The sequence below is a fragment of the Flavobacterium hibernum genome (genome assembly GCF_000832125.1).
GTDB lineage: Bacteria > Bacteroidota > Bacteroidia > Flavobacteriales > Flavobacteriaceae > Flavobacterium > Flavobacterium hibernum.
The window spans coordinates 1-57,671 of record NZ_JPRK01000022.1 but is presented as its reverse complement, the minus strand read 5'-3'; the positions used below and the strand labels follow the sequence as shown (position 1 = coordinate 57,671).

Genomic DNA, 57,671 nt, shown 5'->3' with positions numbered 1-57,671 from the left:
TGAAAAAAAATATTACCGCAAAGTGCGCAAAGTTTTTTTATTCATTCTTCTCTTTAAAATTAAGTCCGCAAAGCTGAATAAATAAAAAGCTTCATGAACTTTACTTTGTTATTTTTATAAAACGCCATATTTTCTATTATTAAACATAGCTATGTGTTTTAATTTATATACTGCATTTTATCATTTATCCTCTAAATTCTTTTTTTGTATTCTAAAATCTATTTTGTTAATCGATTGGCAATAACTTAACGAGTCCTCCTTTTTTGAGCATTTCTACATCATGAGGAACTATTAATAAACAGTTGGCTATCGCAAACGTATTTAACATTGCTGAGCTTTGACTGTCTAAAATTGTAACGTGGGTTTCATCATACAACGCTTTTAAAAACAATGTTTTTCCGCTTGTATTTGTAAATCCTGAATTTAATTTCCGAACTAGTTTTGGTAAGTGAGTATCAGAAAATCCCATTCTATTTTTAATAGCTGGATAGACATACACATAAAAATTAGTTAGAGACGAAGCTGGATTTCCGGGTAAGGCAAAAACTAATGTTTCATTTTTTGCACCAAAAAACATTGGTTTCCCAGGTTTTTGATTGATTTTATAAAAGAGTTCTTCTACTCCATTTTCTAGTAATGCTTCCTTTACAAAATCGTAATCACCAACAGAAATTCCACCAGAAATTAAAACAATATCATTTTCTTTTAAAATTTCTTTTAAAGCTTTTTTTGTTGCTTTAAGATTGTCTTTTACTTTATGAACTTTCGTTTTTTTGATCCCAATAGTTTCAAGTGCTGCTTGCAACATTATAGAGTTGCTCTCGTAAATTTTCCCTTTAGGAAGCTTTTTACCGGGTTTTACCAATTCGTTTCCTGTTACTAAAATGGCAACTTTTGGCTTTTTAAAAACTTCAATTTCTGTAATTCCTAAACAGGCCAAAAAACCTATTGCCGCAGGTGTAATTAAAGTATTGGCCTCAAAAGCAACATCTTCGGGACCAATTTGTTCTCCTTTATTTCGAACGTTAGCAAATTGCGCAGGCATTCTGGTAATCAAAATTGACTTTTCGTTTGCCATTACATGTTCCTGCATTACAACTGTATCTGCATTATGAGGAACAAACGCACCTGTAAAAATACGCACAGCTTCGTTTTCGTTCAGTTTTATATTTGAATGATCTCCGGCTTGCGAAATATCTACAACATCATATTGGTGTCTTTCACTATGAATAAAAGCGTAACCATCCATTGCTGACTGGCGAAAAGGCGGCATTGCTATCGGAGAATAAACCGTTTCTGCTAAAATATAACCTAGCGCTTTATGCACTTGTATTTTTTGAATGGGCATTTTAGTGCTATTCTCTGCACTAATTGATAAGGCTTCGTCAACTTGGATCATGGTTGCTATTTTATATAAGAGAAAATACTTATCACAAATATAAGTATTAATACTTAGTTTAGGTTATTAAAAATCTAAAAAATTAAAAGAATATAAATTTAGGCTTAATTCTTTAATTACTTCCCCAAATAACGGTTAAATAGCTTTTACAATTGATATTAGTGAATATTATAAAATTTATAAGTTATTTCTTTTTGAAATTTCCACTTGGTAGATAATACAGCCAAGCAAAACCAATTAAAAATAAAACTGCCGATGCTATAAACGCGGGCAACAATATTTCTTTATTATTGTCTAATGCATTATTTAGTGAGGCATATAACAACCAAATCTGGATACTAACGTTTAGAATTAAAATAAAAATAAGTGTCGAAAGTATGTTGTTCAACTTATTGGGATTGGCTCGATTCTGGCTTCTTCTAAAAGTACTCATAGCAATTGATTTTAAGTTTATTCTAGCTTTCTTTATTTTCTACTACTGCTTTTACGTAAACGGCATTTTCTTTAAAAAAAACTTCTAATTGTGGCAAAGCTCTTGGCGGCGGTCCTGCAATTACATCGCCTGTCATTGCATCAAACGATCCTTCGTGACACGGGCAATGAATAATTCCTGTTCCGGGTTTGTAAAATACGGAACAGGAAAGATGGGTACATTTTTGCTCATAAGCTCTAAAATCTCCACTTTCAAGATGTATTAAAATATAAGGAATTGTACTTCCTTCAATTACAAAACCTCTTGTTCCGCCCACAGGAACTTCGTCTTTATTACAAATAAAATGTTCTCCCTGAACACCTTCTTTTGGTAAAAAATATGCTTTTGCAGCAACAAAACCACTTCCAACCATTAATCCGCCAGAAACAAAAGTCAAGAATTTGGCAAAATCACGACGGCTTACATGTGTTGATTCTTGTTTTTTTATTGGAAAATCTTTTTTCCAGTTTTCATTTAAATTATCTTCTTTTGACATGGATTCGGATTTAATATATTCTTAATTCATTACTGCCTTTTGGCATCATAATATTAACTTTGGTGTTCACTACTTCTTTACCAAAAATGAACGTATTTATTGGTGTACTATTTGGTCTCATTTCTTCGATTTGCTCTCTTGTTCCATAAAACAATGCTCCACTTGGACAAACTGTTGCGCACATTGGTTTTTTACCCACGCTAGTTCTGTCGTAGCACATGGTACATTTCATCATTAAATCGTATTCTTCCATTTTTTTAGGTACTCCAAACGGACATGCCATTACGCAGTTTGAACATCCAATGCATCTTTCTGTATTTGCGGTGTGAACAACTCCAAATTCATCTTGTGAAATGGCATCGGCAGGACATACGTTTGCACAAACTGGATCTTCGCAATGCATACAAACTTGTACGGTTGTTTGAATTGTTGATGAACGCTCAACATAGTTTACGCTTATCAATGATTCTTGTCCATTGGTTTCACATTCTGCACACGCCATCTCGCACGCTTTACAGCCAATGCAACGTTGCAGATCTACAAAAAACTCTTCATTTCTATTAAAATTAGTCAAATTCATAGTGTCATTTTTTATAGATTATAAACTTGCATAAGCATCTGATTCTTTCGATGGTGGCGCTATTTTTCCTTGTGGGTCTAATAAACAGGCACAAACTTTAAACTCGGGTATTTTAGAAATTGGATCTAAAGTTCCGGGTGTTAATTGGTTTGCCGATTTGGCTCCGGGCCAATGGTACGGTATAAAAACGGTATCTTTTCTAATGGTTTCAACAATATTCGCCGGAAATATTCCTTCTCCTCTTCGGGTTGCAACTCGAACTAATTCACGTTGTTTAATTCCGTATTTAGCTGCTAATTCCGGATGAATTTCGACCATTGGTTCAGGAAACTGATCGACCAATTTACCTATTCTTCGTGTTTGAGTTCCGCTTAAATATTGTGAAACAACACGCCCAGTTGTTAATGTTATTGGGTATTCATCATCGGTAACTTCTCCCGGTAATTTGTATGGAGCGGGATTAAAATGTGCTTTTCCATCTGGGGTTTTAAATTTTTTATCTTCCCATAATCTTGGTGTTCCCGGATGATCGTCTGTTGGACATGGCCAAAAAACACCCATATTGTCTTCTACTTTTTTGTATGATATTCCAAAATAATCTGCTGTTCCTCCTTTAGAAGCTACACGCAATTCATTAAAAATAGCTTCACTATTTTCGTAGGTAAATTTATCTTCTTCGCCTAATCTTTTAGCCAATTCTAAAAAGATAGAAGTATCAGTTCTGGCTTCTCCCGGAGGCGTAACTGCCTGTCTAATTCTAATAACGCGACCTTCTGCCGAAGTTGTTGTTCCTTCTTCTTCTTCTTGTAAAGAACCTGCTAAAACAATATCGGCATGGCGAGCAGTTTCATTCAAAAAGAAATCGATACAAACGTAGAATTCTAACTTTTCGAGCGCTGATCTAACATAATTGTTATTTGGTAGTGAAACCAGCGGATTGAAACAAATGGAAATCAATCCTTTGATCTCTCCGCTATGAATGGCTTCTATAATTTCATAAGCTGTAAGTCCTTTTCCGGGCATATCTTTTTCGTCGATTCCCCACACTTCAGATATGTACTTTCTATGCTCAGGATTTTCAATATCACGATTTCCGGGTAATTGATCACATTTATGTCCGTGCTCTCTTCCTCCTTGACCGTTTCCTTGACCGGTAATGGTTCCGTATCCACAATATGGTCTACCAATTCTTCCTGTTGCCAGAACTAAATTTATACATCCTAATACATTATCAACTCCTTTAGAGTGATGTTCAATTCCACGCGCATGTAATAAGAAGCTTGTTTTGGCTTTGCCCCATAACTCTGCGGCAGCTTTAATTTTATTTTTATCGATTCCTGTAATTTCTTCTGCCCATTCTAAAGTATAATCTTTTACGGCATCGATTGTTTCCTGAAATCCTGATGTATAATTATCGATAAAATCATGATCTAACATATTGTTATCCACCAAATATTTTAGCATTGCGCCATATAAAGCAGAATCTGTTCCGGGTTTTACATCTAGATGAATATCGGCTGTTCTTGCAAGCGGAATCATTCTAGGATCAATCACAATAAGTTTTGCGCCACGATCTCTAGCTTTCCAAATCCAATGGGTCAAGGTTGGAAAAGTTTCGCTAATATTTGCTCCCGCAACTATAATTACTTCGGCATATTCCAGATCCGAATAATTGTTTGAGGCGCGGTCTAATCCAAAAGCTTTTTTATTTCCAGCTCCTGCACTTACCATGCAAAGTCTTCCGTTATAATCTAAATTTCTGGTTTTTAATGCTACACGCGCAAATTTCCCAACGAGATAACTTTTTTCATTGGTAAGCGATACGCCTGATAACATTGAAAAAGCATGTTTACCGTATTTTTCCTGAATTCTTTTTATTTCAGAAACCGTTTTATCCATTGCATCATCCCAAGAAACTTTTTCGAAGCCTTTTCCTTCTACTCTTTGTATAGGATGCAAAAGTCTGTCTAGATGATTATTTTGTAAATAACGCTGAACTCCTTTTGGACATAAGCGTCCTTCGTTAAAAGGAAATTCCATCCAAGGCTCAAAACCTACTACTTTATTTTCTTTTACTAATAACTGAATACCACATTGCATTCCGCAAAAACAACAGTGCGTTTTTACTACTTCATCTGGTTCATCTCTACCTTCGTAACCGTCTTTTGGAGCATAATTTAAATGCGGTCCAAAATCTTCAATAATTTTTTCAGTTGATACGGGTAATTTTGCCATCTTTTTTTTTGTTTTTTTTGTTTCAGGTTTAAAGTTTCAAGTTTCAAGTTGCTATATATTGTTTGTAAACTAAATTCTACACAAAGTGTGAACCTGAAACTTGAAACAAAAGAAACCTGAAACCATATTTTTATCCAAATAAGCTTCCACCGCTTTCTAATCTTGCTTTTAAGTGTGCTTGAGCCAAACGAGATCTTTTTCCTTCGGGGCTTAAATCTAAATGTGAAGTTCCGTCTTCGTGGGTAAAGTCAAATCCTAATTGTTTGGTTACAATTTTTAAATCCTCAATATGAAGTTTTGTTGCAAATTCTTCTCCTGTATGCGGACAAACTGCCATACCTTTTTTAATTCCTTCTTGCTTGTAAATATGGGCTCCAATTTGTGCGGGACGCTGTATAATGTGAAAGAATTTTCCAAACGGTATCCATATTAAAAACATAATAACTGTGACGGCATGAATAACAGCCAAGAAATCATACGCAAATCCTTTCATAAACTGATAGGAATAGGTTAGACATAATCCTGTAACCGAAATTGCAATTAATAGAATAAGTGGCAATAAATCACCTTCAAAAGATTGTGTTGCAATTAATCCCGGATTTGTTAATCTTCTTCTCAAATAATAAACTGATCCAAAAATTACTAACCAAGACGACCAGTTTAAAGCATGGAAAATTAAAAATGCAAGAAATGATCCTATGGTAAAATCCATCATTTTAAATCCAAAAAAATGAGCTTCATACACCGAAATTGAATTTGGCGCCAATGTAAAATGAATCCATCCAAATGTTAGCGGAATTGTAATTGCAAATGCTGACATACATCCTAATGCAATACAAAAGTGGGCTGCCCAACGATATTTACTTCTGGGATAAATGAATTTTTGAACTACAATATTTTCTACAGATTCTTTTCCTAAAAACCATAAGTGAGAGAATATCTTTCCGGTAAATAAAAATCGAAGGCTTCGTTTAAAATACATCCATGTTGGTGGTCGCTGCAACCAAACGGTATAGCGATATACGATTCCAAAAAAAGCAAATATGGTTCCAAATAAGTAAGTTACAAGTGCTGCATCAAAATTTTGCAACTGTCTCGAGCCGTAAAAAACTAACACTATTGTTAATGCAGATACTGCTGTTGCAACAAGTAAAGCTTTGGTATTAAACGTTTTATTTTTCATCCTTAATTAAAATTTAATGATTACTTTTTAACTTGGTTTCTCACAACCTTTACGATTATAGAACCACCAATTGATACCTGTAGCTAATATAGTAAAAATAGCAACGCCAATAAAGAACTGATTTACAGTACCATTAGCAGAAAGATTATTTCCAATTAATTTAGAAAAAATAAATGGTCCAAACGCTGCAATTGCTGCTGTCCAACCAATAACTCCGGCAGCCTGACGCTGATTTTCGGCAAAAATAATTGGGTATTGTCTAAATGTTCCTGCATTTCCAATTCCTGTAAAAAAGAACATTCCTAAAATCACCGCTACAAATAGTGGAAATTGCTCCATACTTATTGGCGCAACTAATCCTTGCGTTACCAAGATTATTGCTCCTGCTAAAATTCCTAAACCGGTAATTGTGGTAAGGATTGCTCCTCCTACTTTATCTGCTACAAATCCAAATGCGATTCTACTTGCAGACCCAATTAACGGACCGTAAAAAGCATACACTAAAGGATCTGGTGCATTAGGAAAATCTCCGTATAAGAACTTAATCATTAGAGGAAATGCTGCTGACAAACCTGCAAATGTTCCAAAAGTCATTACATAAGTTATCGTACAATACCAAGTATGTTTATTAGAAAAAATATCCATTTGCTCTTTAATCGAAGCTTTCATCGGAATACTTCTTAGATAGAACCAACTTATAATGGATAATAGTATTAGGAAAGGTGCATACCAGAACGCAGCGGACTGTAAATAAATTTCGGTGTTTTTGACCGCTGTATTTTTAGGGCTGATTTCATTTAATATTTTCTCAGCCATTTTTGGATTTGCATTTGCAATAGCTTTTGCTTTAGCCTTTACTGGTAATGATGCGAAAAGAATTACTTTATCTTCTGATTTGATTGATGCGCTTACAGAATCAGTAATAGTTTTCTTTACATTGGTCAATATTCTAGCTTGTACCTCTGGATCTAATGATGCAAAAACCTCTTTTTGTTTTTCGATGCTAGCATTCTGAAAAACAACTATTGCTTCTTTATGATCAATACTCGTAAAATCTGATGCAGCACCATAAATGCTAACGCTTATAATAAGTGGCGTAACAAATTGTGCTACCGAAACTCCAAAATTTCCTATTCCCGCTTGTATTCCAAGGGCTGTACCTTTTAATCTTTTCGGAAAAAATAAACTTGTACTTGGCATATAAGAAGAAAAATCACCTCCACCAAAACCTGTAGTAAAAGCTAAAACTGCAAATACCCAAAATGGAGTGTTTATGTCCATAACTGCAAAACCAATCCCAATTACGGGAATTAATTTAATAAGTGTTGCAATCGACACTACGTGCCTTGTTCCAAATATTGGTAATATAAAAGTGTGAATAATTCTTAAAAATCCGGCTGCAAGTCCAGGAATAGCAGTTAGCCAAAAAAGTTGATCTTTAGTAAAACGAAAACCTAATCCCGGTAATTTTACTGCAATAACACTCATCATAAACCATGACGCAAATGATAGTATTAAAGTAAGTGTTGTTATTGTTAATGTTCTCCATGCAATTTTACTTCCGGTAGAACTCCAAAATGCTTCATCTTCGGGGTCCCATTTGTCTAACCAAGTTTTCATATAATGTTTTGTTTAATTTCTAATTTGTTTAATTATGAGATTCTATATCTCTAGTGAAATTTGGCAATTTCGTTCTGGTTGCATTTATGATTGTTCGATGCATCCAAAGCATGCAAAGAATCGATACTACAAAAATGAATATCCATGAGCTAGTCCAAAGTCCAGTGTAATTAAGGAGATAACCAAAAATTATTGGTCCAAAAAATCCACCTAGTCCACCAATCAAACCAACCATTCCACCAACAACACCAACCTCATTAGGGAAATATTCTGGAATGTGTTTATAAACTGCTGCTTTACCAATTCCCCACGAAATACCAATAAGAATAACCAAAACAAGGTAAACCCACAGATTTGCACTGAATTTGATTTGAGTTACGCCTTGAGCTAATAGTTCTTTCTTTTTTACTTCCTGATTTTGTTTTACTACAATTTCCTGCCAAGATTTTTTTACCGGGAAAATTGCGGTTTCATGATCTTCTGAAGTTTCTTTTTTAATGATTTTATGTTCTTTACCATTTACGACTATTGCATCGGCAGAAATTTCGGTAACCACACCATTTGTACTCGATAAAACTCCGGGACCTGCTGTAAAAATTTCCATTTTTGGGAACATTAGTAAAAAACTAATTACTATTGAGGAACCTAATACCCAATACATTACTTTTCTAGCACCAAATTTATCTGATAGATATCCTCCAAAAGCTCTAATAATTCCAGATGGTAAACTAAACATAGTGGCAAACATTCCACCCATTACTAATGAAGTATGATAAACATTCATAAAGTTAGGAAGTAGCCATTGCGAATAGGCAACAAAAAAACCGAAGACTAAAAAGTAGTATGCTCCAAAACGCCAAACACGAATATTTTTAAGCGGAGACATTAATTCGCCCATTGTTTTTGAAACTCCGGGATTGGTTTTATTTTTAGCAAAAACAATAAAAAGGATTCCAATAATTACCAATACAGATGCATAAATAACCGGTAGCATTTTCCATCCATTTAGAGGATCTTTTTCTGATAAATTATTTAATAAAGTTGGTGCAATAAAAGTAGTAATAGCTGCACCGGCATTTCCCATTCCGAAAATACCCAAAGCTCTACCCTGCCAATTTTTTGGATACCAAATCGATGTATATCCAATTCCAACAGCAAAACTTGTCCCAACTAATCCGAAGAAAAAACTTAAAACTGCAAAACTCCAGAACGAGCTTGCAAATGGCAACAGAAAGAGTGGAATCGAACAAAGTAACAGTAAAATTGAAAACACAATTTTTCCGCCATATTTATCTGTTAAAATACCAATGGGAAGTCGAAATACTGAACCTGACAAAATAGGAATTCCTAATAACCAACCAGTTTCTACAACCGTCCAATTAAAAATTCCCTTATCTACAAGGTACGTGACTAAAACACCGTTTAGTGTCCAGCACGCAAAACAAATTGTAAATGCTAATGTGTTTAGAAATAAGATTTTGTGAGATTGAGATAGACTACTCATATAAAAAAATATTAAAATATTTAATTTTAAATCATTAATGAGTACTGACTTCCTCAATTAAAAACAAAATTAAATTGTTAGATTCTTACAAAAAATGATATATATCATATTAAAGGGCATTCTTATCTTTAAATAAAAAAACACCTAAAAATCAACTTAATAAAATCAAAAAAGCAATATATTTTTTACTCTCAGAAGGCTTTAACAGAACAATATTGTAAGAATAACTCTAACTTAAAAAAAAAACAAAAAATCCTTTATTCTACTGCTATCATTAATCAATATTTTCTATATGAGTCTTGTATTAAAACTTTAACTGACTAAAAGTAAGAAAAAAAACAACACATAAACAACTAACTATCAATATTATAAACTTAAATTCTAAAAACATTTACTATTAATTTCTTACGAAGTAACAATTTTACAAGTATCTTTTGTTATCATTAATTTCTTATAAAACATAAAACAAAAGATATGCTTCACTCCTTTTGAAAAATACATTTAAATTGAAAAAACGAGTTTGCCAGACGTTTTTTGTCTTTTTAAAAAGATGCTAATTGTTTAAAAATTAGAAAATTAAGTATAAAATACTACATTTTAATTGGTTGTAAAATATATTTTTCAACGAGCTCTTAATTAATAATAACCAATACAAAACACTGAAAAACAACAACTTAACCCAAATAATATATTTTATAAATTACTTATTTTAAGAACCTTTTGAAAAAAGTTAAACAAATTTTTGGTTTTTATTATATTAAAATTAACTTTGTCTATAGGATTAGTAGAGTATAAAAATATTTAAAACCATAAAGAATATATATTTTGAAAACAACCGAAAGCATATCGTATTACATTCCTTCTAAAAAATATACTTATAACACTTTTTGTTATATGTGCTTCTGTTGCTAAACCTCAGCAATTTTTTCGTTTACATTCGATTCTTCTTTTACATCGAATCGATCTAAAAAACGAATTTCAAAAAATAACCACACTATCTAATTATTGAAAATTACAAAAGTCTGTTTGATACATTAATTTGTATCAAAAGGATTGCTGAGATATAGCTATCAATTAAAAAAAAAATGACTAATAACTAAAACAAAATCAAAATGAAAAAGATGCAGAGTTGTTGTTGCTGTAAATAAAAAAAGCCATTTCTGCGGCAACAGAAATGGCGAGGCTTAAAGAAACATTTATCACTAAATCAAGGAAACTATTAGAGAGTTGAAAATTCAACTTTCAAGGCGCCTTGTTAATTACTTAAACCAGTACAAAGAAATGAAAAAAAATTTAAAAACATACTCATTACTATTTCTCCTGCTACTCACGGCCGGAATAAATGCCCAAAACACCACTCCCCTTATACAGTCTAAACTAGACGGAACTGTAGTCGATGATATTACAAATCAACCCATTATAGGAGCATCTGTTGTTATTAAAGGTACTACACACGGAGTTCAAACAGATGCCGAAGGAAAATTTTATTTTCAAACCGGTCAAAAATTTCCTTACACATTAATAGTAAGTTATATAGGTTATAAAAAAGCGGAAGTCATTGTAAACAAAAATCCTGTGACAATCAATTTAAAAGAAGAACGTCAGGAATTAGACGAATTGGTTGTTGTTGGGTACGGTTCTCAAAAGAGAAAAGACATTACAGGCTCTGTAGCTTCTGTCCCAAAAGCCAATTTAGCACAAGTAACCTCCTCTGCAGATAATTTATTAAGAGGTGCAATTCCGGGTGTGGTAGTTACACAAAGTTCTGGTCGTCCCGGAGCATCTTCGAGTGTTCGAATTAGAGGAGGAAACTCTATCACAGCAGGTAATGAACCCCTTTATGTTGTTGATGGTATTTTAATTTATAATGATAATAATAACAGTACCGCCGGAGTTTCATTTGCTGGTGCAACGGTTAACGTTTTATCTACTATTAACCCAGGCGATATCGAATCTATCGAAGTTCTAAAAGATGCCTCTGCAACTGCTATTTACGGATCTCGTGGTGCAAATGGTGTGGTTATTATCACAACTAAAAAAGGAATTAAAGGACAAGATAATATTTCGTATCAAGGATATTTTGGATTCCAAGATGTTTCTAAGAAATTAAATTTAATGAATGCTAGTCAATGGGCAAGTTTGCGTAACGATGTTCAGGCAAGTATTGGTCAGGCACCATCTTTTACTGCAGCTCAAATTGAAGCTTTTAAAACATCCGGAAGTTACGATTGGCAAGATGCACTTTTTAGGACTGCAGCTCCTGTGCAAAATCATCAATTATCGTTTTCTGGTGGAGATGAGCGTTCTCGTTACGCAATTTCAGCAGGTTATTTTCAGCAAGACGGAATTATAATTGCCTCAGATTTTAAAAGAATTTCACTTCGTGCTAATTACGAAAGAAACTACTCTGCAAATTTTAAATTTGGCGTAAATGCAAATTATAGTAATTCAGTTGCAAATGGCGTGGGAACAAATGGCGGTGCTGCTGCAGGAAGATCTCCTAGCCCATTGGTAGTCGCATTGTATCAGCCGCCTGTAGTTCCTATTAAAAATGCTGACGGAAGTTATAATTTAACCAATAATCCTTATGCAACGGCAGTTAACGGTATCATTCCAAACCCAATAAACGATTTGGTAAGTACTACCAATGAAACGAAAATTAACAGAATCCTGACTAGTTTATTTGGTGAATATAAAATTACCAAAAAACTTACCGCTAAAGTCGCAGTTAGTGGAGACGTAATTAATACCAAACAAAATTACTACGCGCCGGCAACTACAACTACAGGAGCAGGAACAAAAGGTTTAGCATCTGTTGGAGATCGAATTGTAAGCTCAGTATTAAATGAAAATACATTGAATTACAACACAAATTTTGGCGAAAATCATAAATTCTCAGCCTTAGGAGGATATACACTTCAATACACTCAAGGTGAAGTTGTCAATGCAGGAGCGCAAACTTTTGTAAACGATGCCAATACTTATAATGCGTTGCAGGATGGAGTTCCGGTAAAACCATATAGCGATGCTTTTGAAAGTGTACTTAAATCTTGGTTGGCTAGAGTAAATTATTCTTATAAAGGAAAATATAACTTTACATTATCAGCACGTGCCGATGGTTCGTCAAGATTTGGATCAGAATCGCTTTGGGGATATTTTCCATCGGCAGGATTTTCTTGGAATATTACCGATGAAGATTTCGCAAAAAACATAAAAGGTGTTACCGAAGCTAAACTTAGAATTACAGCAGGAACAACCGGAAATCAGGAAATTGGAAATTATCTTTCTCTAGCTTCTATGGGTTCTGTAAATTATGCTTTTGGAGGAACTTTAGCAACTGGTCTAGCTCCTACCCGATTGGCAAATCCAGACTTAAAATGGGAAAAAACAAATCAATATAACGTAGGTTTAGATTTGTCATTATTAGACCGAAAAATCAATTTTGTGTTTGATGTTTATTACAAAAAAACAAACGATTTATTGATTAATGTACCAATTCCGCTTACATCAGGATATGCCACTGTACTTCAAAATATTGGTGGTGTTGAGAACAAAGGTGTTGAGATTGGTTTGATTACTGAAAATGTAAAAACAGAAAATTTCTCATGGAATTCGAACTTCGTTTTCTCTGCCAATAAAAACAAAGTTGTATCGATAGGAAATGGTGTCGATCAGTTTTTCCCTGTAGTTCCAAACGGTTCATTACTACAGCAACAACCAGTTACAGTAAAAGTTGGATTGCCTCTTGGAACTTTCTGGGGATATCGTACAAACGGAATTTTTCAGACTCAAGAAGAAGTGAATACCCAACCAAAAATAAACAGTTTAGCCAATACAAAAATTGGAGACAGAAGATATGTTGATACAAACGGAGATGGCGTAATTACAGCTCTTGACAAAGGAAACTTAGGAAGCTCGCAACCTAAATTTGTGGGAAGTTTTAGCAATACAGTTTCTTACCGTGATTTTGATCTTAATTTTTCTTTTCAAGGATCTTACGGCGGAAAAATATTCAATGCTTTAAACCAACAATTAGAGATTTCTACTTTAGGAACAAATGCAAATGTAACTCTTGTAGATCGTTGGACTCCAACAAATCCAAGTAACGAAATTCCAAGAGCAACAAGTTCTCCGCTTGGTATTGTTTCGGAACGATATGTAGAAGATGCTTCTTTCCTGAGATTAAAGTTAATTACACTTGGATATACTTTACCTAAAAGCCTTTCGCAAAGACTTGGAGCAAAGAGCGTAAAATTTTATGTCTCTGCCGAGAACTTAATTACATGGACAAAATACACTGGTTATGATCCAGAAGTAAGTTCATACGAGCAAAACAATTTATACCCGGGAATTGACTTTGGTTCTTATCCAAACTCTAAAACATTCATTTCTGGACTGAACGTAACTTTCTAAGTAAAAAAAATATACACAATGAAAAAGATTATTATAACATTACTATTAAGTGCCGGTTTATTTGGATCGTGCGCAGATCTGGAGGTAACACCAACCTCTTTTGTAACCGAAGACAATTACTTTAAAACCCAAGACGATGCCATTGCAAGTGTAACAGCTGTATATGCTTCATTAAGTCTGGATCCGGGCGAACAAAGTTTATTTGGTCGAAATCTATATTTCTTAACAGATATGGCAAGTGATTATGCTGCTGCAGGAGTTTCGGCAACAAATCCGCAAGTAAGAGCCTTGAGTAGTTTAACCCACGATGCAACATCAGATCGTGTTCAGGTAGCTTGGCGTCAAATTTATGCTGGAATCAACAGAGCAAATGTTTCAATAGACAATATTCCAAAAGTTGCTGGTACAGATGCTGTTAAAAACAGATTGATTCTTGAAGCAAAATTCATTAGAGGATTATTATACTTTCAGGCAGTGCGTCTTTGGGGTGGAGTTCCAATTGTTTTGCACGAACCAACTTCTATACAATTAGAAAGTTTAAAATCAAGAAGAGAAACTGTAGAAGCAGTTTATGCTCAAATCATTTCTGATTTAAAAGATGCCGAAGCTTTGCCAGCAACATATCCTGCAACAGATGCCGGACGTGCTACATCTGGAGCTGCAAAAGCAATTTTGGCAAAAGTATATTTGACGAGAAAAGATTATCCAAATGCAATATTAAAAACCAGAGAAGTAATTAATGGTGGTTACGGATATGCTCTTTTTGAAAGTTTTGCCGATATCTTCAACAAAACTAAAAAGAACGGAAAAGAACACATTTTCTCTGTTCAGTTTGAGCCAAATCAAGCTGGAAACGGATCTAGCGGAAGCACTTTTCAAGCCACATCTTTTACAGGATTTACAGCGACAGAACCAGCAGATATTATCTCAGACGTAGCATTGTTTTATGATATTTATGCTCCTGGCGATACCAGAAGAGATGTGAGTTATGCCAAAACATTACCAATTCCGGGAACAGCAAACATCTATACTTTTCCAAAACCAATTTTCAAAAAATATCTGGACTTAACCAATTTAGCAACTCCTGCAAACGTTGCCATAAACTTTCCAATTATTCGCTACGCAGATATTCTTTTGTCACTGGCAGAGGCAATAAACGAACAAGGCGCACCAACTCCCGAAGCTTATGAATTAATCAACCAAGTAAGAAGAAGAGCTTTTGGAAAACCAATTACAACGCCAGACGCAACGGTAGATTTGTCAGGACTAACACAAGTAACTTTTAGAGCCGCCATTCAGGAAGAACGTAAAAAAGAATTTGTTCAGGAAGGCCAACGCTGGTTTGATTTAGTTCGTTGGGGAACTCTAGTTACCGAAGTAAAAAAAGTAACCGCAAAAAACTCAGTTTCAGAACGTAATAATCTATATCCAATTCCGCAAAGCGAAAGAAATATTGATCCAGTAGGTTTACCACAAAACCCTGGATACTAACAACCAACTATAAAAACTAATACATTATGAAAAAATTTCAATACAACAGTTTTATCAAAAGCCCACAAAAAGGGCTTTTGATTACCGCATTACTAATTGCTCAGTTTGGTTTTGCACAAGAAAAACCTGAAGAGTTTAAAGGCGTTATTGGTAAAACTTTAGCCGATTCTAAAGAATATTGGCCAGAACCGGTAAAAGCTCCCGCAGGCGCACCAAACGTTATTTGGATATTATTGGATGATGTTGGATTTGGAGCTTCGAGCGCTTTTGGCGGATTAATCGAAACACCAACTTTTGATGCTTTGGCTAATAATGGTTTACGTTACACCAACTTTCATACAACAGCCATTTGCGCGCCAACACGTGCGGCATTATTAACCGGAAGAAATTCTGGAAGAGTGCACGTAAGCGGATTTTCGCACACTATTTTATCTGCAGGATTTCCGGGTTGGGACGGAAAAATCCCATCTGATAAAGGAACAATTGCAGAGATTCTGCGCGAAAACGGATACAACACTTTTGCCGTTGGTAAATATGGCGTAACTCCAGACGAAGACGCTACAGATGCCGGACCTTTTGACAGATGGCCAACAGGAAAAGGTTTCGATCATTTCTTCGGTTTCCTTGGTTCTCAAACAGATCAATACAATCCAGATTTAGTCGAAGATCAAGTGCATATTACGCCAGATGGACGTCATTTAAGTGAGTTGATTACTGATAAAGCCATTAGCTACATCCAAAAACAACAAAAAGCAGCACCAGGAAAACCGTTCTTTTTATACTACGCACCCGGAGCAGCACACGCGCCACACCAAGTAGCGAAAAAATGGAGCGATCCGTACAAAGGAAAATTTGACGATGGTTGGGATGCTTACCGCGAAAAAGTAATTGCTAACCAAAAGAAATTAGGTGTAATTCCTGCCAATGCAGTATTGCCAGAACGTAATCCGCTTATTACAGACTGGAAAAAACTAACCCCGGATCAAAAGAAAGTTTATGCTCGATTTATGGAAGTTTACGCCGGATTCCTAACCTATACAGATTACGAAGTAGGAAGAGTTGTCAATTATTTAAAAGAAACAAATCAGCTTGATAATACCGTGATTTTTGTAGCCATTGGCGATAACGGAGCGAGTAAAGAAGGAACTACGGAAGGAACGATCAATCAAAGTTTATTTTCTCAAGGAACATCTGACGAGAAAAATCTGAAGAAAAACTTAGCTAATATCGACGAAATTGGTACAGCAAAAGGATTAAATACAAATTATCCTTTAGGATGGGCACAAGCAACAAACGTTCCTTTTAAAAACTGGAAACAAGATGCACAATCTGAAGGTGGGACACACAATCCGTTAATTGTTTTTTATCCAAAAGGAATCAAAGACAAAGGCGGAATCAGAAATCAATACAGCCACGTAACAGATTTATTGCCAACGACATTGGATATTGCAGGAATTAAAGCTCCGGAATATATCAAAAATGTAAAACAAGATATTATTCAGGGATCATCTTTGTATGCTTCATTGAACAATGCTAAAGCAGAATCATTACACAAAATTCAATACTACTACATTTTTGGAAACAGAGCAATTTACAAAGATGGATGGAAAGCCGGAGCTGCACATTTGCCAGATTCATTTGCAGTTAAAAAAGCATTTGGTAAAAACGAAAAACCTGCCGAAAGCAATTTTGACAACGATGTTTGGGAATTGTACAACTTAAACGAAGATTTTAACGAACGTAACAATCTTGCAAAAAAGTATCCTGAAAAATTAGCTGAACTTAAAAAGTTGTTTGATGAACAGGCCAAAGAAAACAATGTTTATCCGCTAATTGACTGGCAAGATGTATACAACAGAAGAATACACAATACCGGAACAGACAAAGGCAAAACGCTACAAGATTTAGTAAAACAAGTTACAAAACCAGGAAGTGCTACAACTACTTCTGGAAGTAGCAATTAAATATTGATTTCCTTAACCTGCAAGGTCTTTTTCTGACCTTGTAGGTTTTAAATTATTTTCGAAAAAATCAAGACTGATTTTGAAGATCAACTAATAATGCATGCAAGGTTTGAAAAAACTTGCAGAATAACTAAAAAAAGCAAATTATGGCAGCAACAAAACCACTTATCAAAAACGGCATTTTTGCCTTAGTTCTTGTAGTAATTGCGGTAAGCTTTTATTACTTAACCGTATGGATAACTCCCTATTATGTGCAAAATAAATTTGCCGAAAAAAGTCTGGGATTAGTAAATACTCCCCGATTTGGAGATCAGCCAAATGCAGAAAACAGCAGAGTAATTCCACTTCCAAATCCTGACTTTTTGTATTCCACAATCAATTATGATTTAAAAGATAATATCCTAAAAATTTCAGGAATAGTTCCAGATTCAACCTATTGGTCAATCTCGGCTTATCAACAAAATACCACTAATTATTTTGTGGAAAACGAAGAAAAAGTAAAATCAAAATTTGAATATTATCTCGCTCCTGAAGGAAGTACAAACGAAGTTTTGAAAAATATTCCAAAAGAGAAAATTATCTATAGTCCAACAACAAAAGGATTGATACTGTTTCGCTATTTAGTTTCAAAAGCCTATCCGGTAGCGAAACTTGCAGAATTACAACATGGAGTTACAGTAGAAAAATTAGGAAAGTAAAGTTTTTTCTAAAAGTTTGTCATTTCGACCGAAGGGAGAAATCACACAAGTAGCTCGACAATAATTGGTTTAGCCCCGATAGAAGTGGAAATCCTTTTGTTCCGGGGTTCGGAACAAAAGATTGAAACGGATAGCGGGATTAGCTCCTGAAAAAAAATGTACATATCAACACAAAATCAATAAAAATGGCTTTAAATCAAAAGATAAAAAAGATAGGCCTTGGAGTGGCATTGATCATTCTGGCAATAGTTTTCGGAAGTGCCGTTGGTGTTTATAATATCAAATCCGGAAAAAGTGATTCGCAACGCAGTATTGGCAATTGGCAAACAGTTGATAAAGATAAAGACCTTAGCTCTGCCGATTTACTTACCATTGCACAAGTAGCAGTTTATGGGCCATATGCCTTAACCAAAAAAGAAGTTATTTACTTAAGTACAAGTACTGACAGCGAAGGAAATGAATTAGACCCAAAATCAGATTATACCATTAGCGGAAAAAAATTAGACGCCAAATATTGGAGTATTACGGCCTATGACGAAAATGGATTCCTGATAAAAAACCCAATCAATAAATACAGTTATAATCTGGAAGATGTAAAATACGAAGCCGATAGCACTTCTTATAAAATCAATCTTTCTGGAACTGAGAAAACAGAAAACTGGCTGCCTATCAACGACGTTAAAAAAATAAGTCTAATTATTCGATTGTATTTACCATCAGAAAAACTTAGAGACAATTTAACTGTTGAAACGCTTCCAACCATTCAAAAAATAAAATAAGCATTATAATAAACTTTTGGACAACGATTAAATAAAATTCTACTAAATCCATATAATTAGAATTATTTAATTTGAAATTTATGATTTTCAGAACATTCCAAAAGAATAGAGAAACCAGAATAAAAACAGCAACAAATGAAACGAGTAGACTTCGAAATTATAGGAAAAAAGATTGTCGTTGGTACAATACTTTTTTTAGTACCTCTGGCGATTTTGGCCGGCGGATTAGCATTATTAAAACAATTTTTAAAATAAGAAATTATGGCAACAATTCAAAATTCAAAACTAACTAGAGATTTAAGCATCAGTCTTTTGTTATACACATTGCCGGTATTGGCAATTTACCTTTATTTTAAACTAAGTAATGGTGTTGTAAGCGAATCACATATTACATTACCGTCTTTTTTAGAATTTGCAAAACCTGCATTCACCAATATTAGAACATGGGGATTGACCGTTTTTATGCTCGTTTTGGGAATCATCGAATTTAGTGCCGGTTTGTACGACGACCAATGGACTGGCGAAGAACGCAAAATAGATATTATTTCGTTTTTAGCTCCAAAATTAATTTTACCTCCAGTAATCGCTTTTTTTAGCTTAACAGTACTTCCAGTTTTAATTCCGAATCTGGAAAATTCACTTTCGTGGGTTCCGTTTTGGGGAGGTTTTTTCCTAATCGCAATTGCCGATGATTTAACGCAATATTGGTACCACCGTTTGCATCATCAAGTACCATTTTTATGGCGTTTTCATAGAACACATCACTCCGCTCCTTATATGGGAATGGCAATGCTTTCGAGACAAAATTTTATTTACACCATCTTTTTCTCCCAAATTTACCTAACAGCAACTTTAACTTATTTAGGTTTAGGTTTGCCCGCATTATTTGTTTTGGTTTTAAAAAGTTTTATCACTCTGGGCGCACATTCTAGCATTGCATGGGATAAACCTTTATACAAATACAAAGTATTACATCCAATTGCATGGGTTTTAGAACGCTTAATCTCTACTCCTGCAACACATCACGCGCATCACGCAGATACAAGTGGCGACGGCGTTGGACATTTTAAAGGGAACTTTGGGAATATGTTTTTTATTTGGGACGTAATCTTCGGTACAGGTTTAATCACTCGAAAATTCCCAAAATCGTACGGAATCAAATCTTATAAACAAGAAGAATGGTACGCACAGTTTCTTTGGCCAATATTTAAATCTAAAAAAGAAGGAAGTGCTTTAGCAGATGGCGTTTTCTCAGTTCCCTTAAAACCAAAAGCCGAAAATGCTACACCAAGTCCGGCTTTATACGAGCAAGCTCAATCTTAAAGAATCATGAAAACAAATAAAATAACCACTCTATTAATAGGTTTCACCATTGTTGCAAATGCGCAAGCACCAAAACAAGCGTCAACTTTTACCCAAAAATCAAATGAGGCAGTATATTCAAAATTAAACTTTGATGATACTGCCGATTTTACCGATGCAAAAAGAGGTTTTATTGCAACATTACCAGATGGAAAAATTGTCTCTAAAACTGGAAATGTTGCCGTAAACCTAAACGATTTTGCTTTTATAAAAGGAAAATCTCCCGCAACCGCAAATCCGGCTTTGTGGCGTCAGGCACAATTAAACAACATCAACGGATTATTTAAAATTACCAATGGCGTTTATCAGGTTCGTTCGCTAGACATTGCCAATATTTCATTCATAGAAACCAAAACTGGTTATGTTGTCATCGATGCATTAACCATTGGAGAAGCTTCGACAGCAGCTTATGAATTAGTTAAAAAACACGTAGCCAATAAACCAATTTTAGCAGTAATTGTAACCCACACCCACGGCGATCATTATGGTGGTATCGAAGGTTTGGTTTCCGCCGAAGATATCAAATCAGGAAAAGTAAAATTTATTACACCAAAAGGTTTTTACGAAGAAGCGGTAAGCGAAAATGTACTGTTAGGAAACGTAATGCGACGACGTGCCGGATATCAATTTGGGTTAGGTTTAGAAAAAAGTGCAACAGGTCAAGTCGATGTTGGTTTAGGAAAACCTTTTTTATCCGGAGGTTCTTCATCGCTTTTACAACCCAATTTTGAAGTCGAAAAAACAGGTCAAAAAATTACAATTGATGGTTTGGATTTAGTTTTTCAGCTTACGCCGAATTCTGAAGCTCCGGCCGAATTAACAGTCTTTGCTCCTGCTCAAAAAGTATTTTTTTCTGCCGAAATTGCAAGTCACACCTATCATAATGTTTTAACGCCTCGAGGAGCAAAAACAAGAGATGCAAAAGCTTGGGCTGGGTATATAGATGAAGCTATTGATTTGTTTGGAGATAAGACCGAATTTATCGTTCCGTCTCATACATGGCCAGTTTATGGGCATGATAAAGGAATTACTTTTCTTGAAAAACAGCGTGATTTATACAAATACGTTCACGATCAAACCGTTCATTTGGCCAACAAAGGTCTAAATAAAGATGAGATTGCCGAAGAAATAAAGCTTCCTGCCGAATTATCTAAAGAATGGTATAACCGAGATTTTTATGGAACGGTGAAACACAATGCCAAAGCAACGTATCAATTTTATTTGGGTTGGTGGGACGGAAATCCTGCTGATTACGATAAACTTCCTCAAGTCGAGGCGGCAAAGAAATATGTAGAATGGTTTGGCGGCGAAGAAACCGCATTAAAAAAAGCAACCGAAAGCTACCAAAAAGGCGAATACCGTTGGGTTGCCGAAGTTTTAAAACATGTCATTTTTGCAAATCCTGAAAATGTTCCGGCCAAAAATTTGCAAGCTGATGCATTCGAACAAATTGCCTATCAAAGTGAATCCGGAATTTGGAGAGATTTATATTTATCCGGAGCCAAGGAACTTCGTGAAGGTGTAATTGTTCCTAAAAACCCAATCAATCGTGCCGCTGGATTTTTAGCATCATTAACTCCCGAAGCTATCTTTGATTACTTATCAATTACTGTTGATGGAAACAAAGCCGCTGGAAAAGAAATCTCTTTACGTTTTGTTTTCCCCGAACTCAATAAAAACATTTTGGTTTATCTTAAAAATGGCGTTTTGCATCAAAGTCAAACGCGTGTAAACGACAAAGCCGAATTTACATTGGCCATTTCAAAAGCCAAGTTTGTAGAATTATTGACCAATCCCGAAAATGCAAGAACAATTTTATTTTCTGAAGGAGTAATTTTTGAAGGCGATCCGCTAAAATTCAGAGAATTGGCAGGTGTTTTTGAACCTGCAAATCCGTATTGGAATATTGTTACACCTTAAAAACTACAAATCATGAAAAATAAAATATTTAAAAATAGTATTACAACCGCCATTTTGCTTTTTACGGTTTTGGGATTTTCACAAAACAAAAGCTCAAATACCGTAACTTTAGATGTATTTTATTCGAAAATTAAAAGCGAAAAAAATCCACAAATAATTGATGCCAGAGGCCCAGAAGAATTTGTACTAAACCATATCAATGGCGCTGTTAATTTTAATCTGGAATCTAAAGATTATGATCAACAAATTGCAAAACTAGACAAGACAAGACCTGTTTTCACCTATTCTATTGGTGCAGGACGAAGTGTTTGGCTGGCAGACGATTTATTAAAAAAAGGTTTCAAAGAAGCGTATAGTCTAGAAGGCGGAATTGCCAATTGGATTGGAAACGGAAAACCTTTTTATGCCAATTCTAAAAGCAAATTGACACTGGCAGAATACAAAAAAATCATCTCAGAAAACAAAGATGTTTTGGTTGATATTGGCTCTAAATATTGTGCTCCGTGCAAAAAAGTAAAACCCATTTTAGAAACCATTAAAGCACAATACGGTGAACATCTTAAAATTGTAGAAATAGAACTGGAAGATAGTCCGCAAGTAATTGCCGATTTAAAAACCGTAAAAGTCTTCCCTACTTTGATCTTATACAAAGACGGAAAAATTGTATTCAAAAAAGAAGGTTTAGGCGATTTGAAAAACGATGTTGATGTGGCTTTGTCTGCTAAATAATGCGATTGTTATATTTTTTTTCACGCTGATTTTGCAGATTGAGCTGATTTTTATTTTAATCTACTAAATCTTTTAATCTGTGCTTCGCAATTAGAATCGTCATTTTTGTCATCCCGAGGAACGAGGGATCTTCGCAAGAAACTAACACAAAGTGTATGTAGATTGTCGAGCTACTAACGGGGATCCCTCGTTCCTCGGGATGACAAAAATGCGAATAAAACTTTGACAAAGATTGTAGCTAAAACAACATCCAAAACAAAAACAAAAAACTATGCCATTATCCAAAACAAAAAAGATCATTCTCCCAATAGTTGCTATCCTTTTTCTATTGGCGATATTTTTATTCTGGCCCATCAATACGGATGGAACATTAGTACAGCCTGATAAAAAATTATTAGCCGGAAAAACAGCATTTCTTGCTCAAAAAGTTAACACAGACAAAACTTTAAAAAAACCAAATATCATTATCATTCTGGCTGATGACTTAGGAAAATATGACATTTCGCTATACGGTGGAAAATCGACTCCAACGCCACAAATCGATTCGCTAGCAGCTTCAGGAGTTACTTTTCAGGACGGATATGTTTCGGCTTCGATTTGTTCGCCTTCTCGTGCCGGAATATTAACAGGTCGTTATCAGGAACGTTTTGGTCACGAATACCAGCCTGGCGACCGTTATCCAAAAAACAACTTAGAATATTATGGTTTTAAATATTTAATTAATACCAATAACTGGAGATTAAACGACAAAATCAATTATCCAAACGAAGCTTCAATCGCAACTCAGGGATTACCACAATCTGAAATTACATTTGCAGATTTGGCCAAAAAACAAGGTTACAGCACCGCAATTATCGGAAAATGGCATCTTGGACACAACAAAGGTTTTTTCCCTTTAGACAGAGGTTTCGATTATCATTACGGGTTTTATCAGGCATTTTCGCTTTACACACCCGAAGATGATAATCCGGATATCATCAATCACCATCACAAAGATTTTACCGATAAAATGATTTGGGGAAAAGGCCGTGTTGGAATTGGGCAAATTCGTCGCGATACTACTATTATTCATAACAAAGCCTATTTAACCGAAACATTCGCGGATGAAGCCGAAGCTTTTATCGATAAAAATAAAACAAAACCTTTCTTGCTTTACGTTCCGTTTAACGCACCACACACGCCATTTCAGGTTCGCAAAAAATACTACGATCGTTTCCCAAATGTAAAAGACGAAAACAAACGTGTTTATTTTGCCATGATTAGTGCGCTTGATGATGCTGTTGGAAGAATTAGAGCCAAAGTAAAAAAAGAAGGTCTCGAAGATAATACATTAATCATTTTTGCAAGTGATAACGGTGGCGCCGATTATACTTTTGCAACTACAAATGCACCACTAAAAGCCGGTAAGTTTTCTCATTTTGAAGGTGGTGTAAATGTTCCGTTTGCACTTTCGTGGAAAGGAAAAATTAAACCGCATACGATTTATAAAACTCCGGTAAGTACATTAGACATTTTTAGTACGATTGCAGCAGCCATTCATTCTGATTTACCAAAAGATCGTATTTATGATGGTGTAGATTTGGTAAATACCGTAAATGAAAACAAAGAAGCACACAAAACTTTATACTGGCGTTCCGGCGATGCAAAAGCCATTAGAAGCGGAGATTGGAAATTAATCGTAAGCGGAAAAACGCATGAAGAATGGCTTTATAATCTGGCAAAAGATAAATCTGAAACAACAGATTTGGCTTCAAAAAATCCTGAAAAAGTAAAGGAACTACAACTTGCTTTACAAAACTGGGAGAAAGGTTTAATAAAACCTTTATGGCCAAATCTAACCTATTATGAATTTGATTTTGGCAAACAAAAATACTTTGTCGATTTGTAGTCAACATCATACAAACCCGACAGGTTTTATCTCGAGGCTTCGGGACTGTCGGGTTTAACTCAGTATCTCTTTTTTACATTGATTCTTTGAATTGCCTCCAACTTTAGCTGGAGTTTAAAAATGAAGATATTCAAAGGCTTTAGCCAAATAAAAAGTTCGGCTAAAGCCAATTTCATTGAAATAACAATAATCTCCTAAAGCTGGAGTCTATTCAAAAAAATTAAAACCATTAAATAATACAATGTCAACCTCAACCAAATCATTTACTATTCACGAAGACTGGACCGTTGTAATTCTCGGATTTATAATCATTGGGACTTCTCTTTTTGTTTTCCTTCCCGAAGTTCCTGTTTTCAAGTGGTCAACCGGAACAGATTTATTCCAAGATGTATTCGATTTTCAAAACCTAAAAATCCTCGGATTCCAGTTTTTATATCTCATTTCTATAGGTGCTTTGGGCGCATTCTTAATTGGAAAATCTGTAAAATACTTTCTATTGGGTTTCCCAATTGTTTATATTTTAACCGTTATTGCACTAATCATTGCCGGAAATACCGAAGTAAAAGGATTAAATCTCGAAGCTGTAATTTTCAGTTTAGCGATTGGTTTAGCGATTGGTAATTTCTTTAAACTTCCGGACTGGTTTCGATCAGCGCTTTCGACAGAAGTATTTGTCAAAATTGGATTGGTTTTATTGGGAACCAGCGTCATATTTTCAGACATTTTAAAAGCAGGTTCTTTAGGATTAATTCAGGCTTTGGTTGTGGTTTTATCCGTTTGGTATTTTGCTTTTTGGTTGTGCAAAAAACTAAAAGTCGATGACGAATTAACCATGATGATTTCGAGTGCCGTTTCTATTTGTGGCGTTTCTGCTGCCATTGCAACTTCGGGAGCGATTAAAGGCGATTCTAAAAAACTGTCTTATGTTATTTCGATTGTTTTGGTAACCGCAATTCCCATGATGATTTTCATGCCCATAATTGCCAAATATTTCAACTTCCCAGAAGAAGTTACCGGAGCGTGGTTAGGCGGAAGCATCGATACCTCTGGCGCAGTTGTAGCTTCGGGTTCTTTGGTTGGAGAAACCGCTTTAAAAATTAGTACAATTGTAAAATTCTCTCAAAATGTATTGTTAGGAATTGCTGCTTTTGCTATCTCTGTTTATTGGACCTATACACACAACAAATCAGCAGAAGCTGTAGAATCAAAACCAACTTTGAGTGTTATTTGGGAGCGTTTTCCAAAATTTGTTATTGGTTTTATTGCTGCTTCTCTTCTATTCTCTTTTCTTTTAACTTCTGAAGTTCGAGATGGCGTAAAAGACAGTTTGAAAAATCTACAAGGCATTTGGTTTGCTTTAGCTTTTACGAGTATTGGTCTCGAAACCAACTTTAAAGATTTACTGAGCAATAATAGTAGAAAACCACTATATGCGTTTTTAATCGCGCAATTGTTTAATGTAATTGTTACGCTGATTATTGCGTTTTTGCTTTTTGGTAAATAATCGCACTCATTGTCCTCCTGAGCGAAGTCGAAGGACACTTAAGTAGCTCGACAAAGATTGTCGTTATTTCTTTAAGGAGTTTCGTGCGTGTCCTTCGACTTCGCTCAGGAAGACAAAAAATGCGCACACCAATTTTTCTAATAAAACTTCGATAAAGTTAAAACCCAATAATTTCTAAAAAATTAAAATATCAACAATAATGAAAAAAACAATTATTACGCTAAACCTTCTGTTATCTACAGTCGTTTTAGTTTCGGCACAAAATAAAGCAACTCAAGAAACATCAAAACCCAATATCGTTTTAATAATGGTGGATGATATGGGTTATTCTGATTTAGGAAATTATGGTTCCGAAATTAAAACACCAAATTTAGATAAACTGGCTAGCGAAGGTTTACGCTTGCGCGAATTTTACAATAACTCGATTTGTGCACCAACTCGTGGTTCGTTGCTTACTGGACAATATCAGCACAAAGCCGGAATGGGATTTTTTGATGTTAATTTAGGATTGCCTGCTTATCAGGGATATTTAAATAAAGAATCCTTGACTTTAGGCGAAGTTTTCCGTTCCGGAGGTTACAGCACTTTGCTTTCAGGAAAATGGCATGTAGGTTCTGAAGATCAGGCGCAATGGCCAAATCAGAGAGGTTTTGATAAGTTTTACGGAATCCTGAAAGGCGCCTCAAACTATTTTGATACTAAACCGTTGCCTTTTGGGAAAACACCTTATCCTGTAAAACTGATTCGGAATAATGAAGAATTACATCCAAAAGATGATTCGTACTATTTTACAGATGAAATTGGCAATAATGCTGTAACTTTTCTAGACGAACAAAACAAAGAAAATAAACCGTTCTTTTTATACTTAGCTTTTACGGCACCGCACTGGCCATTGCAGGCAAAACCGGTTGATATTGCCAAATACAGAGGGAAATTTGATGAAGGTTGGGACATTTTAAGAGAAAAAAGAATTGCAAAACTAAAAGCAAACGGCATTTTACCTTCAGATCAAACGGTTTCTCCAAGAGATCCCGAAGTTCCGGAATGGAGTAAATTAACGTATGATGAAAAACAATTCTGGAAAGCAAAGATGGAAGTTTATGCCGCAATGGTCGATAATATGGATCAGAATGTGGGGAAAGTTCTGGAGAAACTAAAAGCTTTAAAAAAGGATAAAAACACGCTGATTATTTTTATTTCAGACAATGGCGCGCAAGGTGGTTTCAATACTTATAATCCGCTAGGGCGAGGTTTGGTTCGAAATGATGGACCTGTTGGAACTTCGGGTTCATTTGATTATCAGGAACAAAATTGGGCTTATTTATCGAATACTCCACTTCAACAATATAAAAATAATATGCATGAAGGCGGATTCAGTTCTCCTTTTATTGCGTGGTTTCCATCAAAAATAAAAGCGGGCAGAATCGATAAGGGAACGGGACACATTATTGACCTTGCTCCTACTTTTTATGAATTGGCAGGAATCGAATATCCACAGGAATACAATGGTGTAAAGTCAAATCCGTTAGCAGGAAAAAGTCTATTACCCGTTTTATTCGATAATGTTTCAGAGGTTAACAGAGGCGCTCCTCTATTTTGGGAAAGAGCTGGAAACAGAGCGGTTAGAGATGGAAAATGGAAATTAGTTTCGACTTATCCATCTTACGAATGGGAACTTTATAATATAGAAACAGATCGCGGTGAAACCACAAATGTTGCACAGCAAAACCTAGGAATAGTAAACAAACTTTCGGCTTCTTATTTTGATTGGGCAGATAAAACAGGAGTTGTAGAATACAGTAAATTCAAATTAAAAACAGAAGTTATGCCCGGTGGCGCAGCTTTAAAGAAATAATTTATAATAAAAAACTTTGATAAAAACTTAATTTTAAAGTTGGTCTGCGCATTTTCGTCATTTCGACGAAGGAGAAATCTCCACAAGAAGCTCGACAAAGATTGGGCTTTCATTGCGTCCCGAAGCTTCGGGATTACGGAGATTTCTCCTTCGTCGAAATGACAATGATTATGGTTATTTTGAATAAAACTAAAGTTTCTATAAGCCTGAATTCATTTTCGAATTTAAATTAAAAACGCACAGATACTTACCAAAATCATTCACTCAAAAAAGAGTATTTCATTTATGTAAGCTACTTAAAGACAGAAAAATAAGTATAAAAATCTCACTTATACTTATTTTTTTGTCTTTTTTTTATTTTCCGAAATAAATATTTAACAAATTAAAAACCAATAACTTACAAACAAAATCATTTCACATTTCATCAATCACATTCTCACTTTCTTAAATAAATTTTAAAAAACTTTTGGATATTATTATATTAAAATTAACTTTGTCTATAGAATTAGTAGAGTTTAAAACCAAAAGAACTACATTTTGAAAACAACCGAAAGCATATCGTATTACATTCTTCCTAAAAAATATACATATAACACCTTTTGTTATATGTGCTTCTGTTGTTAAATCCCCTAAAAAACTTTTGTTTATAACTGACTTTCTTTTATGAAATCAGAATTAAAAAACGAATCTCTCAAGGCCTAAAAAGTTTCTTATTGAAAATTATAAATCATTTTGTTGCGCTTTTCTGCATCAAAGAGATTATTACGCATAACTATAAATCATCCAAAAAAAATAACTAAAAACTAACAAACATGACACAAATACACCAGTACAATTGCACCTAAAAAATTTCTGCGGCAACAGAAATAACAAGGTTTAAGAAACATTTATCACTAAATAAAAGAATGCAAAACGAGGGTTTTATTAAACTTTCGAGGCATTTTTTAATTACAAAAAATCAATACCAAGAATGAAAAAAAATACAAAACTTATTTTATGGATTAGCATTTTGTTTATTTCAATTGGCGTGAATGCACAAAATACAGAACCTAATATTCAGTCGAAGCTTAACGGAACGATTGTAGATCAAACCACAAATCAGCCTATTGTTGGTGCGGCCGTAAACATAAAAGGAACTACACACGGCGTAGAAACTGATTTAGACGGAAAATTTTACTTTCAAACGGGTCAAAAATTTCCATATACTTTAATCATAAATTATATTGGATATAACTCTAAAGAGGTTATTGTTGACGGAAGTCCTGTGGTTATAAAACTTACGGAACAAGTCGAAAAACTAGACGAGATTGTTGTTGTAGGTTACGGAACATCGGCAAAAAAAACCTTTACGGGAGCTACGGCAAAAATCGATGCAAAACAAATCGCCAACCGTCCGGCACAAAGTTTTGATCAATTATTAGGCGGTCAGGCTTCCGGATTAAATATTGTTCAGCCTAGCGGATCTTTAAATACTACTCCTGTAATTCGAATTCGAGGTATCAATTCTATCACAAGTTCTCTTTATCCGTTAGTTATTGTAGATGGTGTTACTGTTTTTACAGGAACTGCAGGAGGTGCAATTGGAAACAATCCGCTTTCTGACATTAACCCAAATGATATTGAGTCTGTAGATGTTTTAAAAGATGCTTCGGCAGCAGCAGTTTATGGTTCCCGAGCAGCAAATGGTGTTATCGTAATTACAACCAAAAAAGGAAAAAAAGGAAAGGTAAATGTAAATTATGATGTTTGGGTAAGCTGGAATAAAGCTACGAACTTGCCAAAACTTTTAAACGCACAGGATTATGTTACGATTAAAAATGAGGCCAGAACAAATGCAGGATTATCGCCTGGTTTTGCTTTAGGTCAAAATGCCGATGGATCTACAATTGGCACTAATTGGTACGATGTAGCTTATCATACAGGTGTTTCGCAAAATCATAACTTAAGTTTTTCTGGTGCAACAAATGCTACGAGTTATTTTGTTTCGACAAGCTATTCTGATCAAAACGGAATTTTAAAAACAAACGAATTTATTCGAAAAGGTATCCGCTTAAACTTCGAACATAAATTAAATAATTCGCTTACTTTAGGAACGAATTTCTCCTACAATAACTCTTTAAATTCTGGACCAAATTCAGGATCTTCTACACCAAATTCGGTTGCATCTTCGGCAGGAAATAGCGTTAATACTCAATATATTGGTTTACAACCTTTAGGTAGGCTTACTTATATTTTGCCTTCAAACGTTTCTGTTTATAATCCTGATGGTTCTTATAATATTAATCCGAGTAACGGAAATATTGGGTACAGTGCAAATAGTCCTGCATTGGGTGTTTTTAATGCATACAACTTGCAAACGATTTTAGATTTAGATAAAAATACTTCTGAGAACAATACTTTTATCGGAAGTGTTTATGCTGAGCTGGAAATCATCAAAAACTTAAAATTTAAAACCGTTTATGGTATCAATAATTTTGTTGTAGAAAACAAAGAATTTAGAAATCCGTATAGTGGAGATGGTTTCTCTACTAAAGGAAGTGCCACAAACTCGAATACTAAATACTCTAGATCTAACTGGACGAATACGCTAACCTACTCGACTATATTTGATCAAAAACACAGTTTGAAAGTGCTTTTGGGACAGGAAAAAAATGTTCGCGAAATTGACGGTTGGGGCGCTATAAAAACGGGTTTAACGGATCCTTTTTTTACAAGTTACCAAGGCGGATTTACAACTATTGCTCCTGGTCCTTCTGTCCAGACAGAAAATGTTTTGCTTTCTTATTTTAGTAGTATTGCTTACGATTACGACAAAAAATACCTGTTGAACCTTAACTTTAGAAGAGACGGATTATCGGCATTGGCTTCTGGAAATAAATGGGGAAATTTTGGTGGTGCTTCTATTGGATGGAATGTTTCGGAAGAAGATTTCTTTAAAAACTCTTCTGTAAAAAGTGTTTTAAATGCTTTAAAAGTTCGTGCGAGTTACGGAATTGTTGGTAACAGTGAATTAAACGATTATGCAGCTTTATCGCAATACACGGCAGGAACTTATGCAGGAGTTCCAACATTGAATTTTGCACAATCAGGAAACTCAAATTTAAAATGGGAAACGAGTAAAAAGTTTGATATTGGTCTTAATTTAGGATTGTTTGACAATAGAATTACTGTCGAAGCCGATTATTACAAAAATGACATTAATGACTTGATTTTAAATGCTCCGCAATCTTTATCACAAGGAATTCCAAATAACTCTATTGCTGCCAATGTTGGTTCTTTATACAACAAAGGTTTTGAACTTACGGTTAGTGCCAATATTATAGACAACAATGATTTTCAATGGAATGCAAGTTTAAATTTGTCTACTATTAAAAACAAAGTGACTTCTTTAGGTGGTTACGGAGATATTTACCCAACGGCTTTAAGCACTTTCGGAATCCAAAATATTACCAGAGAAGGTTATTCTGTAGGATCTATTTTTGCGGTGCCAACAACGGGTGTTAATCCGGAAAACGGAAATCGTGTTTATGTAAACGCTAATAATGAAGAGGTTCAATATAATGCGCTGACAAAAGCTTTTACTTATCTAAACGGAAATACTGCTCCGGCAATCGACAACTATCGTGACGGACGTATTCAAGGGCCTTCTCTACCTACTTATTACGGAGGTTTAAACAATAATTTGTCTTATAAAAATTTCGATTTAACGATTGGTTTAACATTCTCTGGCGGAAATAAATTATACAACGGTACAAGATCAACTTTATCAGATCAGCGTTTCTTTAACAACGGAACTTTCATAAAAGATCGTTGGACAACTCCGGGACAAGTTACAGATATTCCAAAATTAGTTTACGGAGATAGTTTCTCTGGTGGTTTCTCGTCAAGCAACTCTGCTTATGTCGAAGATGGATCTTACTTAAAAGTAAAAAACATCATTTTAAGTTACAGAATTCCGGTTAAGAACGAATTAGTTAGCAAATACATTTCATCTGCAAAAGTATATGCGCAAGGTTCAAACTTATTGACTTGGACAAAATATCGTGGTTCAGATCCTGAGATTTCTATTAACGGAAACTCAATCAATTCTGGAAAAGATCAAAACGTTCCGGCAAATTCTTCTGTATTCACTTTAGGACTTAATGTAGGTTTCTAGACATCAATTTTAGTTAAACCATAAAATAAAAACATCATGATTTTCAAATCTAAAAATTATAAAAAGAGTATCCAAAAAACCTTAATTATTGCACCATTTGTAGCTTTATTATTGGCAGGATGTAGTGATAATGCACTGGATACTGTTCCTGAAACGAGTATTTCTACAGAAACCGCTTTTAGTACACCAGCCAAAATTTTGGCTCAGGTAAACGGACTTTACGGACAGTTTAGTAATCAAGCACTTTACGGCGGTCGCTTCATTATTTTTAACGAACAAAGAGGAAACGAATTTAGCCAGAATGATGGTAACAACTCGACTGGAGCCAATGTCTGGAACCAATCGATCACATCATCAGGAGATTTTGTAAACTCGGTTTGGAGCGTTGCCTATACAGCTATAAATTTCTCGAATATTTTAATCGATAATTTAGCTACTTCTACAGTGGTTACGGAGGATTTACGTAAAAACTATATTGCCGAAGCTAAGTTTATTAGAGCCATTTCGTATTTGAGTCTCGTTCAAACCTACGCAAAACCTTATGCACAAAATAGTGCTGCATTGGCGCTTCCGCTACGATTAAAAGGAAACTCGTCTGGCGGACTTAATGATTTGGCTTTTAGCAGTGTTGCCGACATTTACACTCAAATAATAAAAGACTTAGACGAAGCCGAAACTGATTTACCAGAAAGTTATTCAACAGGAATTCTTAACGCTTCGAGAGCACATAAAGCTACAGCAATTGCCTTAAAAACAAGAGTATATTTGAGCAAAGCCGATTATGCTAAAGTAGTTTCCGAAGCTTCTAAACTTGTTCCTTCGGCAGCACCTTTTCAATATGTTTCCGGAAGTTTAACGCATCGTTTAGAGCCAAATGTTGCTACTGTTTTTGGAGGTTCGTATGTTGGTAATGAAGCTGTTTTTTCAATTCCGTTTACAACTGCTGCCGAAGCTCCGGGATTGCAAAGTGCATTAGGCGGAAATTATTTAACTCCGGTTCTATACTTTAATTCGGCTGGAATTATTGCCGATAATGTTTTTGCTTCACCAACCTCAACAGATGCTCGAAAAGCTTTGGTAATTACCAATTCGACAGGACAAAAATTATTGAACAAATTCAAGAAAAATGGAGCACCTTTTACAGATTACGTTCCAGTAATTCGCTATGCCGAAGTAATCTTGAATTATGCCGAAGCCGCTGCTCAAAACGACAATTTGCCTTTGGCGAGAACATTATTATCAGCCGTTCGAAATCGTTCTGATGCTACCTATATATTCACAACCGGAGTAACAACAAAAGCTGAATTGATTGCAACTATTTTAAACGAAAGAAGAATCGAATTAGTAGGCGAAGGATTCCGTACTCCAGATTTATTGAGACGTGTACAAACTCTTCCGGGCAAAACAGGAAACGCCGGTGTAGCGCCGGAAGTATTGCCAACAGCGAGTAATTATGTTTGGGCAATTCCGAGTAATGAATTGGCTTATAACAAACTGGCTCCAAAATAGAATTAGACTTTTAAAAAAATATCAAGACATTAAAAAAGAAATAACGAAATGAAAAATAATTTTAAATATCTGGCTTTAATCTTCGCTACGACGATTATCACAGCACAGCAAAAAAATACCGCCGAAAAGATTTTCATAAACGGTAATATTATCACGGTCGATGCAAAAAATAGTACTGCACAAGCTGTTGCGGTAAGTAACGGTAAAATTCTTGCCGTTGGAACGAATAGCACAATCGAAAAACTAAAAGATAAAAACACAATTGTTGTTGACTTAAAAGGTAAAACAGTTGTTCCGGGTTTTATTGATGGTCATAGCCATTTTATGGGTTTATCGAGATCGACGACTGTAAATGTTGGTTCTCCGCCAATGGGTACTGTTAAAAACATTGCCGATTTGGTAAGTCGTATTCAGGATTTTCAGAAAGAAAAGAAAATCGCTCCGGGCGAATGGATCGATGCTTACGGATATGACCAAGATCAATTGGAAGAAAAAAGACACCCGAATAAAGAAGATCTTGACGCTGCTTTTCCAAACAATCCCGTAACGATTACCAATATCAACGGGCATATGTCAGTTTCCAATTCGTACGCGTTGAAACTTTCAGGAATTGACGCCAGCACACCAAATCCTGCCGGTGGAGCAATCGAAAGAAAAAAAGGAACTAACGAACCTACTGGATTATTACAGGAAAATGCTGCCAGATTACTAAAAAGACCTGCAAAACCTGCTCCTACTTTAGACGAGCAAATAAAAAGTTTAAAAGAACAGCAATTGTTTTATGCCAGTAACGGAATTACAACAGCTCAGGATGGATATTCTAGTTTTGAATCTGTTCAATTATTGCACAAAGCGGCAGAAAGAAACGAGTTGTTTATTGATATTGAAGCTTTGCCGGGTTACCCAACTTTAGATAAAGTGCTAGAGAATCCAGAATATAAGTTTGGGGTACTCAAAAACCACTTAAAACTGGCAGGAACAAAAATGATTGCTGATGGTTCTCCACAAGGTAAAACTGCTTTTTTTAGCAAATCGTATTTGGTAGAAGTTCCGGGTTGTAATCATGACGTATGTACAGGTTTCCCAAACATTACACAAGATCAATTTAATGATTTGGTTATTAAAGCATTCAAAAACAATGTTCGCCCGTTTGTGCATTGTAACGGTGATGCAACAATCGATATGTATTTAAAAGCGATCGAAAACGCCAATAAAACTTTAAGCATAAATAGTAACGATCGTAGACCGGTAACTATTCACTCTCAGTTTGTAAGACCAGATCAATTAGACGATTATAAAAAACTGGGCATCATTGCCGCTTTCTTTAGCAATCATGCTTTCTTTTGGGGCGATGTTCACCTTAGAAATCTAGGTCCGGAAAGAGCTAACTTTTTAAGCCCTTTAAAAACAGCCATAAAAAAAGGTGTTGTGGCCACAAACCATACTGATTATCCGGTGACTCCACTGAATCAATTGTTTTTATTGTGGACATCTGTAGAAAGAAAATCACGCACAGGACAAGTTATTGGTCCAGACGAAAGATTATCGCCTATCGAAGGTCTTCGCGCCATTACTATAAACGGTGCTTACGAGTATTTTGAAGAAAATAGTAAAGGTTCTATCGAAACCGGAAAATTGGCAGATTTAGTAGTACTATCTGATGATTTAACCAAAATCGAACCTTCTAAAATAAAAGATATTACCGTTTTGGAAACCATCAAAGAAGGAAAAACAGTTTTTAAAAAATAACCCTTTAAAACTAAAAAAATGACTCAGATAAACATTAATCCTACGCCGGTTATATCAATGAAAATCTCTAAAAAATCTTCTGAAATTTCTTGGTTCAGTGAAGCTGATATCAGAAGCTCGCAAGATAAAAAGAATGCAAAAATTAAAAAGGATTTAAAAAAGAAGAAATAAAAATGATTGAAGGTAAAATTGAAACTGTAGCCATTAGAACCCCTGAAAGAGTAGCCGAAATTTCTTGGTTTAATGATATTATTGGTGGAGATACAGCATATTTAGGTGTTTTAGATAATGATCGCCGAAGCAGTTACGAACATTGTCGTGAGATTACGCTTGAAGCAGAAAAATTGGGTTTTAGTAATATACTTTATCCATCGGCTTATACTGTGGGGCAAGACGGGTTGGCTTTTGCCGCAAGTGTTGCGCCCGAAACAAATAAGATCACATTTCTACTGGCAATTCGTACCGGAGAAGTACATCCGCCCATGTTGGCGCGCGCCATTTCGTCATTAGATCATATGTTGAAAGGACGTTTAATATTGAATATTATCAACTCAGATTTACCGGGAACGCGCGAAGATCCAAATCTAAGATATCAAAGATGTTCTGAGGTAATTCAGATTTTGCAACAAGGCTGGACGCAAGACAGAATATCACATAAAGGAGAAATTTATCAGTTTGATCTGCCTTCAGATCCGGTTAAATCATATCAGCAAAACGGTGGCCCATTATTATATTTTGGAGGAACTTCCCCTGGTTCCAGAGCTGTTTGCGCGAAACATTGCGACGTGTTTTTGACTTGGCCGGAATCTGAAGAATCAATGTATGCAACGCTTAAAGAAATGAGCGAACGTGCTGCTGCCGAAGGAAGAACGATAGATTTTGGTTTAAGAATTCATGTTATTGTTCGCGAAACTCAGGAAGAAGCCAGAGCTTACGCCAAAAAACTAATTTCAAAATTTGACGAAAAACGAGGTTTAGAAATCAGAAGTCGTGGCGAAGACTCACGTTCGTTAGGCGTTTTAAAACAAGACGAATTAAGAGAAACTTCTGATGAAGATGGTTATGTAGAAGATATTCTCTGGACGGATATTGGTAAAGTTTTCTCAGGTTGTGGAAGTGGCTTGGTTGGAAGTGCAGATCAAATTATAGAAAAACTAAACCGCTATATGGATATGGGTTTTAGATCTTTTATTTTCTCAGGATTTCCATTAATTGAAGAAGCCAACTATTTTGCCAAACTCGTTTTACCGCGTTTACCAAATGCCTCTTTGCCCCATTTACAAGGAAGAATTCCGCAAGAAACACCTACAACACCATTAACCAATGCAGAGTTGGTTTAGTTATAAAAACAAAAAACAAGAATGTCACAAATAGAAAAAAAACAAGAATATAAAAGAGAACTCGGTCTTGCCGATGCTGCCCTATTGGTCGCCAGCGGAATGATTGGTTCTGGAATTTTTATTGTAAGTGCAGATGTTACACGAAATGTCGGGTCAGCGGGTTGGCTAATTTTAGTTTGGTTAATTGGTGGATTCATGACTTTAACTGCGGCTGTTAGTTATGGAGAATTAAGCGGAATGTTTCCAAAATCAGGCGGTCAATATATTTATTTAAAAGAAGCATATAATCCTCTGGTGGCATTCGTTTATGGTTGGAGTTTGTTTACAGTCATTCAAACCGGAACTATTGCTGCAGTTTGCGTTTCGTTTTTTAAATTCTTGGCTTATTTTTTCCCGCTTTTCAGCGAAGATTTGGTCGCGTTCAGGATTGGTGATTCCTTTACGGTTTCGCCTGCACAGCTCTCTTCTATTGTCTTGCTTTTTATCTTAACCTACATCAATACCAAAGGCGTAAAACTTGGAAAGTTAATTCAGAAGTTTTTCACCGGAACCAAATTAATAAGCTTACTAATTCTTATTGTTTTCGGGTTTATATTTTTTAAACCCGAAGTCTGGCAGGCAAACTGGACGAATCCTTTTCATTTACAAAAACTAAATCCAGATGGTTCGTTTTTACAATACACCAATACACCAGCTTTTTGGGGTGCAATCGCATCTGCTTTAGTAGGAACGGTAATTAGTTATGATGCCTGGAATAATGTGACTTTTGTATCTGACGAAATAAAAAATCCAAGACGAAATATTGGCTTGAGTTTGCTTCTTGGAACTGCCGTTGTAACCATTATATATGTTTCTTTAAACATCATGTTTACAGCAGTTCTCCCAATTGAAGCCATTGGAACTCCAGAAAAAGACCGAGTTGGTATTGCAGCTGCTCAAGCTATTTTTGGTTCAAGCGGCACTTCGATTATTGCCTTAATGATTCTGATTGCTTCTTTTGGTTGTGCCAACGGAATGATTTTATCTGGAGCGAGAGTGTATCAAAGTATGGCAAAAGATGGCTTATTTTTCAAGAAAACAGCCATTTTAAACAAACATTCTGTTCCTGCAAATGCATTATGGATTCAGTTTTTTATGGCGGTTATTTTGAGTTTAAGCGGCCGTTACGGGAATTTATTAGACATGATTTCGTTTGTAGTTGTTTTGTTTTACGTCATTACTATTGCCGGAATCTTTGTTTTGCGAATTAATAGACCAAAACACGATAGACCTTACAAAGCCTTTGGATATCCGTTTTTACCCGCTATTTATATCATTCTAGGATCGGCGTTTTGTATTTTATTAATTATTTACAAACCTACTTATACATGGCCAGGCTTAATTATCGCAGGTATTGGAATACCGGTTTATTACATTAGAGAGAAATTTTCTAAACCACAAAACAACGAATTATGATTGTAATAATTCTAAAAATAAGAAAAATGTATTTTTTGATTTAAAAACAATACTAATATTTTCAAAAATCTAAAATACAGCATTTTACAAATAATTTCACAGTAAAATAAAGTGTAATTATTTCGATCGCTTTTATTAAAATCATAAATTTACTATAGAACAAGATTTTCTTTTTAAAGAAACTTATAAAATAATATAACCAAAAAAATAACCTTAAAAACCATTAAATCATGGCGGATTCTAAACAACAACAAACGGCATTAGGAGATGTTGCAGCAAGACAACTCGCGATTGCAACACGTACAGTCCCACAAATCGGAACAATTTCACCACGTTGGTTAACGCATCTTTTGCATTGGACTCCGGTTGAATCGGGTGTATTTCGTTTGAATAAAGTAAAAGACGGAAGTCATATTGAAGTAGATTGTTCTGCAAGAGACGAAAGAGTTCTTCCAAACACTTTTGTGGACTACATCGATAATCCAAGAGAGTATAATTTAGCAGCGGTTCAAACTATTGTCGAAGTTCACACGCGTGTTTCTGACTTGTACAGCAAGCCGTACAATCAAATTTCGGAGCAACTTCGCTTGGCAATTGAAACCATTAAAGAACGTCAGGAAAGTGAGTTAATCAATAATAAAGATTACGGTTTACTAAGTAATGTTGCTAAATCGCAAATTATTAAAACCAGAACGGGCGCACCAACTCCAGACGATTTAGACGAATTATTAACAAAAGTATGGAAAGAGCCAGGATTTTTCTTGTTACATCCTTTGGCTATCGCAGCATTTGGTCGCGAGTGTACGCGTCGTGGTGTACCACCTCCTACTACATCTTTGTTTGGATCTCAGTTTTTAACATGGAGAGGAATTCCGCTTATTCCATCAGATAAATTACCAATTGTAAACGGTAAATCTAAAATCATTTTATTGCGTACAGGCGAAAGCCGTCAAGGTGTAATTGGACTTATTCAACCGGGATTACAAGGAGAACAATCTCCAGGTTTATCTGTGCGTTTTATGGGAATAAATGAAAAAGCAATTGCGTCTTATTTAGTATCTCTTTATTGCTCATTGGCCATATTAGTAGATGATGCTATAGCTGTTCTTGAAGATGTAGAAATAGGTAAGTATCATGAGTACAAATACTAACAACAACGGTTTACCCAACATTGACGATTTGCAGCTTTTGGCCAACGAATTGTTCAAGACTTTACCTAATGAGTTTCCTAAGGAAATTTCGTTAAGTCCTGATCGAACTGAACATCCGCGTGCCACAAAGATTGCCGAAACGTTTTTGCAATCCGGTAATTTAAACAGCGGTGCCGAAAATCCAATTTCATCGCAAAATGTTGCAAGTCCGCCTATTGCTTCGCCAGCATTTAGTGGCTTTGGAGCATCACCGTCTGTGGCTAATTACGGTTCGGGAGCTTCAGCTTTGTACCCAAATGCGGGTGCAGGATTTAATCCTCAAAGCGGAGTAACATCATCTGGAGTTCAGGAAGACAACAACTTAAATCTAAATAATCCGCATACAGGATTTCAGGATATTAATCTAAAAAATGGAGGTTCACCGCAATTGAATGAAGAATCTTTTTTTTCGCAATTGCTTTTAAACAATGAGTATTTGCCTTTTCAATCTGAAAATTCTTCTTTTGAAACTGAATTAAAACTGGCGCTTTCGTTTGTTGATACCCATTTTACAAAGCGTGTAGATTTTCCGTTAAACGGAAATGAAGCGAACTCTTACTATTTTTTAGACCAAAATCCTTTTGCATTTGATCAGAAAAATGCCAATTTAGCAGTAGGAAAAACTTTTGAACCACAAGGATTTAGCCACCTTACAAGTGCTCCTTTTGATGCAAATCTCATTAAAAAAGATTTTCCGATATTAAGAGAAACCGTAAATGGTAAACCTTTAGTTTGGTTTGATAATGCAGCAACAACTCAAAAACCACAATCGGTTATTGATCGTATTGCTTATTTCTACGAACATGAAAATTCGAATATTCATCGTGCTGCACATGAACTTGCAGCGCGTGCCTCTGATGCTTATGAAGCTGCTCGAGAGAAAGTAAAAACATTTTTGAATGCTTCATCTGTAAACGAAATTGTTTTTGTTCGTGGTGCTACAGAAGGAATCAATTTGGTGGCTTGCACTTGGGGAGATCAAAACCTTAATTCTGGCGACGAAATTATCGTAAGTAATCTTGAACATCACGCCAATATAGTTCCGTGGAAACGTTTGGCTGATAAAAAAGGACTAAAACTACGCGTAATTCCTGTTGATGACGACGGTCAAATTTTGCTGGATGAATATGCTAAATTGCTGAATTCTAAAACTCGTTTGGTTGCTTTTACACAAGTTTCAAACGCACTTGGAACGGTAACTCCTGCTAAACAAATTGTTGAAATGGCACATGCTGCCGGAGCAAAAGTTTTAATAGATGGTGCACAATCCGTTTCGCACATGAAAGTTGATGTTCAGAACCTAAATCCGGATTTTCTGGTCTTTTCAGGACATAAACTTTTTGGACCAACGGGAATTGGAGCTTTGTACGGAAAAGAAGATTTGCTAAACGAAATGCAACCTTATCAATCTGGTGGAAACATGATTCAGGATGTTACTTTTGAGGAAATAAAATACCACAAAGCACCCAATCGTTTCGAAGCCGGAACGGGAAATATAGCCGATGCTATTGGTCTTGGAGCAGCAATAGATTATGTAACTAAACTAGGAATCGAAAACATTGGTCAATATGAACACCAATTACTGGAATATGCTACAAAATTGCTAAAAGAAATTCCGGGCGTGCGATTGATAGGAACTGCTGCTAATAAAGCAAGTGTACTTTCTTTTAATCTGCAAGGATATTCTAACGATCATGTTGGTCAGGCTTTAAATAAAGAAGGTGTTGCAGTAAGAACGGGACATCATTGTGCGCAACCTATTTTGAGAAGAATGGGAGTTGAAACTACTGTTCGTCCATCTTTGGCATTTTACAATACTACACAAGACGTTGATACTTTTATCCAAACTTTGTGGGAACTTAAAAAAGTTAGGTTTTAAAATAAAATGAGCCAATGCATGATATGCATTGGCTCAAAGAAATAGTTACTTTTTTTGATATTTTAAGTAATTATAACCAGAAGGCGATTGTTTTACTACAGTCGCCTTTTTATATAATAAAGATAAGTAAAATAATCATTTCATTTTTTAAACACATAGAATCATAGATTCTGCAAACTTAAAAAAGGCATTTCATTTATTTAAAAAAACATAGCAATCTGTTTTATGCCACAGATTAAAGGATTAAATAGATTAGAATAAAAATCTGCTTAATCTGCAATCCCGATAGCCATCGGGAGCGTGAAAAAACTTAACCGCGTATATTTTAATTTAATCTCTAAAATCATTCAATGACTTCTCAATAATTTCAAGACATTCCTGAATTTGAGCTTCGGTCATAACCAATGGTGGTGCTAACCTGATTTTGTTTCCGTGAGTTGGTTTTGCCAATAATCCGTTGTCTCTAAATCTTAGGCAAATTTCCCAAGCCAAATCTGAGTCTTCACCGCAATTAATAACAATCGCATTCAACAATCCTTTACCACGTACCAATGTGATTAAGTTGTTACGCTCTGCAATTTCATTTAAACCTTTTCTTAAAATGATTCCTAAACGTTCAGCATTTTCAGCTAGATTCTCTTCTTTAATTACTTCAAGCGCAGCAATTGCAACAGCAGCAGCAACAGGATTTCCACCAAAAGTAGATCCGTGTTGACCTGGTTTAATGACATTCATAATCTCGTCATTACACAAAACTGCCGAAACCGGATAAACTCCGCCCGAAATCGCTTTACCCAAAATTAAAATATCAGGCTGAACATTCTCGTGATGTACTGCTAATAATTTTCCTGTACGCGCAATTCCAGTCTGAACCTCATCTGCAATAAACAAAACATTATGTTTCTCGCACAAGGCTTTGGCTTTTGCTAAATATCCTTCAGATGGCACATAAACTCCAGCTTCTCCCTGAATTGGTTCAACCAAAAATCCTGCTATATTTTTTGATGATTCTAAAGCTTTTTCAAGTGCTTCAAGATTATCGTATTCTATTTTTATAAATCCATCTGTAAACGGACCAAAGTTTTTACGCGCAGTTTCATCATTCGAAAATGAAATAATAGTTGTCGTTCTTCCATGAAAATTATTCTCGCAAACAATAATTTGTGCTTGATTCTCTGGAATGCCTTTTACTTCATAAGCCCATTTACGGCAAACTTTAAGAGCTGTTTCTACAGCTTCAGCGCCCGTATTCATTGGCAGAACTTTATCAAACCCAAAGAACTTGGTTACAAACTCTTCGTAATTTCCTAATTTATCGTTGTAAAAAGCACGCGAAGTCAACGTAAGTTTTTGTGCCTGATCTACCATTGCTTTTACAATTTTAGGATGGCAATGTCCTTGATTTACGGCAGAATATGCAGATAAAAAATCATAATATTTTTTTCCGTCTACGTCCCAAACATATACTCCTTCTCCTCTTTCTAATACAACCGGAAGCGGATGATAATTGTGAGCTCCGTATTTATTTTCTTTTTCAATCAAAACTTCTGATTTTGACGAAAGGTTATTTTCAGTATGAATCATGATTTATTTCTTTTAATTCTTTTCAAAGTACAAAAGTATTAAAAATTATTATTTATCAGGCCATAAAACACTTGTTTTGACTTTAATTTTTGTTTTAAAAGTCAAAAAATAAATTTTAAAACTTAAAAAAAGTCAATTTAATCGTCAAGAGCATCATTTTATCCCTTATTAATTAAAAAAAATAATTACTTTTATAAATCCGAAAATAATTAACCCAATCTCAAACAATGGATATATTAGACGAATTTGATATTAGCATCATTAAAGAATTAGAAAAAGATGGCAGAATGGCTTTTTCTGCAATTGCTGCTAATTTAAAGATATCAAACACTATGGTGCACCAACGTATTAACAGAATGATTGAGCAAGGTGTTATTGGTGGTATAAAACCTATTATTCAAGAAAAAAAGATTGGTTACGACTGGGCTTCTTTTACTGGTATTACCCTAAATAAAGATTCTGATTCTGATCGAATTATTGAAGCCTTAAAGGATATTCCTGAAATTACGGAATGTTATTATGTAACGGGTTCATTTACACTTTATATCAAAATCATTGCGAAGAATCATGAACACATGCGAAGAATCCTTTACGAAAAAATAGATGGTATTCCGGGTATTGCCAAAACAGATTCTATTATTGAATTAGGTTGTGCCTTTAAACGAAATATTACTTTATAGAATAATCATAAAAACAGCAAAAAGAAACCTCGAATAAATACAATTCGAGGTTTTTTTGTAACATTTTATTTCTGATATTTGTTAAAAATTGTGAAACTATGAAAAATTCAGCTATTCTCTTATTTGCTACAATCTTGTTTTCTAATACTATCAATGCACAATTAAAACCTGTAAAATATACTGATGGTTCGCAGGCCTTAAATGGATTATTTGTAAAAGCAGTCAAAAAAAGCAGTCAAAATCCTGGAATTTTACTTTTGCCGGCTTGGTTAGGAATTGATAAAGCATCAAAAGATATTGCGGAGAATTTATCAAAATTAGGCTACAATGTTTTTATCGCTGATATTTATGGCGAAGGAAATTACCCAAAAAACACTGCCGAAGCAGGAAAACAAGCCGGTTACTATAAAAAGAACTACGAAATTTATCAAAAACGCATTAATGCAGCTTTGCAGGAATTAATAAAATCTGGCGCAAATCCTGATAATATTGTCGCAATAGGATATTGCTTTGGAGGAACTGGAGTTCTTGAGGCGGCACGAGGACACTTGAATCTAAAAGGTGTTGTTTCGTTTCATGGCGGATTAGGCAAAGATGCAACTCGACCTGTTGAACCAATTACTACAAAAGTGCTGGTTTGTCATGGTGCCGATGATCCGTTTGAATCGGCAGCAGAAATTACAGCTTTTCAACAGGAAATGAGAGATTCTAAAGCCGACTGGCAAATGATTTATTACGCAAATGCTGTTCACTCGTTTACAAATCCCGAAGCTGGGAGCGATAACTCTAAAGGAGCTGCCTATAATCCAGTTGCTGCAAAAAGATCATTTGAGCATTTACAACTTTTCTTAAATGAAGTCTTGAAAAAGTAAAATTAATTGATGTGAATGGCACGCAGATATTACGGATTTAAACAGATTTACGCTGATTTTCAATAAAATTAATTCGTGCTTATTCGTGAAATTCGTGGCAAAAAAAACAAATCCATTTAAAACATAAACAGTCAAAAAAACAACCAAAATTAAACCAACTTAAATAACTAATGTCACACAGTCCGATTAGAAAAGACAAAACCTGTTTGAATTGCAGGCACGTTGTAGAACAAAAATATTGTCCAAATTGTGGTCAAGAAAATACAGACAGCAGAAAAACATTTCATCATTTATTCATACACTTCTTTGAAGATTTGACGCATTATGAAAACGCATTCTGGAAAACCATAAAAAACCTTCTTTTTAAACCTTCAACTTTAACTAAAGAATATCTTTCGGGAAAACGTTTATCTTATTTGGCACCGGTTAGACTTTACATTTTTATAAGTTTTGTAACCTTTCTTTTAATTGCATTATTTCCAAGTCATATAAGTGAGGACCTGACAAAAGGTGAAAAAGAAATTACATCAAATTTCGAAAAAGTAGATAAAAAAGAGAAAAAAAGCTGGGATGAAAAATCATATTTAAAATCGAAAACACTAGATAAGTCCTATTTTCACTTCAAAACAATGAAAGAAATCGATTCCATACAAAAATATGGGAAAGAAGAAGAAAAACTTAACCAATTTCAATACTGGCTTCAAGAGAAAGCTGTCCACGTAACGGAGACTAACACTAAAAAGCAAATTATCGAAAAATTCATAGAATCTTTTGTACATAATTTACCTAAGGTTCTGTTTGTTATCATGCCGTTTTTTGCTTTCTTTTTGTGGATTTTTCACAGTAAAAAGCGCTGGTATTACTTTGACCACGGTATATTTACACTACATTATTTTTCGTTTTTATTACTCGTATTTTTGATTCTATTTTCTCTGGAAAGAATAGCACAATTAATAAACAGTACCTTTATTAATGCTATAGTTAATATAATCACCTTTGTTGGAGTACTATGGGCATTTTATTATTTTTTTCCTGCTCATCATAGATTTTATGGCGAGTCAAGAATTGTCTCTTTTATAAAAAGTATGATATTATTCTTTATCAACTTCTTTTTTACGCTATTTTTACTAACATTCTATATGTTATACACATTCATTAATTTACACTAATAAATATGAAAAAAATCATACTCTTATTATTAATTGGTTCTGCATTTTCTTGTAAAAATACGCAGTCAGTTACCTCAAAAGATAATTCAGACCCAAGTAAATACATACAAGCCATTAGCGAAAAAGATCTAAAAACAATGTTATACGTTGTTGCTTCTGATGAAATGGAAGGTCGCGAAACAGGCTCTAAAGGACAAAAGAAAGCAGGTCTCTATATGATCGAGCAATACAAAAAAAGTGGAATCTCTTTCCCAAAAGGAGCAACAGATTATTACCAACACATTCCTGCTTCTTTCTTGAATGCCAGACGTAATGAGAACTTACCTGATTCTGAGAATATCTGGGCCTATATTGAAGGTTCTGAAAAACCAGATGAAGTTTTAGTAATCTCTGCACATTACGATCACGTTGGTATAAAAAATGGCGATGTATATAATGGTGCCGATGATGATGGTTCCGGAACTGTTGCTGTAATCGAAATGGCGAAAGCTTTTGCAAAAGCTAAAAAGGAAGGACACGGACCAAAACGTTCTATTCTTTTCTTACACGTTACTGGCGAAGAACATGGTTTGCACGGATCACGTTATTACTCTGAAAATCCTTTGTTTCCAATTGCCAACACCATTACTGATATTAATATTGATATGATTGGTCGTCGCGATGTAGAGCATGCTAATACAAACAATTATGTATATGTAATTGGTGCTGATAGATTATCTTCTGATTTACACAATATTGTAGTGGCTCAAAATGAAAAATACACGAAATTAGATTTAGATTTTAAATTTAATGACCCTAAAGATCCAAATCATTTTTATGAGCGTTCTGATCATTATAACTTTGCAAAACATGGTATTCCTGCTGTTTTCTTATTCAACGGAGTTCACGAAGATTATCACCAAAAAGGCGACGAACCTGAAAAAATCGAATACGACGCTTTAACTAAAAGAACAAAATTAGCTTTTGTTATTGCATGGGATTTGGCAAACAGAGAGAATAGACCTGTGGTTGACAAGAAATAGGTTCTTAATTTTTTAGGTACAGAGGTACAAAGTTGCAAAGGTTCAAAGATTTCTTTTAACAACTGCAATAGAAACTTAAAACCTAACAATTAAGTCACTAAAATGAAAAATCAAAAATAAAAAAAGGATGAGTTTATCAAAACTCATCCTTTTTTTATTTATAGTGGTATATACTCTCAAAGCAAAAAAACCTAAGTCCCTTTGCAACTTTGAACCTCTATACCTATCTTAGTCATTCATAGAAATCAAAAACTCTTCGTTATTTCTTGTTTTCTTAAAGCGTTCGTTTACAAAATCCATAGATTCAACTGGGTTCATATCTGATAGATATTTACGCATAATCCACATTCTTTGTAACGTTTTCTCGTCTAATAATAAATCATCACGACGTGTACTTGACGAAGTAAGATCGATTGCAGGGAAAATACGTTTGTTGGCGATTTTACGATCCAATTGTAATTCCATGTTACCAGTACCTTTAAATTCTTCAAAGATAACCTCATCCATTTTAGAACCAGTTTCTGTTAATGCAGTTGCAATGATACTTAACGAACCACCGTTTTCTACATTTCTTGCAGCTCCAAAGAAACGTTTTGGTTTTTGCAATGCATTAGCATCAACACCACCACTTAAAACTTTTCCAGAAGCAGGCTGAACTGTATTGTAAGCTCTTGCTAAACGTGTAATAGAATCTAATAGGATAACTACATCATGACCACATTCTACCAAACGTTTTGCTTTTTCAAGAACAATATTGGCAATTTTTACGTGTTCTTGTGGTTCTCTATCAAATGTAGAAGCAATAACTTCTCCACGAACACTACGTTGCATATCTGTAACCTCTTCAGGACGCTCATCAATCAAAAGAACGATAAGATAAACTTCAGGGTGATTTGCAGCGATTGCATTTGCAATGTCCTTTAATAACATTGTTTTACCAGTTTTAGGCTGCGCTACAATCATACCACGCTGACCTTTCCCGATTGGAGAAAATAAATCGATAATGCGAGTTGAAACTGAACTGCCTTTTTCGGCTAATTTGAATTTTTCAGAAGGGAAAACTGGTGTCAAGTGTTCAAAAGAAACTCTATCGCGAACTACTTGCGGGTCGTGACCATTTATTTTTAGTACACGAACCAAAGGGAAAAACTTTTCGCCTTCTTTAGGAGGACGAACCACTCCTTTTACTGTATCTCCGGTTTTAAGACCAAACAATCTAATTTGTGAAGTTGATAAATAAATATCATCTGGAGATGCTAAATAATTATAATCTGATGAACGCAAGAATCCGTAACCGTCAGGCATCATTTCAAGAACACCTTCACTTTCAATAATTCCATCGAACTCAAAGTCTGAATCTCTGAAATTACTTTTTTTATTTTTATGATTTGGATTTTGATTCCCGTTATTTCCGTTTCCGTTAGCATTCCCGTTTGGATTCTGATTTGGGTTTTGATTCGGATTTGGATTTTGGGCTTTATTCTGATTTGGATTCATCTTTTTTACAGGAGCAGAACCTTCTGTTTTTTCAACGATTTCCTTTTTTTCTGTTTCTGTTGTCGCTACAGGAGTTATGATATTTTCTCCAACTTCGTCAGCAACTACTTCCTTAGAAGCTTCTTTTTCTTTTTGCAGAGCAACCTTTTTTTCGTAAGCTGATTTACTAAACTTTACAATTTTTGGTCCCTTTTTCTCTACTTCCTTATTCTCTTGATTTTCCTGAGCTACCGGAGTTGCCTTAACGGCTGGAGCAGCTTTAATTTTTGGAGTCCTTTCTGGAGCTACGGGAGTTTCAATTTTCTCAGGAGCTTCCTCAACATTATCAAATTCTAAGACAGGCGCATTTTTTGCAATAGCCACTTTTTTTGCTGGAACTATTCTGGCTCTTTTTGGCTTATCGTCTTCTACAATATCAGCCACAGCATTAACTGGCGGCGCAACAGTCGTTTCTTGATGTGCTAAAATCTGACTTATTAAAGTCTCTTTTTTAACGCCATTAAACTTTATAGTTTTAGCTAACTTAGCTATTTCTTGAAGCTCAGCAAGCTTCATTTCTTTTAATGCAGAAATATCAAACATGAATGTTCTATGAATTTAATTATTTTAAAGGAAAAACTGTAAAAAGAATAGGTAGATATTTTTTTTCAATTGCCCGCAGTATGAAGTGCTTACGGTATTATGATGCAATAATACGAATAAAATTTAATCAGACAATAGTATTTTAAAAAAAGAAAATATATTTTTGTAAAACAATTTTACAAAATGATACAACGAATTCAAACAGTATATTTAATTCTTGCATTTATAGCAACAAGTGTTTTAATGCTTTTTATTCCTTTATGGACATTAAAAACAGGAACACCATTCTATTTTAATCAAGATCCAATTTACACTGTAATTGTTGGCTTAAGCACTATGCTTACAATCATTAGTATCATTTCATACAAAAAAAGACAAAATCAGTTTGTGATGGGCAGACTGAACATAATATTAAATTTAATTTTATTAGGATTATTTGTATATCGCTCTCTAAATTTATCTGGAGACGCAACAGCAGTTGTGTCTGAGAAAGGTATTGGGATGTTTCTACCTATTGTTGCTATCGTATTATTAGTATTAGCTAATAAGGCCATCAAAAAGGACGAAGATCTTGTAAAATCTGTAGATCGTTTGAGATAAACCTATAAACTTAAGTTTTTTGTGCGAAGAGAACCCGAATTTTATAATTCGGGTTTTTTTGTGTCTTATTCAATCATAAATTAAGCTTATACAGGTAACTTCTGCCCTCATTCCTTCATAATTTTGCATGAAATACCATAAAAAATCATGAAGAACAAAATAAGGATTCATCTTGCCGATGATCATCAGGTACTTATTGATGGACTTACTAATTTACTGCAGACCGTTACAAATTTTGAAGTTGTTGGCAGTTCTCAGGATGGAATCAATATTTATGATGACGTTATTGCAAACAATGCAAACATCTTAGTTCTGGATATTAGTATGCCTAAAAAAGATGGAATAGAAGTACTTAAAGAATTCAGTCAAAAAAAATTTCCGTGCAATATAATCATCTTGTCTAGTTATGACGATCTCAAAATCATAAAAGAAGTTATGAAACTGGGCGCAAAAGGTTATCTAACTAAAAAATGCGCTGGCGAAAACATCATTAAAGCTATAGAAACCGTGCATCTAGGTCAAGAATATTTCTGCGACACTGTTCGAGAAAAAATTTTCAATAGTTTTACTCATAACAATCCTAAACTTAACAGAAATCATTACATCGAAAACCCAATTTTAAGCGCTAGAGAAATTGAAATTGTTACTTTAATTTCACTAGAATATAGTGGCAAAGAAATAAGCGAACAACTTTTTATTAGTACACACACCGTTGAAACTCATCGAAAAAATATCATGAAAAAATTACAAACCAAAAATACAATTGGTCTTGTAAAATATGCTTTAAAAAACAACCTGATAAATCCTTAAATCAATCAGAAAACCGTATCTATAATTCATATGTTTTATGTCAATTTTCCGAACTTTTATTTTATCATTTTTTTTCATTTCTGCAAGCATTGCTTTTGGTCAGAAAAAAACAGTTACTTCTGAAACAAAGATTAACTTCTCTGAAAATCTGCAAAAACACAATACTTCAGAAATTCATCATACTGAAAAATTTAAAAGCAAAGAAACACTCAGTTTATCTATAGTACTCACCATCTTAGTGTTTATTTTATTCTTTTTTTTCTATCAAAATAACAAACTAAAACAAACGATAAAAAGAAAAGACACGAAGCAAAAAATACTTCTAAATGTAATTAATGCAGGTATTGATAGTCAAGAAATTGAACATAAAAAAATCGCCTCTTTTTTGCACGACAACATTAATTCCTTACTCTCTTCTGTTGGACTTCATTTGAATGTTTATACGACACAAAATAACATAAAATCTGAAGAAATCAGGAAGGCTAAAGCTATTCTCGAAGAAGCTCACGATTTATTACGCGACATGTCGCACGACTTGGTTCCGACACTCTTAGTTCGTTTTGGATTAATTTATGCATTGGAAGACTTATGCGAAAGAATATCAAACTCAAGTTTAAAATTTAAATTTTCAAGCACCATTTCAACCGAAAAAAGATATAGTGAAAAATTTGAGATGAAGCTTTATTTTATTATAACCGAACTGTTCAATAATATTATAAAACACAGTGACGCAAAAAAAGCACACATTACATTATCTGAAAAACAAAATCAATTTACAATTATGATTCACGATAATGGAATAGGTTTTAAGACGGAAAAACTTAAAGAAGTCGAAGGTTTTGGCCTGAACCGAATTAGAGCCCGAATTAAAAAATACAAAGGAAGCATCACTATTAATTCAAAACCTAACGAGGGAACTTCGATTAAAATTCAAGTCCCAATTCCTCATTAGACAAAATTATTTTTTCCCTATTTCAACAATTTCCAGATCTTTTATTTTATCATCGTCAATTACAAATCGTAACATGGTTCGAACTTGATGAAATCCGCTTTTTCCTGCGGCACCTGGATTCATATGCAATAAATTATTCTTTTTATCAAACATCACTTTCAAAATATGTGAATGCCCGCAAATAAATAATTTAGGCGGATTTGACGTCATCTCTTCTCTTATAGCAGGATTATATTTTCCCGGATATCCACCAATATGCGTTATCCAAACCGAAACATTTTCACACATAAATCGATTGTGCAACGGAAATTCTAATCTTGCCTGCGCATCATCAATATTACCATAAACACAACGCAAAGGTTTTAACTTTTTTATAGTATCTGTAACATGCAAATCTCCAATATCTCCAGCATGCCAAACTTCATCGGCCTGATTTACATATTTTAAAATAGTATCGTCAATATGACTGTGAGTATCGGAAAGTAATAGGATTTTTTTCATTCTTTTTTTAAGGGGCAAAGATTCAGAGGCGCAAAGGTACTAAGGTTTTTTTAAAGGTGCTAAGATTCTGAGGCGCTAAGGTTCTAAGTTTTTTTTCATATAAAAAATCCGATCTGCAGGTGCAGACCGGATTCAAAACTTTGAGTTAGACGCACAACAGTGCGTCTGTACGATATACGATGTGTTTTACATTTCACATCTAACATTTTACAACAATTATTATTTCTTAGGATTTTTTAAATCTTTCGAATCTTTTGTATCCATCATTTCCATTAATTTTAATCCTAATAAACCGCTGATTGATCCATCAGAGCCGCCATTTCCTGAAATCAAAACATCCGGAATTACTTTGATATTTCCTTTACCAATTTCTTCGGTTACTTTATATCGGGTAAAGTTATCACCACCCATTGCGCTAACTTGAAGTTGGTACGATTCGGCAGTCGATTTACCAATTGCCATAATTTTTTCTGCTTCTGCCAAACCAGTTTTTGAGATTCGTTCAGCTTCAGCACTTGCGTTTAGCTTCGTTGCTTCTGCCTGTGCTCCTGCCCTTGCTTTTGTAGCTTCAGCTTCGGCATTTGCACGCATTTTTGTTGCTTCGGCTTCAGCGTTTACATTCAGTTTTAAACTTGTTGCATCACCTTCTGCTTTCTTGACGGTTGCATCAGCAGTACGTTGCGCAATTTCAACACTTTGAGATGCTCTAACAATTTCTTTTTGCATATCTGCAATTGCCGTCTCTTTTTCCATTCCCTGACGCTGTTCCTGCGCCATTCTTTGAGTTTGATAGGTTTTTTGCTCTTCTTCGGCTAATTTTCTATCCGTTAAAGTTTTCATCAATGAATCTGGCGGAACAATATCTCCAATTAATGTATCAACAGCGTTTACGTTATATTCATCAAGTACTAACTTGATATGGTTTTTAGCAGATTCCTGACGCTCTTTTCTAGTTGACAAAAAAGAAATTACATCGCTATCCTGAGCCGAGTTTCTAAAATAGTTACCAATTGTAGGCTCTAGAACCTGAGAAACCAAGTTGTTCATGCTTCCAAAACGCGCAATTACTTTTGGCGCCTCGGCAGCCGGAACGTGAATAATTTGTGCAACGTCCAGATTAAAAGGGAAACCATCTTTTGAACGAACGGTAATTGTAGATAAGTTTTTATCTAAATCATGCGACTCGCTTCTGGCATTTGCCCAGTTTAAAACCAAGTTTGTTGTTGGAACTGGTTCTAGTTTTGTCGTGTACTTATTCAGAGCATATTTTCCAGGTCCAAAAGGCTCCATCCAGACACCACGTTGCCCTTTTGAAACAATATTTCCGTGTTTAAACGTATCTCCTGTTACGTCTTGTCCGTCTTCACCAATATATGAAATTACGACTCCAACATATCCAATTGGCACATCTGTCATTGGGTTTTGTTCAATTAAAATTCCCCATGTATTAATATAATAAGAACCCGCCAACATTACCTGAGGCTGTAATCCACGGTTACCACCTTTGCCTAAAAACTGGTCAAAATCCTGAAAGTTATTATGTCCTTCAACAAATTTACCTGCAATTTGTCCTTGCGGAATTGGCTCTCCATCCAGAGCAGTTACAATACCAATCATATTCTCGTAGATCTTAACTTGATCTGCAATTACGATCTCGAATAAAAAGGTATTAATACGATAAGAACCTGTTGTAATAAATGCCGTCTGACGACCTTTTTGTCCACCATTGTTTAAGAATGCGGTAGCATCCTGAAAATTGTCACTTTCAATTCTTCTGGCCAAGATTCGTCCAGTAGGAATTTCTTGTCCATCTTTACTTAAAACCAATCCAATTTTTCCTTCCGGAATAATTGTAAATCCAGTCATATCGATTGAATATTGCCAGATCCACATTCCCCAGTATAAACCCGGAGCTAAAGTTTGCGCCTGATAACCTGCTTCTCCTTTTGTCGCAATAATACGACCATCCGGAAGCGACCTATCGGCTCCAAACAAAACGAATTTTTTGGTCACTAAACCAATTTTATCTTCGGGAACCATTACCATTCCAAAGAAAACGCGCAAAATAAATTTGTAAAAAATAATGGAGAATAAGATTAAAATTATCCACCAATAAGAAGTAATTTCATTCATAGTTTTTGATTTATTAGACTACAAACATAATAGAAATATTTCCTGTTAAAATAAAATATTTTCAAAATTAACATTTGCCAATTTTTCATAAATTATGTTAAAAATAAGCTCTAGTTAAATCGTTGGAATTGTCAATTTCTGACACGATTTTTCAGTGAATAAACTATGATTGGTATTTTGGACGTTAACAGTTTTTAAGAAGGTGCAAAGGCTCAGAGATACAAAGGTTCATAGGTTTCATTAATCAGACTTACAGAAACCAACTTTTTTCAAAAGTATAGCAAGACCTTTTATATCTGTTCATTATTCACCTGACAGGTTTTAAAAACCTATCAGGCATAAACATCTATAAAATTCACCTACTCAAGTATCGCAAAAAACCTTTGAACCTTTGCCCCTTTGTTACTTTGAACCCATAAAGAAAAAATTCTTTGTACCTTTGCATCTCTGAACCTTTGAACCTTCACCTTGAGATATTTTATTCAATTTGCATATAACGGAACACATTATCATGGTTGGCAATTTCAGCCCAATGCATCTTCTGTTCAGGAAACTTTAAACAAAGCGCTTTCTGTTTTATTAAATGCTCCTATAAATGTTATGGGTGCCGGAAGAACTGACACTGGTGTTCATGCACAGGAAATGTACGGACATTTTGATGTCGAAACTTCGCTTGATGTTCCTAGTTTGATACATAAACTCAATTCATATTTACCAAAGGACATTGCCATTTTTGACATTATTTTGGTAAAAGACGACGCACATTGCCGATTTGATGCTACAAAAAGAACATATGAATATCATATCAATACTGTTAAAAATCCGTTTTTACAGGAATTTAGCTGGTATTTTAATCAAAAATTAGATGTAGCTTTGATGAATGAAGCTGCTAAAATTTTGTTGAATCACACCGATTTTCAATGTTTCTCGAAAGTAAATACAGATGTAAATACTTTTGATTGTACCATATTTGAAGCGCATTGGAAACAGGAAAACAATACACTAATTTTTACAATTTCGGCCAATAGATTTTTAAGAAATATGGTTCGTTCTATTGTTGGAACTTTAGTAAATATAGGTCTTCATAAAATTTCTCTGGCAGATTTTGAAAATATTATTGCTAGTAAAAGCAGAGAAAAAGCCGGTTTTTCGGTTCCGGCACACGGATTATATTTAACCGAAATAAAATACGATTACATCATAAAATAGCCCTGATTGCAGTGAAAAGCTTTTTTGAAAAAAATGTAGTTTTTGTGTTTTTATGAAGCGACCAACGGAAGCTTTATAAAAATAATACAAAAACCCATTTTTGAGAAAAACTTGTAACGAAAAGCAGGAATAGCTCCTAAAAAATAAATGAAAGCAAAAGCATTTGATACCGGATTATTCAAACGAATTTTAAAATATACAAAACCATATAAATGGCGTTATTATGGCGTTATTATTTTTGCAATTTCTTTGTCGATTTTTGCTGCACTTCGTCCTTACTTATTAAAACAAACGGTTGACGGCTATATTAAAACGCACGATAAAGAAGGTTTATTGATGTACATCATTTTAATGGGCATTGTTCTTTTGTTCGAAGTTTTCTCTCAGTTTTACTTTGTGTATTGGGCCAATTGGTTGGGGCAAGACATTGTAAAAGATATTCGTACGAAACTTTTTAAACATATTTTAAGTTTTAGAATGAAATATTTTGATTTGGTTCCTGTAGGACAATTGGTAACCAGATCTGTATCAGACATTGAATCGATCGCACGTATCTTTAGTCAAGGTTTGTTTATGATTATTAGCGACTTGATGAAAATGCTTGTTGTACTGATTTTTATGTTTTACATGAACTGGAAACTGACTTGGATTGTAGTGGTTGCCATGCCTATTTTGGTTTTTATCACTAGAATTTTTCAGCGCAAAATGCAGGTTGCTTTTGAGGAAGTTCGTACACAAATTGCTAATATGAACTCTTTTGTACAAGAACGTGTTACAGGTATGAAGATTGTTCAGCTTTTTAACCGTGAAAAAGTTGAGGCCGAAAACTTCAAAGAAATCAACAATAAACATCGTGTCGCTTGGATAAAAACAATTTTATACAACTCAATATTCTTTCCTATTGCAGATATTATTTCGTCTATTACTTTAGGATTAGTGGTGGTTTATGGAGGTTTTAAAATCCTAAACGGTGATCATTTTACAACTTTTGGAGATTTGTTCTCTTATACCATGTTTATCGGAATGTTGTTTAATCCGTTGCGTCAGATTGCAGATAAATTTAACGAGATGCAACTAGGAATGATTGCTGCCAATCGTGTTTTTGACATTATTGACACTCAAGATCATATTCAGGATACGGGAACTCTTGAAGCTCCGGTTTTTGAAGGAAGTATTGAATTTAAGGATGTACGTTTTAGTTATATTCCGGAAGAGGAAGTGATTAAAGGTATCGATTTATCTGTAGCTTCTGGACAAACGATTGCGATTGTAGGTTCGACCGGTGCAGGAAAATCGACAATTATTAACTTATTGAATCGTTTCTACGAGATTAATAGCGGAACCATTTTTATTGACGGACAAAATATCGAAAACTATACATTGGCTTCATTAAGAAAACAAATTGCAGTGGTTTTGCAAGATGTCTTTTTATTTGCCGATACGATTTACAACAATATCACTTTGCATAATCCCGAAATTACGCGTGAGAAAGTTCTTGATGCTGCCAAAAAAATTGGTGTTCATGAGTTTATCATGAGTTTGCCCGATGGTTATGATTTTGATGTAAAAGAACGCGGTGTGATGCTTTCGTCTGGACAACGACAGTTGATTGCCTTTTTGCGTTCGTATGTAAGTAATCCGAGTATTTTAATTTTAGATGAAGCCACCTCATCAATCGATACTTATTCTGAAGAATTGATTCAGCGTGCGACCGAAACTATTACCAAAGGAAGAACTTCGATTATTATAGCGCACCGCTTGGCAACAATTGTAAATGCTGATAAAATTGTGGTTATGGATAAAGGTCTAATTGTAGAGCAAGGAACACATCAGGAATTACTGAATAAAGTCGACGGTTATTACAAAAACCTCTACGATTCGCAATTTTCGGTCGCTAACTAGGTTTTCAAATGCTAAAAAAGTTCTTAAAAAAGTTAAATTAGCGTTATAAGAATCATAAATGTGATAGTTCAGAACCAGCGCGATAGTATTCTATTTTTCTTTATTCTTTATCTTTGAGAATCAAAAAATCAAATGTAAAAGAAAATGCCACAAAACAGATTTTATCCTCAAGAAGAATTCAAAGAAATAGAAATAAACGCCTCATTACAACTTAGATACGCAATTTCAAATAGAGGTCGCCTCATAAGTTTTTCAGATGAAATTGAAAACGGACGCCTCCTAAAAGGTGGTTTGAGCGACGGATATCCAACTTTTAGATTTAAGGTCAAAAAAGACGATAAAATTGTCAACAAATACCTGTTTTTATACAAATTAGTTGCGCAATATTTTATTCCAAAAGAATCAGAAGAACAAACTTATGTTCTTCATATGGATTACAACAGAAGTAACGACGATATAAGTAATTTACGCTGGGCAACAAAAGCCGAGATGATGGCACACAGTCGTAAAAGCCCACGCGTGATTCAGGCCAAAAAAAATCTAATTGAACACAACTTAAAAGCCGATGGACGAAAATTAACCACTACAAAAGTGATGTTAATCAAGAAAATCCTTGCCAGACCAGAACAAAAAACACGTCTTAAAATGATCGCTAAACAATTTGGCGTAAGCGAAATGCAAATACGCAGAATTGCTAGTGGCGAAAACTGGGGACACGTAAAAGTTTAATTAACAATTGATAATTAATAATTAATAATTATTTTGTCACTCTGAGCGAAGTCGAAGAG

At 34.8% G+C, this 57,671-nt stretch carries 41 protein-coding genes; 29 read left to right on the top strand and 12 right to left on the bottom strand.

The features are described from left to right. Positions 1–226: 226 nt before the first annotated feature. The 8 genes from IW18_RS20760 to IW18_RS20730 form a co-directional block, all read right to left on the bottom strand. The gene (locus IW18_RS20760; RefSeq protein ID WP_041520117.1) at positions 227–1,399 is read right to left on the bottom strand and encodes a molybdopterin molybdotransferase MoeA; all 1,173 of its coding nucleotides are present in this window, start codon (positions 1,397–1,399) and stop codon (positions 227–229) included. 184 nt (positions 1,400–1,583) lie between these two features. Further along, the gene (locus IW18_RS23010; RefSeq protein WP_084608006.1) at positions 1,584–1,832 is read right to left on the bottom strand and encodes a DUF6755 family protein; all 249 of its coding nucleotides are present in this window, start codon (positions 1,830–1,832) and stop codon (positions 1,584–1,586) included. Positions 1,833–1,854: 22 nt separating this feature from the next. Further along, the gene (locus IW18_RS20755; protein WP_041520116.1) at positions 1,855–2,367 is read right to left on the bottom strand and encodes a QcrA and Rieske domain-containing protein; all 513 of its coding nucleotides are present in this window, start codon (positions 2,365–2,367) and stop codon (positions 1,855–1,857) included. Between the two features lie 10 nt (positions 2,368–2,377). Further along, entirely contained in the window at positions 2,378–2,947 is a 570-nt protein-coding gene (locus IW18_RS20750; protein ID WP_041520115.1) for a 4Fe-4S dicluster domain-containing protein, read from the bottom strand. Between the two features lie 18 nt (positions 2,948–2,965). Beyond that, a complete protein-coding gene (locus tag IW18_RS20745) occupies positions 2,966–5,182 on the bottom strand; it encodes a molybdopterin oxidoreductase family protein (protein WP_041520114.1) in 2,217 nt (738 codons plus the stop codon). 130 nt (positions 5,183–5,312) lie between these two features. Further along, positions 5,313–6,365 (bottom strand): MFS transporter, encoded by a 1,053-nt coding sequence (locus tag IW18_RS20740; protein WP_041520113.1) that lies wholly within the window; start codon positions 6,363–6,365, stop codon positions 5,313–5,315. 27 nt (positions 6,366–6,392) lie between these two features. After that, positions 6,393–7,985 carry a magnesium transporter MgtE N-terminal domain-containing protein gene (locus IW18_RS20735; RefSeq protein ID WP_041520112.1) on the bottom strand — a complete coding sequence of 531 codons (1,593 nt, stop codon included), beginning with the start codon at positions 7,983–7,985 and terminating at the stop codon, positions 6,393–6,395. Positions 7,986–8,013: 28 nt separating this feature from the next. Then, positions 8,014–9,489: an MFS transporter gene (locus IW18_RS20730; RefSeq protein ID WP_041520111.1), complete on the bottom strand. Its 1,476-nt coding sequence runs from the start codon at positions 9,487–9,489 to the stop codon at positions 8,014–8,016. A gap of 1,281 nt (positions 9,490–10,770) precedes the next feature. Between IW18_RS20730 and IW18_RS20725 the strand changes: the two genes are divergently transcribed. The 19 genes from IW18_RS20725 to IW18_RS20640 all read left to right on the top strand — a co-directional run bounded on the left by IW18_RS20725 (position 10,771) and on the right by IW18_RS20640 (position 41,370). Further along, positions 10,771–13,902 (top strand): SusC/RagA family TonB-linked outer membrane protein, encoded by a 3,132-nt coding sequence (locus IW18_RS20725; protein ID WP_041520110.1) that lies wholly within the window; start codon positions 10,771–10,773, stop codon positions 13,900–13,902. Between the two features lie 18 nt (positions 13,903–13,920). Further along, the gene (locus IW18_RS20720; RefSeq protein ID WP_041520109.1) at positions 13,921–15,393 is read left to right on the top strand and encodes a RagB/SusD family nutrient uptake outer membrane protein; all 1,473 of its coding nucleotides are present in this window, start codon (positions 13,921–13,923) and stop codon (positions 15,391–15,393) included. 26 nt (positions 15,394–15,419) lie between these two features. Next, positions 15,420–17,357, top strand: coding sequence for an arylsulfatase (locus tag IW18_RS20715; protein WP_041520108.1), 1,938 nt, complete (start codon positions 15,420–15,422; stop codon positions 17,355–17,357). A 146-nt stretch (positions 17,358–17,503) separates the two neighbouring features. Beyond that, on the top strand, positions 17,504–18,055 hold the full coding sequence (locus IW18_RS20710; RefSeq protein WP_041520107.1) for a DUF1254 domain-containing protein: 552 nt from the start codon (positions 17,504–17,506) through the stop codon (positions 18,053–18,055). Positions 18,056–18,240: 185 nt separating this feature from the next. Next, positions 18,241–18,834 (top strand): DUF1214 domain-containing protein, encoded by a 594-nt coding sequence (locus tag IW18_RS20705; RefSeq protein WP_041520106.1) that lies wholly within the window; start codon positions 18,241–18,243, stop codon positions 18,832–18,834. A 261-nt stretch (positions 18,835–19,095) separates the two neighbouring features. Then, entirely contained in the window at positions 19,096–20,157 is a 1,062-nt protein-coding gene (locus IW18_RS20700; RefSeq protein WP_041520104.1) for a sterol desaturase family protein, read from the top strand. A 6-nt stretch (positions 20,158–20,163) separates the two neighbouring features. Continuing rightward, the gene (locus tag IW18_RS20695) at positions 20,164–22,116 is read left to right on the top strand and encodes an alkyl/aryl-sulfatase (protein ID WP_041520102.1); all 1,953 of its coding nucleotides are present in this window, start codon (positions 20,164–20,166) and stop codon (positions 22,114–22,116) included. 12 nt (positions 22,117–22,128) lie between these two features. Beyond that, positions 22,129–22,845, top strand: coding sequence for a thioredoxin domain-containing protein (locus tag IW18_RS20690; protein WP_041520100.1), 717 nt, complete (start codon positions 22,129–22,131; stop codon positions 22,843–22,845). A gap of 271 nt (positions 22,846–23,116) precedes the next feature. Further along, positions 23,117–24,733: a sulfatase-like hydrolase/transferase gene (locus IW18_RS20685; RefSeq protein WP_041520098.1), complete on the top strand. Its 1,617-nt coding sequence runs from the start codon at positions 23,117–23,119 to the stop codon at positions 24,731–24,733. A gap of 241 nt (positions 24,734–24,974) precedes the next feature. Beyond that, entirely contained in the window at positions 24,975–26,237 is a 1,263-nt protein-coding gene (locus IW18_RS20680; RefSeq protein WP_041520096.1) for a YeiH family protein, read from the top strand. 199 nt (positions 26,238–26,436) lie between these two features. Further along, complete coding sequence (locus tag IW18_RS20675) at positions 26,437–28,092, top strand: arylsulfatase (RefSeq protein ID WP_041520094.1); 1,656 nt, start codon at positions 26,437–26,439, stop codon at positions 28,090–28,092. 970 nt (positions 28,093–29,062) lie between these two features. Further along, complete coding sequence (locus IW18_RS20670; protein WP_041520092.1) at positions 29,063–32,248, top strand: SusC/RagA family TonB-linked outer membrane protein; 3,186 nt, start codon at positions 29,063–29,065, stop codon at positions 32,246–32,248. A 36-nt stretch (positions 32,249–32,284) separates the two neighbouring features. After that, positions 32,285–33,757, top strand: coding sequence for a RagB/SusD family nutrient uptake outer membrane protein (locus IW18_RS20665; RefSeq protein ID WP_041520091.1), 1,473 nt, complete (start codon positions 32,285–32,287; stop codon positions 33,755–33,757). A gap of 48 nt (positions 33,758–33,805) precedes the next feature. Beyond that, entirely contained in the window at positions 33,806–35,506 is a 1,701-nt protein-coding gene (locus IW18_RS20660; RefSeq protein ID WP_084608005.1) for an amidohydrolase, read from the top strand. A gap of 18 nt (positions 35,507–35,524) precedes the next feature. Further along, positions 35,525–35,677 (top strand): hypothetical protein, encoded by a 153-nt coding sequence (locus tag IW18_RS23250; RefSeq protein WP_160113203.1) that lies wholly within the window; start codon positions 35,525–35,527, stop codon positions 35,675–35,677. A 2-nt stretch (positions 35,678–35,679) separates the two neighbouring features. Then, on the top strand, positions 35,680–36,846 hold the full coding sequence (locus IW18_RS20655) for an LLM class flavin-dependent oxidoreductase (RefSeq protein WP_041520089.1): 1,167 nt from the start codon (positions 35,680–35,682) through the stop codon (positions 36,844–36,846). A gap of 21 nt (positions 36,847–36,867) precedes the next feature. Continuing rightward, entirely contained in the window at positions 36,868–38,301 is a 1,434-nt protein-coding gene (locus IW18_RS20650) for an APC family permease (protein ID WP_041520087.1), read from the top strand. 230 nt (positions 38,302–38,531) lie between these two features. Next, positions 38,532–39,452, top strand: a complete 921-nt coding sequence (locus IW18_RS20645) for a family 2A encapsulin nanocompartment shell protein (RefSeq protein WP_041520085.1) — start codon at positions 38,532–38,534, stop codon at positions 39,450–39,452. Further along, a complete protein-coding gene (locus IW18_RS20640) occupies positions 39,436–41,370 on the top strand; it encodes a family 2A encapsulin nanocompartment cargo protein cysteine desulfurase (RefSeq protein ID WP_041520083.1) in 1,935 nt (644 codons plus the stop codon). Before IW18_RS20645 ends, IW18_RS20640 begins: the two co-directional genes overlap by 17 nt. Before the next feature lie 330 nt (positions 41,371–41,700). On the opposite strand, the gene rocD is transcribed toward IW18_RS20640, so the two are convergent. Continuing rightward, on the bottom strand, positions 41,701–42,954 hold the full coding sequence (gene rocD, locus IW18_RS20635; protein ID WP_041520082.1) for an ornithine--oxo-acid transaminase: 1,254 nt from the start codon (positions 42,952–42,954) through the stop codon (positions 41,701–41,703). A 227-nt stretch (positions 42,955–43,181) separates the two neighbouring features. Between rocD and IW18_RS20630 the strand changes: the two genes are divergently transcribed. From IW18_RS20630 to IW18_RS20615, 4 genes are all read left to right on the top strand, one after another. Next, complete coding sequence (locus IW18_RS20630) at positions 43,182–43,634, top strand: Lrp/AsnC family transcriptional regulator (protein WP_041520080.1); 453 nt, start codon at positions 43,182–43,184, stop codon at positions 43,632–43,634. 98 nt (positions 43,635–43,732) lie between these two features. Next, positions 43,733–44,506, top strand: coding sequence for a dienelactone hydrolase family protein (locus IW18_RS20625; protein ID WP_041520079.1), 774 nt, complete (start codon positions 43,733–43,735; stop codon positions 44,504–44,506). Positions 44,507–44,676: 170 nt separating this feature from the next. Then, a complete protein-coding gene (locus IW18_RS20620; protein WP_041520078.1) occupies positions 44,677–45,675 on the top strand; it encodes a DUF3667 domain-containing protein in 999 nt (332 codons plus the stop codon). A 5-nt stretch (positions 45,676–45,680) separates the two neighbouring features. Beyond that, positions 45,681–46,697, top strand: coding sequence for a M28 family peptidase (locus IW18_RS20615; RefSeq protein WP_041520076.1), 1,017 nt, complete (start codon positions 45,681–45,683; stop codon positions 46,695–46,697). A 228-nt stretch (positions 46,698–46,925) separates the two neighbouring features. Here IW18_RS20615 and rho read toward each other — a convergent pair whose 3' ends face one another. Continuing rightward, positions 46,926–48,776, bottom strand: a complete 1,851-nt coding sequence (gene rho / locus IW18_RS20610; protein ID WP_041520075.1) for a transcription termination factor Rho — start codon at positions 48,774–48,776, stop codon at positions 46,926–46,928. 183 nt (positions 48,777–48,959) lie between these two features. Between rho and IW18_RS20605 the strand changes: the two genes are divergently transcribed. The 3 genes from IW18_RS20605 to IW18_RS20595 all read left to right on the top strand — a co-directional run bounded on the left by IW18_RS20605 (position 48,960) and on the right by IW18_RS20595 (position 51,138). After that, positions 48,960–49,376, top strand: a complete 417-nt coding sequence (locus IW18_RS20605) for a DUF4293 domain-containing protein (RefSeq protein WP_041520074.1) — start codon at positions 48,960–48,962, stop codon at positions 49,374–49,376. Positions 49,377–49,523: 147 nt separating this feature from the next. After that, entirely contained in the window at positions 49,524–50,186 is a 663-nt protein-coding gene (locus IW18_RS20600; protein ID WP_041520073.1) for a response regulator, read from the top strand. Positions 50,187–50,223: 37 nt separating this feature from the next. Continuing rightward, positions 50,224–51,138, top strand: a complete 915-nt coding sequence (locus tag IW18_RS20595; protein ID WP_041520072.1) for a sensor histidine kinase — start codon at positions 50,224–50,226, stop codon at positions 51,136–51,138. Between the two features lie 6 nt (positions 51,139–51,144). Here the strand turns inward: IW18_RS20595 and IW18_RS20590 are convergent, their stop codons facing one another. Next, a complete protein-coding gene (locus IW18_RS20590) occupies positions 51,145–51,639 on the bottom strand; it encodes a metallophosphoesterase family protein (RefSeq protein WP_041520070.1) in 495 nt (164 codons plus the stop codon). Between the two features lie 219 nt (positions 51,640–51,858). After that, positions 51,859–53,772 (bottom strand): SPFH domain-containing protein, encoded by a 1,914-nt coding sequence (locus IW18_RS20585; protein WP_041520069.1) that lies wholly within the window; start codon positions 53,770–53,772, stop codon positions 51,859–51,861. A 468-nt stretch (positions 53,773–54,240) separates the two neighbouring features. Here IW18_RS20585 and truA point away from each other — a divergent pair, with 468 nt between their 5' ends. The 3 genes from truA to IW18_RS20570 all read left to right on the top strand — a co-directional run bounded on the left by truA (position 54,241) and on the right by IW18_RS20570 (position 57,612). Beyond that, a complete protein-coding gene (gene truA / locus IW18_RS20580) occupies positions 54,241–54,981 on the top strand; it encodes a tRNA pseudouridine(38-40) synthase TruA (RefSeq protein WP_041520067.1) in 741 nt (246 codons plus the stop codon). 147 nt (positions 54,982–55,128) lie between these two features. After that, complete coding sequence (locus IW18_RS20575) at positions 55,129–56,883, top strand: ABC transporter ATP-binding protein (protein WP_041520066.1); 1,755 nt, start codon at positions 55,129–55,131, stop codon at positions 56,881–56,883. A gap of 144 nt (positions 56,884–57,027) precedes the next feature. Beyond that, positions 57,028–57,612 (top strand): HNH endonuclease, encoded by a 585-nt coding sequence (locus IW18_RS20570; RefSeq protein WP_041520065.1) that lies wholly within the window; start codon positions 57,028–57,030, stop codon positions 57,610–57,612. Positions 57,613–57,671 lie beyond the last annotated feature (59 nt).

Bases quoted from the DNA above. Each gene is read 5' to 3' on its own strand.
- IW18_RS20760 (WP_041520117.1), bottom strand. From the start codon at position 1,399: ATGATCCAAGTTGACGAAGCCTTATCAATTAGTGCAGAGAATAGCACT.
- IW18_RS23010 (WP_084608006.1), bottom strand. From the start codon at position 1,832: ATGAGTACTTTTAGAAGAAGCCAGAATCGAGCCAATCCCAATAAGTTG.
- IW18_RS20755 (WP_041520116.1), bottom strand. From the start codon at position 2,367: ATGTCAAAAGAAGATAATTTAAATGAAAACTGGAAAAAAGATTTTCCA.
- IW18_RS20750 (WP_041520115.1), bottom strand. From the start codon at position 2,947: ATGAATTTGACTAATTTTAATAGAAATGAAGAGTTTTTTGTAGATCTG.
- IW18_RS20745 (WP_041520114.1), bottom strand. From the start codon at position 5,182: ATGGCAAAATTACCCGTATCAACTGAAAAAATTATTGAAGATTTTGGA.
- IW18_RS20740 (WP_041520113.1), bottom strand. From the start codon at position 6,365: ATGAAAAATAAAACGTTTAATACCAAAGCTTTACTTGTTGCAACAGCA.
- IW18_RS20735 (WP_041520112.1), bottom strand. From the start codon at position 7,985: ATGAAAACTTGGTTAGACAAATGGGACCCCGAAGATGAAGCATTTTGG.
- IW18_RS20730 (WP_041520111.1), bottom strand. From the start codon at position 9,489: ATGAGTAGTCTATCTCAATCTCACAAAATCTTATTTCTAAACACATTA.
- IW18_RS20725 (WP_041520110.1), top strand. From the start codon at position 10,771: ATGAAAAAAAATTTAAAAACATACTCATTACTATTTCTCCTGCTACTC.
- IW18_RS20720 (WP_041520109.1), top strand. From the start codon at position 13,921: ATGAAAAAGATTATTATAACATTACTATTAAGTGCCGGTTTATTTGGA.
- IW18_RS20715 (WP_041520108.1), top strand. From the start codon at position 15,420: ATGAAAAAATTTCAATACAACAGTTTTATCAAAAGCCCACAAAAAGGG.
- IW18_RS20710 (WP_041520107.1), top strand. From the start codon at position 17,504: ATGGCAGCAACAAAACCACTTATCAAAAACGGCATTTTTGCCTTAGTT.
- IW18_RS20705 (WP_041520106.1), top strand. From the start codon at position 18,241: ATGGCTTTAAATCAAAAGATAAAAAAGATAGGCCTTGGAGTGGCATTG.
- IW18_RS20700 (WP_041520104.1), top strand. From the start codon at position 19,096: ATGGCAACAATTCAAAATTCAAAACTAACTAGAGATTTAAGCATCAGT.
- IW18_RS20695 (WP_041520102.1), top strand. From the start codon at position 20,164: ATGAAAACAAATAAAATAACCACTCTATTAATAGGTTTCACCATTGTT.
- IW18_RS20690 (WP_041520100.1), top strand. From the start codon at position 22,129: ATGAAAAATAAAATATTTAAAAATAGTATTACAACCGCCATTTTGCTT.
- IW18_RS20685 (WP_041520098.1), top strand. From the start codon at position 23,117: ATGCCATTATCCAAAACAAAAAAGATCATTCTCCCAATAGTTGCTATC.
- IW18_RS20680 (WP_041520096.1), top strand. From the start codon at position 24,975: ATGTCAACCTCAACCAAATCATTTACTATTCACGAAGACTGGACCGTT.
- IW18_RS20675 (WP_041520094.1), top strand. From the start codon at position 26,437: ATGAAAAAAACAATTATTACGCTAAACCTTCTGTTATCTACAGTCGTT.
- IW18_RS20670 (WP_041520092.1), top strand. From the start codon at position 29,063: ATGAAAAAAAATACAAAACTTATTTTATGGATTAGCATTTTGTTTATT.
- IW18_RS20665 (WP_041520091.1), top strand. From the start codon at position 32,285: ATGATTTTCAAATCTAAAAATTATAAAAAGAGTATCCAAAAAACCTTA.
- IW18_RS20660 (WP_084608005.1), top strand. From the start codon at position 33,806: ATGAAAAATAATTTTAAATATCTGGCTTTAATCTTCGCTACGACGATT.
- IW18_RS23250 (WP_160113203.1), top strand. From the start codon at position 35,525: ATGACTCAGATAAACATTAATCCTACGCCGGTTATATCAATGAAAATC.
- IW18_RS20655 (WP_041520089.1), top strand. From the start codon at position 35,680: ATGATTGAAGGTAAAATTGAAACTGTAGCCATTAGAACCCCTGAAAGA.
- IW18_RS20650 (WP_041520087.1), top strand. From the start codon at position 36,868: ATGTCACAAATAGAAAAAAAACAAGAATATAAAAGAGAACTCGGTCTT.
- IW18_RS20645 (WP_041520085.1), top strand. From the start codon at position 38,532: ATGGCGGATTCTAAACAACAACAAACGGCATTAGGAGATGTTGCAGCA.
- IW18_RS20640 (WP_041520083.1), top strand. From the start codon at position 39,436: ATGAGTACAAATACTAACAACAACGGTTTACCCAACATTGACGATTTG.
- rocD (WP_041520082.1), bottom strand. From the start codon at position 42,954: ATGATTCATACTGAAAATAACCTTTCGTCAAAATCAGAAGTTTTGATT.
- IW18_RS20630 (WP_041520080.1), top strand. From the start codon at position 43,182: ATGGATATATTAGACGAATTTGATATTAGCATCATTAAAGAATTAGAA.
- IW18_RS20625 (WP_041520079.1), top strand. From the start codon at position 43,733: ATGAAAAATTCAGCTATTCTCTTATTTGCTACAATCTTGTTTTCTAAT.
- IW18_RS20620 (WP_041520078.1), top strand. From the start codon at position 44,677: ATGTCACACAGTCCGATTAGAAAAGACAAAACCTGTTTGAATTGCAGG.
- IW18_RS20615 (WP_041520076.1), top strand. From the start codon at position 45,681: ATGAAAAAAATCATACTCTTATTATTAATTGGTTCTGCATTTTCTTGT.
- rho (WP_041520075.1), bottom strand. From the start codon at position 48,776: ATGTTTGATATTTCTGCATTAAAAGAAATGAAGCTTGCTGAGCTTCAA.
- IW18_RS20605 (WP_041520074.1), top strand. From the start codon at position 48,960: ATGATACAACGAATTCAAACAGTATATTTAATTCTTGCATTTATAGCA.
- IW18_RS20600 (WP_041520073.1), top strand. From the start codon at position 49,524: ATGAAGAACAAAATAAGGATTCATCTTGCCGATGATCATCAGGTACTT.
- IW18_RS20595 (WP_041520072.1), top strand. From the start codon at position 50,224: ATGTCAATTTTCCGAACTTTTATTTTATCATTTTTTTTCATTTCTGCA.
- IW18_RS20590 (WP_041520070.1), bottom strand. From the start codon at position 51,639: ATGAAAAAAATCCTATTACTTTCCGATACTCACAGTCATATTGACGAT.
- IW18_RS20585 (WP_041520069.1), bottom strand. From the start codon at position 53,772: ATGAATGAAATTACTTCTTATTGGTGGATAATTTTAATCTTATTCTCC.
- IW18_RS20575 (WP_041520066.1), top strand. From the start codon at position 55,129: ATGAAAGCAAAAGCATTTGATACCGGATTATTCAAACGAATTTTAAAA.
- IW18_RS20570 (WP_041520065.1), top strand. From the start codon at position 57,028: ATGCCACAAAACAGATTTTATCCTCAAGAAGAATTCAAAGAAATAGAA.